At 62.1% G+C, this 57,390-nt stretch carries 50 protein-coding genes and 1 pseudogene (2 of these 51 cut by a window edge); 16 read left to right on the top strand and 35 right to left on the bottom strand.

All coding sequences use genetic code 11. The annotated features are described in order from the left end of the window. From DOCECA_RS06650 to DOCECA_RS06585, 14 genes and pseudogenes are all read right to left on the bottom strand, one after another. Window positions 1–1,539, bottom strand: partial view of an ATP-binding protein gene (locus tag DOCECA_RS06650; RefSeq protein ID WP_445571633.1) — the 5' portion only. It extends 573 nt beyond the left edge of the window; only the first 1,539 of its 2,112 coding nucleotides appear in the window; its start codon is at window positions 1,537–1,539; its stop codon lies beyond the left edge, outside the window. Window positions 1,540–1,703: 164 nt separating this feature from the next. Then, window positions 1,704–4,802, bottom strand: coding sequence for an error-prone DNA polymerase (locus DOCECA_RS06645; RefSeq protein WP_445571632.1), 3,099 nt, complete (start codon window positions 4,800–4,802; stop codon window positions 1,704–1,706). Continuing rightward, the gene (locus DOCECA_RS06640) at window positions 4,778–6,199 is read right to left on the bottom strand and encodes a Y-family DNA polymerase (RefSeq protein WP_420764509.1); all 1,422 of its coding nucleotides are present in this window, start codon (window positions 6,197–6,199) and stop codon (window positions 4,778–4,780) included. The genes DOCECA_RS06645 and DOCECA_RS06640 overlap by 25 nt, the downstream gene beginning before the upstream one ends. A 7-nt stretch (window positions 6,200–6,206) precedes the next feature. Beyond that, on the bottom strand, window positions 6,207–6,830 hold the full coding sequence (gene imuA, locus DOCECA_RS06635) for a translesion DNA synthesis-associated protein ImuA (protein ID WP_434650660.1): 624 nt from the start codon (window positions 6,828–6,830) through the stop codon (window positions 6,207–6,209). Beyond that, entirely contained in the window at window positions 6,830–7,447 is a 618-nt protein-coding gene (gene lexA / locus DOCECA_RS06630; RefSeq protein ID WP_420764511.1) for a transcriptional repressor LexA, read from the bottom strand. The genes imuA and lexA overlap by 1 nt, the downstream gene beginning before the upstream one ends. 275 nt (window positions 7,448–7,722) lie before the next feature. Next, entirely contained in the window at window positions 7,723–7,995 is a 273-nt protein-coding gene (locus DOCECA_RS06625) for a DUF971 domain-containing protein (RefSeq protein ID WP_420764512.1), read from the bottom strand. After that, window positions 7,992–8,955 (bottom strand): annotated as a pseudogene (locus DOCECA_RS06620) (HEAT repeat domain-containing protein). Before DOCECA_RS06620 ends, DOCECA_RS06625 begins: the two are co-directional and overlap by 4 nt. Beyond that, on the bottom strand, window positions 8,952–9,800 hold the full coding sequence (locus DOCECA_RS06615; RefSeq protein ID WP_420764514.1) for an ABC transporter ATP-binding protein: 849 nt from the start codon (window positions 9,798–9,800) through the stop codon (window positions 8,952–8,954). The pseudogene DOCECA_RS06620 and the gene DOCECA_RS06615 overlap by 4 nt, the downstream one beginning before the upstream one ends. Continuing rightward, window positions 9,800–10,582, bottom strand: a complete 783-nt coding sequence (locus tag DOCECA_RS06610; protein WP_445571631.1) for an ABC transporter permease — start codon at window positions 10,580–10,582, stop codon at window positions 9,800–9,802. The genes DOCECA_RS06615 and DOCECA_RS06610 overlap by 1 nt, the downstream gene beginning before the upstream one ends. A 129-nt stretch (window positions 10,583–10,711) precedes the next feature. After that, on the bottom strand, window positions 10,712–12,118 hold the full coding sequence (locus DOCECA_RS06605; RefSeq protein ID WP_445571630.1) for an ABC transporter substrate-binding protein: 1,407 nt from the start codon (window positions 12,116–12,118) through the stop codon (window positions 10,712–10,714). A 251-nt stretch (window positions 12,119–12,369) separates the two neighbouring features. Further along, window positions 12,370–12,615, bottom strand: coding sequence for a 4Fe-4S dicluster domain-containing protein (locus DOCECA_RS06600; RefSeq protein WP_003180418.1), 246 nt, complete (start codon window positions 12,613–12,615; stop codon window positions 12,370–12,372). A gap of 24 nt (window positions 12,616–12,639) precedes the next feature. Then, the gene (locus DOCECA_RS06595) at window positions 12,640–14,379 is read right to left on the bottom strand and encodes a fumarate reductase/succinate dehydrogenase flavoprotein subunit (protein ID WP_445571629.1); all 1,740 of its coding nucleotides are present in this window, start codon (window positions 14,377–14,379) and stop codon (window positions 12,640–12,642) included. Then, window positions 14,376–15,128, bottom strand: a complete 753-nt coding sequence (locus DOCECA_RS06590; protein ID WP_420764518.1) for a GntR family transcriptional regulator — start codon at window positions 15,126–15,128, stop codon at window positions 14,376–14,378. The genes DOCECA_RS06595 and DOCECA_RS06590 overlap by 4 nt, the downstream gene beginning before the upstream one ends. Before the next feature lie 95 nt (window positions 15,129–15,223). Next, window positions 15,224–16,108, bottom strand: coding sequence for a LysR family transcriptional regulator (locus tag DOCECA_RS06585; RefSeq protein ID WP_434563482.1), 885 nt, complete (start codon window positions 16,106–16,108; stop codon window positions 15,224–15,226). A 129-nt stretch (window positions 16,109–16,237) separates the two neighbouring features. Here DOCECA_RS06585 and DOCECA_RS06580 point away from each other — a divergent pair, with 129 nt between their 5' ends. Next, window positions 16,238–17,881 carry a GMC family oxidoreductase gene (locus DOCECA_RS06580; RefSeq protein WP_445571628.1) on the top strand — a complete coding sequence of 548 codons (1,644 nt, stop codon included), beginning with the start codon at window positions 16,238–16,240 and terminating at the stop codon, window positions 17,879–17,881. A 206-nt stretch (window positions 17,882–18,087) separates the two neighbouring features. After that, entirely contained in the window at window positions 18,088–19,710 is a 1,623-nt protein-coding gene (locus tag DOCECA_RS06575; RefSeq protein WP_434650651.1) for an MFS transporter, read from the top strand. A 62-nt stretch (window positions 19,711–19,772) separates the two neighbouring features. On the opposite strand, the gene DOCECA_RS06570 is transcribed toward DOCECA_RS06575, so the two are convergent. Next, window positions 19,773–20,180: a response regulator gene (locus DOCECA_RS06570; protein ID WP_420764522.1), complete on the bottom strand. Its 408-nt coding sequence runs from the start codon at window positions 20,178–20,180 to the stop codon at window positions 19,773–19,775. A 241-nt stretch (window positions 20,181–20,421) separates the two neighbouring features. Between DOCECA_RS06570 and DOCECA_RS06565 the strand changes: the two genes are divergently transcribed. Together DOCECA_RS06565 and DOCECA_RS06560 are read left to right on the top strand one after the other, a co-directional pair. Continuing rightward, window positions 20,422–22,365 carry a DNA topoisomerase III gene (locus DOCECA_RS06565; RefSeq protein ID WP_445571627.1) on the top strand — a complete coding sequence of 648 codons (1,944 nt, stop codon included), beginning with the start codon at window positions 20,422–20,424 and terminating at the stop codon, window positions 22,363–22,365. A gap of 543 nt (window positions 22,366–22,908) precedes the next feature. Continuing rightward, window positions 22,909–23,238: a hypothetical protein gene (locus DOCECA_RS06560; protein ID WP_434563474.1), complete on the top strand. Its 330-nt coding sequence runs from the start codon at window positions 22,909–22,911 to the stop codon at window positions 23,236–23,238. Between the two features lie 200 nt (window positions 23,239–23,438). Here DOCECA_RS06560 and glsB read toward each other — a convergent pair whose 3' ends face one another. Further along, window positions 23,439–24,347, bottom strand: coding sequence for a glutaminase B (glsB, locus tag DOCECA_RS06555; RefSeq protein WP_420764525.1), 909 nt, complete (start codon window positions 24,345–24,347; stop codon window positions 23,439–23,441). A gap of 321 nt (window positions 24,348–24,668) precedes the next feature. On the opposite strand from glsB, the gene DOCECA_RS06550 reads away from it, so the two are divergent. Beyond that, the gene (locus tag DOCECA_RS06550; RefSeq protein WP_420764526.1) at window positions 24,669–24,863 is read left to right on the top strand and encodes a hypothetical protein; all 195 of its coding nucleotides are present in this window, start codon (window positions 24,669–24,671) and stop codon (window positions 24,861–24,863) included. A 14-nt stretch (window positions 24,864–24,877) separates the two neighbouring features. Here DOCECA_RS06550 and DOCECA_RS06545 read toward each other — a convergent pair whose 3' ends face one another. The 11 genes from DOCECA_RS06545 to DOCECA_RS06495 all read right to left on the bottom strand — a co-directional run bounded on the left by DOCECA_RS06545 (window position 24,878) and on the right by DOCECA_RS06495 (window position 33,850). Further along, the gene (locus tag DOCECA_RS06545) at window positions 24,878–25,900 is read right to left on the bottom strand and encodes a hypothetical protein (protein WP_445571626.1); all 1,023 of its coding nucleotides are present in this window, start codon (window positions 25,898–25,900) and stop codon (window positions 24,878–24,880) included. An 84-nt stretch (window positions 25,901–25,984) separates the two neighbouring features. Next, the gene (locus DOCECA_RS06540; RefSeq protein WP_445571625.1) at window positions 25,985–27,391 is read right to left on the bottom strand and encodes a saccharopine dehydrogenase C-terminal domain-containing protein; all 1,407 of its coding nucleotides are present in this window, start codon (window positions 27,389–27,391) and stop codon (window positions 25,985–25,987) included. Window positions 27,392–27,506: 115 nt separating this feature from the next. Beyond that, window positions 27,507–28,316: a DUF3618 domain-containing protein gene (locus tag DOCECA_RS06535; protein ID WP_420764528.1), complete on the bottom strand. Its 810-nt coding sequence runs from the start codon at window positions 28,314–28,316 to the stop codon at window positions 27,507–27,509. After that, the gene (locus tag DOCECA_RS06530; RefSeq protein ID WP_420764529.1) at window positions 28,313–28,744 is read right to left on the bottom strand and encodes a phage holin family protein; all 432 of its coding nucleotides are present in this window, start codon (window positions 28,742–28,744) and stop codon (window positions 28,313–28,315) included. Before DOCECA_RS06530 ends, DOCECA_RS06535 begins: the two co-directional genes overlap by 4 nt. Then, window positions 28,744–29,397 (bottom strand): hypothetical protein, encoded by a 654-nt coding sequence (locus tag DOCECA_RS06525; RefSeq protein WP_445571624.1) that lies wholly within the window; start codon window positions 29,395–29,397, stop codon window positions 28,744–28,746. Before DOCECA_RS06525 ends, DOCECA_RS06530 begins: the two co-directional genes overlap by 1 nt. Before the next feature lie 247 nt (window positions 29,398–29,644). Then, entirely contained in the window at window positions 29,645–30,574 is a 930-nt protein-coding gene (locus DOCECA_RS06520) for a ZIP family metal transporter (RefSeq protein ID WP_420764531.1), read from the bottom strand. Between the two features lie 107 nt (window positions 30,575–30,681). Continuing rightward, the gene (locus DOCECA_RS06515; RefSeq protein ID WP_420764532.1) at window positions 30,682–31,563 is read right to left on the bottom strand and encodes a manganese catalase family protein; all 882 of its coding nucleotides are present in this window, start codon (window positions 31,561–31,563) and stop codon (window positions 30,682–30,684) included. A gap of 266 nt (window positions 31,564–31,829) precedes the next feature. Next, window positions 31,830–32,207: a general stress protein gene (locus DOCECA_RS06510; protein WP_445572150.1), complete on the bottom strand. Its 378-nt coding sequence runs from the start codon at window positions 32,205–32,207 to the stop codon at window positions 31,830–31,832. Between the two features lie 512 nt (window positions 32,208–32,719). Beyond that, the gene (locus DOCECA_RS06505) at window positions 32,720–32,968 is read right to left on the bottom strand and encodes a metallothionein (protein ID WP_420764533.1); all 249 of its coding nucleotides are present in this window, start codon (window positions 32,966–32,968) and stop codon (window positions 32,720–32,722) included. A gap of 24 nt (window positions 32,969–32,992) precedes the next feature. Further along, window positions 32,993–33,262, bottom strand: a complete 270-nt coding sequence (locus tag DOCECA_RS06500) for a hypothetical protein (protein WP_420764534.1) — start codon at window positions 33,260–33,262, stop codon at window positions 32,993–32,995. Between the two features lie 78 nt (window positions 33,263–33,340). Beyond that, entirely contained in the window at window positions 33,341–33,850 is a 510-nt protein-coding gene (locus DOCECA_RS06495; RefSeq protein WP_434563466.1) for a ferritin-like domain-containing protein, read from the bottom strand. A 178-nt stretch (window positions 33,851–34,028) separates the two neighbouring features. On the opposite strand from DOCECA_RS06495, the gene DOCECA_RS06490 reads away from it, so the two are divergent. Then, window positions 34,029–34,856, top strand: a complete 828-nt coding sequence (locus DOCECA_RS06490) for an NAD-dependent protein deacetylase (RefSeq protein WP_420764536.1) — start codon at window positions 34,029–34,031, stop codon at window positions 34,854–34,856. Here DOCECA_RS06490 and DOCECA_RS06485 read toward each other — a convergent pair. Then, a complete protein-coding gene (locus DOCECA_RS06485) occupies window positions 34,836–35,747 on the bottom strand; it encodes a LysR family transcriptional regulator (RefSeq protein ID WP_420764537.1) in 912 nt (303 codons plus the stop codon). The two genes, DOCECA_RS06490 and DOCECA_RS06485, sit on opposite strands and share 21 nt — an antisense overlap. Window positions 35,748–35,915: 168 nt before the next feature. On the opposite strand from DOCECA_RS06485, the gene DOCECA_RS06480 reads away from it, so the two are divergent. Genes DOCECA_RS06480 through DOCECA_RS06470 form a run of 3 tightly spaced genes read left to right on the top strand, consistent with a single transcriptional unit; the run spans window position 35,916 to window position 38,508 of the window. Then, window positions 35,916–36,614 (top strand): CoA transferase subunit A, encoded by a 699-nt coding sequence (locus DOCECA_RS06480; RefSeq protein ID WP_420764538.1) that lies wholly within the window; start codon window positions 35,916–35,918, stop codon window positions 36,612–36,614. Window positions 36,615–36,649: 35 nt separating this feature from the next. Beyond that, window positions 36,650–37,315 carry a CoA transferase subunit B gene (locus tag DOCECA_RS06475; protein ID WP_003180355.1) on the top strand — a complete coding sequence of 222 codons (666 nt, stop codon included), beginning with the start codon at window positions 36,650–36,652 and terminating at the stop codon, window positions 37,313–37,315. A gap of 11 nt (window positions 37,316–37,326) precedes the next feature. Continuing rightward, entirely contained in the window at window positions 37,327–38,508 is a 1,182-nt protein-coding gene (locus tag DOCECA_RS06470; protein WP_420764539.1) for an acetyl-CoA C-acetyltransferase, read from the top strand. Between the two features lie 248 nt (window positions 38,509–38,756). On the opposite strand, the gene DOCECA_RS06465 is transcribed toward DOCECA_RS06470, so the two are convergent. Then, the gene (locus DOCECA_RS06465; RefSeq protein ID WP_420764540.1) at window positions 38,757–39,470 is read right to left on the bottom strand and encodes a FadR/GntR family transcriptional regulator; all 714 of its coding nucleotides are present in this window, start codon (window positions 39,468–39,470) and stop codon (window positions 38,757–38,759) included. Window positions 39,471–39,808: 338 nt separating this feature from the next. Between DOCECA_RS06465 and DOCECA_RS06460 the strand changes: the two genes are divergently transcribed. Together DOCECA_RS06460 and gudD are read left to right on the top strand one after the other, a co-directional pair. Then, window positions 39,809–41,155: an MFS transporter gene (locus tag DOCECA_RS06460; protein ID WP_445571623.1), complete on the top strand. Its 1,347-nt coding sequence runs from the start codon at window positions 39,809–39,811 to the stop codon at window positions 41,153–41,155. A 30-nt stretch (window positions 41,156–41,185) separates the two neighbouring features. After that, the gene (gudD, locus tag DOCECA_RS06455) at window positions 41,186–42,529 is read left to right on the top strand and encodes a glucarate dehydratase (protein ID WP_420764542.1); all 1,344 of its coding nucleotides are present in this window, start codon (window positions 41,186–41,188) and stop codon (window positions 42,527–42,529) included. A gap of 77 nt (window positions 42,530–42,606) precedes the next feature. Here the strand turns inward: gudD and glgB are convergent, their stop codons facing one another. From glgB to DOCECA_RS06440, 3 genes are all read right to left on the bottom strand, one after another. Next, window positions 42,607–44,841, bottom strand: coding sequence for a 1,4-alpha-glucan branching protein GlgB (gene glgB / locus DOCECA_RS06450; RefSeq protein ID WP_445571622.1), 2,235 nt, complete (start codon window positions 44,839–44,841; stop codon window positions 42,607–42,609). An 11-nt stretch (window positions 44,842–44,852) separates the two neighbouring features. Beyond that, window positions 44,853–48,197 (bottom strand): maltose alpha-D-glucosyltransferase, encoded by a 3,345-nt coding sequence (gene treS, locus DOCECA_RS06445; protein WP_434650633.1) that lies wholly within the window; start codon window positions 48,195–48,197, stop codon window positions 44,853–44,855. A 173-nt stretch (window positions 48,198–48,370) separates the two neighbouring features. Then, on the bottom strand, window positions 48,371–50,368 hold the full coding sequence (locus tag DOCECA_RS06440) for an alpha-1,4-glucan--maltose-1-phosphate maltosyltransferase (RefSeq protein ID WP_445571621.1): 1,998 nt from the start codon (window positions 50,366–50,368) through the stop codon (window positions 48,371–48,373). Between the two features lie 207 nt (window positions 50,369–50,575). Between DOCECA_RS06440 and DOCECA_RS06435 the strand changes: the two genes are divergently transcribed. Then, a complete protein-coding gene (locus DOCECA_RS06435) occupies window positions 50,576–50,740 on the top strand; it encodes a hypothetical protein (RefSeq protein WP_434563450.1) in 165 nt (54 codons plus the stop codon). A gap of 137 nt (window positions 50,741–50,877) precedes the next feature. On the opposite strand, the gene DOCECA_RS06430 is transcribed toward DOCECA_RS06435, so the two are convergent. Beyond that, entirely contained in the window at window positions 50,878–51,378 is a 501-nt protein-coding gene (locus tag DOCECA_RS06430; protein WP_434650631.1) for an MgtC/SapB family protein, read from the bottom strand. Between the two features lie 131 nt (window positions 51,379–51,509). On the opposite strand from DOCECA_RS06430, the gene DOCECA_RS06425 reads away from it, so the two are divergent. From DOCECA_RS06425 to mapR, 3 genes are all read left to right on the top strand, one after another. Next, entirely contained in the window at window positions 51,510–51,746 is a 237-nt protein-coding gene (locus DOCECA_RS06425; protein WP_420764554.1) for a DUF3203 family protein, read from the top strand. Window positions 51,747–52,160: 414 nt separating this feature from the next. Then, complete coding sequence (gene ccoG / locus DOCECA_RS06420; protein ID WP_445571620.1) at window positions 52,161–53,573, top strand: cytochrome c oxidase accessory protein CcoG; 1,413 nt, start codon at window positions 52,161–52,163, stop codon at window positions 53,571–53,573. Window positions 53,574–53,611: 38 nt separating this feature from the next. After that, window positions 53,612–55,021, top strand: coding sequence for a GntR family transcriptional regulator MpaR (gene mapR / locus DOCECA_RS06415; protein ID WP_445571619.1), 1,410 nt, complete (start codon window positions 53,612–53,614; stop codon window positions 55,019–55,021). Between the two features lie 115 nt (window positions 55,022–55,136). Here mapR and DOCECA_RS06410 read toward each other — a convergent pair whose 3' ends face one another. Continuing rightward, window positions 55,137–55,883 carry an SDR family oxidoreductase gene (locus DOCECA_RS06410; protein WP_434610761.1) on the bottom strand — a complete coding sequence of 249 codons (747 nt, stop codon included), beginning with the start codon at window positions 55,881–55,883 and terminating at the stop codon, window positions 55,137–55,139. Between the two features lie 77 nt (window positions 55,884–55,960). Continuing rightward, window positions 55,961–56,860, bottom strand: coding sequence for a Dyp-type peroxidase (locus DOCECA_RS06405; RefSeq protein WP_445571618.1), 900 nt, complete (start codon window positions 56,858–56,860; stop codon window positions 55,961–55,963). Window positions 56,861–57,087: 227 nt separating this feature from the next. Between DOCECA_RS06405 and ampC the strand changes: the two genes are divergently transcribed. Further along, window positions 57,088–57,390, top strand: the 5' end (the start) of a protein-coding gene (ampC, locus tag DOCECA_RS06400) for a class C beta-lactamase (protein WP_434650627.1). The gene runs 843 nt beyond the window's last position; the window shows 303 of its 1,146 coding nt (coding positions 1–303); the start codon lies at window positions 57,088–57,090; its stop codon lies off the right edge, out of view.

Here is a 57,390-nt window from a genome sequence, read left to right as displayed (position 1 = left end):
GACCTGGTTCAGGACTTCGGGCGCCATGCCCGCGCCATGATCGATCACCGACAGTCGCACGTAATCCCCTGCCGCAACTCCTTTGCCGGCACAGGACGATTCGTCCAGGGCGATATTTTCCCCGAGCATTCTGATGACACCTTCGCCCCCCATGGCGTCGCGGGCATTGATCGCCAGGTTCAACAGGGCGTTTTCCAGCTGATTGCAATCGACGTGGATACACCAAGGCTCAGGAGGCAACGCCACCTCGATGCGGATGGTTTCGCCCAGGGCTCGCTGCAACAATTCACCCAGGCCCTCATAGATGCGCCGAGGGTTGTAGACCGCCGGTGACAACGGCTGGCGACGGGCGAAAGCCAGCAACTGCGACGACAGCTTGGCGCCCCGCTCCACGGCTTCGATGGATGCACCGACCCGCCGCTGGACGTTGGGATTGTCAGGCTCGTGGCGAGCCAGCAAGTGCAGGTTGCCGGCGATCACCTGGAGCAGGTTGTTGAAGTCATGGGCCACGCCTCCCGTGAGTCCGCCGATGGCCTCGAGTTTCTGCGATTGACGCAACTGCTCCTCGGCCGCCAACCGCGCCTGCACTTCACTGGCGACGCGTTGTTCCAGGTCGCGGGTGAACTTGAGCAGCGACGCTTCGGCGGTCTTGCGCTCGTTGATATCGATCAGTACGCCGGGAAACCGCAGGGGCTTGCCCAACGCATCGAACTCGCATCGCCCGCTGGCCAGCACCCAAAGGTAATCGCCCTCGCCACGGCGCAAGCGATATTCGGCGGTGTAGGGAGCGCCCGTGCGCACGGTCAGGTCGACCCGTTGTTCGACGTCGTCGATGTCGTCGGGATGGATGCGCTGGCGAGCGATCTGGATGGGCAGTGCATCCAGCGGGCACTCGGGCGGATAACCGAAAGTACGGGCGAAACGTTCATCGCCAGACAGCGTGTCGGTGGCGATATCCCAGACGAACGACCCCAGCAACGGCCCGGCCGAAAGCGCCAATTGGATACGCTCATTGACCGCACGGTAGCTGCGCTCGGCCTCTTGCCGGGCCCGCTCGCTCAGCACCAGCTCGGTGGTTTCCACGACAATCGCCAACACGCCGGCAGGCGAATGGTCATCGTCGGGGACCGGGCTGTAGTAGAGATCCAACCAGACGTCTTCGGGCTTGCCGTCGCGCAGCAGCACCAGCTCCTTGTTGCGGTAGGACAAGGTGCCGCCGCCCAGGCACACGTCCAATACGTGGCGGTTGAATTCGGCCACCTCCGGCCATCCCAGCTCCACCGCGCTCCCCAGCAGGTAGGGATGGCGGCCGCCGGCGAATTCGGCATAGGCGTCATTATAGATCATGTAGCCCTGGCGGCCCCACAGCATGACCATCGGCAATGGTGAAGCGAGCATCAGTTGGACCGCGCTGCGCAGGCTGGCGGACCAGTGCTCGATCGCACCCAGCTCCGTGCGACGCCAATCGTAGGCCCGGATGCGCCGGGCCATTTCTCCGTCCCAACCGGGACACCCGTTACTTTGGGATAAGAACTTCATGGAACGTCTCTCACCTCAAGCTACCAGCAGGGAAGCGGCATACCACAAGTCCCTTGTGCTAGTGCTTCGAGCGCGAGGTTGGCAATTGGTTTCATGCAGACTGACGACGCCAACCCTTTGTGGCGAGGGGATTTATCCCCTCGCCACAGATTTCAACCAAACATTCAGCGAAAATCCCGACTGCGCACATTGATGCCCGCCAGCAAGCCGCTCAAATCGCTCAGGCGCCCGGCAATCAGATGACGGACCTCGCCGACACTTTCCCAGCGCCCGTCCACCCTGAGCAATTGCGACCCTACCAGGACCTTGCGCTGGCGTTCGGCCAAGTCGCGCCAGACCACTACGTTGAGATTGCCGAACTCATCTTCCAGAGTGACAAAGGTCACCCCGCTGGCCGTGCCTGGACGTTGGCGACCAGTGACCAGCCCCGCGACGCTGACGTGGCGGCCATGCTCGACAGCCTGCAATTCCCGGGAGCTGCGGCAGCGTCGGGCGCGCAATTCGGAACGCAGCAAGGCCAGCGGATGAGGCCCCAGCGTCGTGCCCAGGGTGGCGTAGTCGGCGAACAGGTTTTCCCCCACCGTGGGTGTCGGCAAGGCCACGGTGGGCTCTTCCGGGCTGGGCAGGCCCGCGAACAAGCCCAGTTGTTTTTCCACTCCGGCAATTTCCCAACGGGCGCGATGGCGGTCGCCGGCCAGGCCGCGCAAAGCGTTGGCGTCCGCCAGTTGCTCCAGGGCCCGGGCGTCGAGTCGAGCCCGTTCGCCCAGGTCGGCCACATCGCTGAAAGCCAGCTGCCCGCGTGCCACCTCGATACGCCGGGCATCGTCCTCTCTAAACCCCTTGATCAGACGCAAGCCCATGCGAATCGCCGGCTGGCGGCCTTCCATCGGTTCCAGGCTGCATTCCCAGTCGCTGGCCCGCACGTCCACCGGACGGATCTGCAACTGATGCCGGCGAGCATCCTGGAGGATCTGGTCCGGGCTGTAGAAACCCATGGGCCAGCTGTTGATCAGGGCACAGGCGAACGCCGCCGGCTCGTGGCATTTGAGCCAACTGCTGGCGTAGGTCAGCAAGGCGAAACTGGCGGCATGGGATTCAGGAAAGCCGTAATTGCCGAAGCCCTTGATCTGTTCAAAGAGCTGCGCGGCGTATTCAGGTTTGTACCCTTTGGCCGCCATCCCGTCGGCCAATCTTTTCTTGTGGGGTTCGAGCCCGCCGTGGCGCTTCCAGGCGGCCATGGAACGACGTAACTGGTCCGCTTCGCCCGGGCTGTAGCCAGCGGCGACAATGGCGATCTGCATGACCTGTTCCTGGAACAGCGGAATGCCCAAGGTGCGGCCCAGCACTTCTTTCAATTCCGACGATGGATAAGTGATCTTCTCTTCTCCATTGCGCCGCCGCAGGTAGGGATGCACCATCCCGCCCTGGATGGGTCCCGGTCGCACGATCGCCACCTCGATCACCAGATCGTAGTATTCCTTGGGCTTGAGCCTGGGCAACATCGCCATCTGCGCCCGGGATTCGATCTGGAACACGCCGATGGTGTCGGCGCGGCTGATCATCTCGAACGTGGCCCGATCATCCTTGGGCAACGACGCCAGGGTATGACGCACGCCCCGGTAATGCGCGATCAAGTCGAAACAGCGACGAATCGCGCTGAGCATGCCCAGGGCCAGGATGTCCACCTTGAGCAGCCCGACCGCATCGAGGTCGTCTTTGTCCCACTGGATGATGGTGCGCTCGGCCATCGCGGCGTTCTCGACCGGCACCAGGGTGTCCAAGGGTTGCTGGGAAATCACGAAGCCGCCGGGGTGTTGGGACAGGTGCCGGGGGAAGCCGATCAGTTGCTGGGTCAGGCTCAACACCCGACGCAGCACCGGGCTCTCCGGGTCGAAACCACCCTCGCGCAAACGCTCCAGCGGCGGTGCCTCATCGCTCCAGCGCCCGCAGCAATCGGCCAGTGCATTGACCTGGTCCGGCGGCAGGCCCAGGGCCTTGGCCACGTCGCGTACCGCCCCGGCGGCGTGATAGCTGCTGACCACGGCTGTCAACGCCGCGCGATGCCGGCCGTAGCGCTGGAACACGTACTGCAGGACTTCCTCGCGACGTTCGTGTTCGAAATCGACGTCGATGTCCGGTGGCTCATTGCGCTCGCGGGACAGGAAGCGTTCGAACAACATGTCCGTCTGTGCCGGGTCGATTTCGGTGATGCCCAGGGCGTAGCACACCGCCGAGTTGGCCGCCGAGCCCCGGCCTTGGCAGAGAATGTGACGGCTACGGGCGAAACTGACGATGTCCTGCACGGTGAGGAAGTAGCTGTCGTAGCCCAGTTCGGCAATCAACTCCAATTCCTTGTCGATCTGCACGCGCACCTTTTCTGTGACGCCGTTCTTCCAGCGCTCGCGCATGCCGCGCGCGGTCAGTTCCCGCAGCCAGGACGCCGGATCATGGCCCTCGGGCACGAGCTCGCGGGGGTATTCATAGCGCAACTGACCGAGGTCGAACGTGCAGCGCCGGGCGATGTCCAGGGTTTCATCGAGCAAGGCGCGGGGGTAGAGATCGGCCAGGGCCTGGAGGCTGCGCAAGTGGCGTTCGCCGTTGGGGTGCAGACGCTGACCGGCCTCGGCAACGGTGACGTGGTGGCGAATGGCGGTCATGGTGTCTTGCAAGGCGCGGCGACCCCGCACATGCATATGCACGTCGCCCGTGGCGACGGCAGGAAGACCCAGGCGTTCGGCCAATGCGAGCAAGTCCGCGAGCCGTCGCTGGTCGTCTTGACCGCAATGCAACTGCACGGACAGCCAGAGTCTTTCGTTGAACACCTGTCGGAGCCAGCGCCCTTGCGCCTCGGGCGTCTTGCCATCGGGCACCCACAGGGCGAGCAGCCCTGGCAGCGGCTCGTCGAAGTCTTCTCGGACGATGCGATAACGGCCCTTTTCGCTGCGCCGCCGTGCGCGGGTGATCAGCCGGCACAAGGTTTGGTAGCCCTCGAGGTTTTCCACCAACAGCACCAGCTTCGGACCGTTCTCGACCTGGATTTCGCTGCCGACGATCAATTGCAAGTCCAGTTCCTTGGCTGCCTGCCAGGCCCGGACGATGCCGGCCAAGGTACATTCATCCGTCACCGCCAGGGCCCGATAGCCCTGCTGTTTGGCGCGACGGCACAATTCCAGGGCGCTGGAGGCGCCGCGCTGGAAGCTGAAGTTCGACAGGCAATGCAGCTCGGCATATTCGACGCTCATGCGAACCAACCTTGCAGCCACAACGGTCCGCCCTCGCCCACCGGTCGATAGGCCCAGCCGCGTTGGCCGGCGCGGGTTTCGATCAGGTAGTAATCACGGCGCACATCGGCGCCGTCCCACCAGCCGGACTCGATGCGCTCCGGGCCCATGAGGATTCGCGCCTGGCCTTCAGGCAAGACCTGGGGCTCGCCAAGCAGCCAGCCGGGACGCTGGACATCATCGCGCAGCGGACACATCTGTTGTTGCGGCTGGGGTTTCATCTGCCAGGCGCACTCGGGGCGGTGGTCATCGCCAAATCCCAACCCTTGCACGGCTTCGTCACCGAGGCGCGCCCGCAGCCGTTCGCGCAGTTGTTCCCACGGCAAGGACTGCTGGGGACGCTCGTCGAACAATTCCAGGCGCTGGGGCACGAAGCTCGGCAGGTCTTCGGCACACAAGCGAAAACCGCGCACGGGCGCCTCGACCTGCACCTGCTCGAGACGGCCACGGGCCAGCTCGAACAGCATCGAAGCATCCCGCTCGGCGCTGAGCAGGCCGACCTTGATCACCGTGTCCGGCAAACCGGCGTGTTCCAGGTGCAAATCAAAACGCTGCACGCCGCTGTCGCGGCCGCACAGGTAGGCCGACAGGTCACCGGTCAAACGTCGCAGAGGAAACAGCAATGCCTGGTGGGACTGCACGTCGTAGTTGAGTTCGATGCGCACATCGAAACGGTCCGGGGGCAGGTAGAACGACAGCGCCAGGGTGCGGCTGCCCACCAGCGCATCGAGGTGCTTGAGCATGTCGGCTTCGAAGCGCCGCGCCAGGGTGTGCCGGGGCAAGGCCTGGACTTGGCTGAGCCGGCGCAGGCCCATGCGCGACAAGGCCGTGGCAGCTTCGGGCGCCAGGCCGACTCGGTCCACTGGCATCTGTCCCAGGTACGCTTGCAAGGTCTCGTTATCGGGCACGACCAGGGCGTCGTAAGCATTGGCCAGCATCCGCGCCGCCACGGGATTGGGGGCGGCGACGATGCGATGACGAAAACCCAGCTCAGTCAATTCGGCCCGCAACCGCGCCTCGAACACCGGCCACGGCCCGAACAGCCCCAGGCTCGACTCGATCTCGAACAGCACCGTGCGTGGATAATGCACGCTCACCTGGGAGCTGAAACGATAGGCCCAGGCCGCCAGGAATCGTTGCCAGTTTTCGATCTGCGCCGCGTCGTACTCGGCGGTGGCGAACCCTTTGCTCAAGGCCTGGGCCGCGGTCATGGTCTGGCCGGGGCGCAGGCCCAGGGCGCGCGCCGGTTCATTGACCGCTTGCAGCACCCGGCGCTGGGCCGGGCCGGTCAGCAGCGCCAGGGGCTCGCTGGGGTCGGGGCGCTGGCGCAGCGCGGCATCCAGCGCCAATTGCGGGAAGAGAATACAGACCCAGCGCATCGCAACCTCAATGCCCTGTTTGTGGGGGGAACGCAATCGGCGCCGAACGCGCCAGCCCGCCCCGGGACTTGAGCACCCGCAATTGTGCGGGCCGGGCATCGATGGCGATGCGCAGGGCCGCCGGGGACGGGTTGATGGCTTCCTGGATCGAGCGCCAGGCGAACGCCAGCGTCTGGCCGGTTTCCGCCGCGACCTGCAAACGGCGCAAGGCCCGGTCATCCGCCTGGCGCGGCCAGCACAACACCGCGCCGCAACTGCCCGAGCGCAGACATTGTTCGGTGGCCCATAAGGCCTCCCGTGGATCGGCCTGGATGATCGACAACTGGCGCAAGTCCACCCCGGCGTTTCGCCAGGCCTGGGGATAGGGCACGAACGGCGGCGCCACCAACACGATCCGCTCCCCCGCCGCCGACAGCCGCGCCAGGGTCGGCCACACCAGTTGCAATTCGCCCACGCCCGGCGCGCCGATGAGAATTTCCGTCAACGCCGCTTCCGGCCAGCCACCACTGGGCAGTGCCGCATCCAGTACGGCGTGGCCGGTGGGCTGTGGACTGGCGGCCGGCGGCGCAGGCCGGCCCTTCCAGACCTGGCCGCCATTGAACAGCGTGTCCAGCGCAACGACGGCGCCCATCAGCCTTGTCTCACCAGGCCACAGAACACGCCTTCTATCGCCAGGTCCTGGTCGGCTTCGACGATGATCGGCTGATAGGCTGGGTTGCGTGGCAACAGGCGTACGCGCTCGCCGACTCGCTCAAAACGCTTGATGGTCACTTCACCGTCCAGGCGCGCCACGACAATCTGCCCGTTGGAAGCCTGGGGCGTGCGTTGCACACCCACCAGATCGCCGTCGAGGATACCGTCCTCGATCATCGAATCGCCCTGGACCCGCAGCAGGTAGTCCGGCGCTTTGGTGAAGATCGCCGGGTCCAGCAACAGACGGCTGTGGACCTCGGCATCGGCACCGATCGGCAGGCCGGCGGCCACCCGCCCCAACACCGGCACATCCAACAGTTCGGGACGCGGCGGCTGATTCAACAGCCGGATGCCCCGGGCCTGGTGCGGATTGACTTCGATGAAACCGGCTTCGGTGAGCGCCAACACATGCTTGCGCGCCACGCTGCGAGAGGCGAAACCAAACGCCTCGCTGATTTCAGCGAGGCTGGGAGGCTGGCCCTGTTCGGCGATGCGTTCGCGGATAAAGGTCAGGATGGCGGTACGGCGGGGAGTGAGAGTCGTCATGGAGTACATTTGTACTCCTGTCGGTTTTTTCTGACAAGCGCCGCCAGTCAGTTCACGGGTTGACTGCGCAAAATCAAATTGACCGTGTTGAATGATTTAGGGGCTGCCGACGCAGCCCAGTGGGAGCAAGCTCCCTCGCCACGGGTTCACCCTATTGCTCAAGTAACCAGCGTATCCCTGTGGGAGCGAGCTTGCTCGCGATGGCGGTGGGTCAGCTTGCAAACAGGTTGAATATACTGACGTCATCGCGAGCAAGCTCGCTCCCACAAGGGATAGGCAAAAAGCTACAGACCCGCCAGATAAGCCCAGGGAAAAATCCCCCGCTCGTGGCCATCGCTAAAGACCAACTGCACCCCATAACCCTGGCTATTGACCCCAACCACCCGGACCCGCGAATCAACCTGCACCGCCACGCCTTGCAGGCGAAACGCTCGACACCGCGAGCATGGGCATTGCCGGCGCAGCTCGGCATGGTCCAACTGTTGTTCGCGCCCATCAGGCCAACTCAGGCGCAACAGCCCCTTCTCCCGTGAATTGCCAATCGCCAGCGGGCTCATTGCAGTTGGCCCAAGGCAATGCGCACAGCCTTGCGTACCTCCGGATCGCCATCCTCCTGGGCGGCCTGCAACGCCGCAATGGCAGCAGGATCGTTCAACTCGCCCAAGGCCAGTGCTGCCTCCTTGCGCAGATTGCTGATGCGGTGGCCCAGGGTTTCGATCAATACCGCCAGGGCCGGGGCGTAGCGCAAACGACCCAGGCTGCGGGTCGCCCGCAAGCGCACTTGCCAGTAGTCGTCCGCCAGGGCATCGATCAGGGCCGGGCCGGCATCGGCGTGACCGACCTTGCCCAGCGTTGTAGCGGCTTCTTCGCGAACCGCCCACGCCGGGTCCCGCAAGGCCTGGCGCAGGGCTGGCAACACTTGCTCATCCGAAGCCAGGCCAAGGGCACCGGTGGCCGCGCGGCGTACTTCGCTGTCCGGGTCATCACTGGCGAGCCGGGCCAAGGCTGGCAAGGCGCCGAGGTGCTTGAGCCAGCCCAGCACGCCAACCGCTTCGCGGCGCACGCCAGCATCGTCATCGGCCAGGGCGGCGATGGATGCTGGCGCGGCATCGCCCAGGCGCAACTCGCGCAAGGCCCGGAAGGCCGCGACGCGGACACCGGCGTCGGCATGTGTCGTCCAAGGCAGGATCACTCTTCCTGCCGCCTCGCTCTTGAGCAGGCTCAAGCTTTTGGGCAGCAGCGGCCTGCACCGTCGGTGATCGATCGGTCAGGGCTTCGCACAAGCCTGCGACCACCGGCTCGTCCTCCCAGGCTTCGAGCAATCGCGCGGCTTCGGCGCGCACCTCGGCGCTGGGGTCACTGGCCAGGCGATCCACAAGCCACAACAGGCCTTCGGGCTCTTCAAGGTCGGCCAGTTCGATAAGGGCGATGCGGCGCACACCGGCGTCCTCGTCGGTAAGACGCGGTTGCAGGGCGAGAATGTCTTGGTTGTCGGTATTTTCAAATAGAGAGGTCATAGGGCAAATCGCGGCAAGGAGGTTTCAGGGGGCAACCCGAGGGGATTGAGGCGCGGCAATTGCTGGCCATCTTCATGACGCAGCAGCTCAAGGCAGTGGCGCTTCAATCGGGAGAATTCAGGGCTCGTCACCAGCTCAGTCGTGCGTGGCCGAGGAAAATCCAGGCGCAGATCCTCGATGATGCGACCCGGCCGTGGGCTCATCACCAGCAAGCGATCGGCCAGGAATAGCGCCTCGTCGATATCGTGGGTGACGAACACAACGGTGGTGCGGATGCGCGTCCAGATGTCCAGCAACAACTCCTGCATGTTCAAGCGCGTCAGTGCATCCAGCGCGCCGAAGGGTTCATCCATCAGCAACAAGCGCGGGCGGTTCACCAGCACCCGTGCGATCTCCACTCGCTGCTGCATGCCACCGGAGAGCTGGTCCGGCCAGTGCCCGGCAAAACCTTCCAGGCCCACCGAGGCGAGCATCTCATCGGCGGCTCGTTGTCGTTCGACTTTGCCCAGGCCACGCATCTTCAGGCCAAAGGCAACGTTGTCGCGCACGCTGCGCCATGGAAACAAAGTGTGCTGCTGGAACACCATGCCGCGCTGAGGCGAGGGACCGGCCACCGGCACCGCGTCGACGTTCAGCGTGCCGGTGCTCGGTTGCAGATGCCCGGCAAGGGCACCGAGCAAGGTCGATTTGCCGCAACCGGACGGCCCCAGGATGCAGACGAACTGGCCCGCCTCGATCTGGCAATCAAGCCCCTGCACCGCTTCGAAGGCCTGGGCACCCTGGCCCAGGACAATGGACAACTGGCGGATGTCGATCCGCCCTTCAGGCGTTTGCATCGCACTCATCAGGCTTTTCCTCGGGGCCGGTGCCAAGGCGTGAACAACCCGCCCAGGCGCTTGATCAACAAACTACTGCCCATCCCCAGCACGCCGATCAGCAACATGCCGACCACGATGTCGGGGTAGTTCTGCACGGTGTAGGACGCCCAGGTGTAGTAGCCGATGCCGTACTGGCCGGCGATCATTTCCGCCGTCACCAGGCAGAACCAGGACGTGCCCATGCCGATGGCGAGGCCAGTGATGATGCTCGGCGCGGCGCCCGGCAGAATCACTTCCAGCAGGATGGCCCGGCGTCCCGCCCCGAGGCTTTTCGCTGACGCGACCAGCCGCCGGTCCACCCCTTCGACGCCGTGCACGGTGTTGAGCAGGATCGGGAACAGCGCGCCGGTGAAGGTGATGAACATCATCGACAATTCCGACGACGGGAACATCAGAATCGCCAACGGAATCCAGGCCACCGCCGGGATCGGCCGCAGGACTTCCAGTGGCGGCAACAGCAAGTCTTCGGCCCATTTCGAACGACCGATGGCCACGCCCAGCGCCACGCCAATCAGCAGCGCCGCACCGTACCCGGCAAAGACCCGCCCCAGGCTGCTGCCCAGGTGCCGCGCAAGATTGCCCGATTCCCCCAGGCCAAGCGCGGCCTGGAGTACCGCCAATGGGGCCGGGACGTTGGCGAAGGTCACCAGGCCGAGGTCCCAATGACCGTCGGCGGCGAGCTGCCAGAACAGCAGGCAGAGCAGCAGTGAAGCGGCTCGCAGGAGCCAGCGTTTGGGTGATGGGTACACAAATCTTCCTCCGGAGTGGAATCCTTGTGGGAGCGAGCTTGCTCGCGATGGCGTCAGATCAGTTGAAATCGAATTGGCTGACACACCGCTATCGCGAGCAAGCTCGCTCCCACAGGGGACGGTGCCAGGTCAACGGGCGGCGACCGCCTGGGTCGTCGCCTCGGTGAAATCCAGGACCTTGCCACCCTGGGCCGTGGCAAACCGCTCGGCCTGCCCTTTCAACAGGAACGCGCTGAGCTGGCCCTTGGCATCGCTGGCGAACCACGCCTGCTCGGCCAGCAGCTTGATCCCGCTGTCGCTGGCCTGTGCGTAGACGGCTCGGATACCCTTGCCTTCCTGCTTGAGGCTCGCCAGCGCGGTGAAGGCTGACTGCGCGGAGGCGTAATGGCGCACTTTCGGCTCGCCGCGTACCCAGATTTCGGCCACGTGGCGGGCATCGGTGATGGCCTGGCCGGTCGCAGTATCGGCGCTGCCCAGCGGGGTCTGAGCGTAGTTGGCCAGTTGCGCGGTGTAATCCAGGTTCGAAGCCTTGAAGGCGGCGCGGATGTACTGGTCATCGATGAAGGTGTTGAGGTCCAGCCCGCGATCGGCTTTCTTCAGCAGCTTAAGGGTGTCGATGGCGGTGCCCACGGCCTGGCGGTATTCCGGTTTCCAGGTCAGGTCGCGGGTCTGCACGCCCAGCGGCCCGTGGAACAGATAATTGACCTCGGCATCCACGCCGGTGACCTTGGCGATCAGCTCGCTGTACTTCTCAGGCTCGGCGGCCAGCAACTGGTTGGCTTCGATGGATGCACGCAGGTAGGCGACGACGATTTCCGGGTACTTCCTGGCATAGGCCTGGTCCACCAGGGCGCCATGGAATGTTGGCGTCTTGGCCTGGGCGCCATCGTAGATCTTGCGGGCAAAACCACGGCTGGGGAACAGTTCGGCGAACGGCACGAAATCAGCGTGGGCGTCGATCTTGCCGGCCTCCAACGCCGAGCCGGCGACCTCCGGTGGCTGGGCGATGATGTTCACATCCTTGAGTGGATCCCAGCCTTGGGCCGCGACGGCGCGCAGTAGCATGCCGTGGGCGGTGGAGGCAAAGGGCACGGAAATGGTCTTGCCCTTGAGCTCGGCCAGGGACTGAACGCCCGAGGCGCTCGGCACGACGATGCCATTGCCGCTGCCCTGGGTGCTGCCCGACAACACGCTGATGAACAGGCTGTGCTTGCCGGCGGTTTCGAACGCCACGCCATTGAAGGCGCCGGGGAAATCGGCCATGGCGCCGAAATCGAGCTTGCCCGCCACCATCTCGTTGGTCAGTGGCGCGCCGCTGGTGAAGTTTTTCCACTGGATGTCGTATTGGGCATCCTTGTACGCGCCGTCGTGGGGCAGGTATTTGTCCAACAGGCCCAACTCCCGAATCAACAACCCACCGGCGGCGCAGTTGATGGTGGTGTCCTGGGTGCCGATGGCGATGCGGATGGTTTCTGCCTGGGCAGGCAGGGTCAATGAAGCCAGTACCAGACCGGCCAATGCTGCACGCAATAACATGGGTGTGTCCCCTCGAATCGTTTATGGGTATTTCGTCTCCGCCGCGATCAGGGCGCGGTGGGAAACGAGGGGTGTTGTGGGTTTAGCGTCCGGGGTGGCCGGATGGCGTTTTGTGGTGTCTGTGGTGGCCTCTTCGTCGGAACGCCGCCCGGAGCAGGCTCGCTCCCACAGGGTTTATCGGTGTACACAACTATCGCGAATGGCTTCAGTCCACTGTGGGAGCAAGCCTGCTCGCGATGGCGTCGTCGCAATCAGCGCAACAGATACGGAATCTCGACTTTCACCGCCCCCGTCGGGCAGTCTTTTTCACAGGGCATGCAATACCAGCACTCATCGAACGCCATGTAGGCCTTCTGCGTTGCCGGGTTGATCGCCAGCAAGTCCATGGGGCAGACATCGACGCAGACCGTGCAGCCTTTGTGGGCGATGCATTTGTCCTCGTCCACGGTGACGGGGGCGTTGGAGCGGAAGAAGATTTCCTGGGGTTGGTAGGCCATGGGCGTTCTCTTTGAGTGAAGGGTTCAAGCCGCGTCGGCACCGACCCGCAGCCGGTCATAGGCCTGCAGCTCGTCGGCATCGAGGGCGATGATGTAGGGCTCGACCGCTTTCTTGAAGGAAGTCATCTGGCCGTCCTCGCCTTTCTTCAGGTGGCAATGGCAGAACCAGTCGCTGTCGTTGCGCTGCGGGTGGTCGACCCGATAGTGGTACAGCCCCCAACGGCTTTCCGCGCGAAACAGCGATGCGCGGGCGGCCATTTCGGCGCAGTCGCGGATGACGCTGACCTCCATGGCACGCATCAGCTCATGGGCGTTGTGAGCCTTGATCTGATCCAGGTCGCGCTGGATATCGCTGAAGCGTTGCAAGCCGATCTGCATTTTTTTCGTGACCTTCGGCGGCTGCAGGTAATCGTTGACGAAACGTCGCAGCTTGTATTCCACCTGGGCCGGCGGCAGGCCGTGCTCGCGCTCCAGTGGCGCGTAAACGCGCGCCCTCTCCCGTTCGATCTGCCCAGCATCCAGCACCGAGAAATCCTTCCCCGCCACAAAATCCGCGGCGTTGTTGCCGGCAAACCAGCCGTAGGTGAACGCACCGAGCATGTAGTTGTGCGGCACCGCCGCCATGTCACCCGCCGAGTACAACCCCTTGACCGAGGTTTCCGCCCGCTCGTTGACCCACACGCCCGAGGCCGAGTGACCGCTGCAAAAGCCGATTTCGGAAATGTGCATCTCTACCATCTGCGTGCGGTAGTCGGTGCCACGGTTGGCGTGGAACTGGCCGCGACTGGGGCGTTCGTTGCTGTGCAGGATCTCTTCGATGTTCTGGATGGTCTCCTCGGCCAAGTGATCGAGCTTGAGGAACACCGGGCCATTGCCGCCTTCGAGTTCCTGGTGGAACTCCCACATCATCTGCCCGCTCCAGTAGTCGCATTCGATAAAGCGCTCGCCCTTGTTGTTGGCGGTGTAGCCGCCCAGGGGACCGGTGACGTAGGCGCACGCCGGGCCGTTGTAATCCTTGATCAACGGGTTGATCTGGAAGCATTCCAGGTTCGCCAGCTCGGCACCGGCGTGATAGGCCATGGCGTAGCCGTCGCCGGCATTGGTCGGGTTTTCATAGGTGCCCATCAGGTAGCCCGAGGCCGGCAACCCCAGGCGTCCCGCGGCGCCGCAGCAGAGGATGACCGCTTTGGCCTTGATCACATGGAAGTCGGCGGTGCGGCAATCGAAGCCCATCACACCGTTGACCGCCCCCGCTTGGTCAGTCAGCAAGCGCGTGCAGACCAGACGATTGGTGATGCTCACCCGCGCCCGCTTCAACTGCCGGTACAGGACTTTCTTGATGTCGTGCCCTTCCGGCATCGGCAGCACATAGGCGCCCATGTGGTGGACTTTTTTCACCGCGTAGTCGCCGGTTTCGTCCTTCTCGAACCTCACGCCCCATCGATCCAGTTGCTCGATCGTTTCGAAACTGTGCGTCGCGTAGGCGTACACCGCCGCCTGGTTGACGATGCCGTCGTTGGCGATGGTGATTTCCTTGGTGTACTGCTCAGGCGTCGAATGGCCCGGGATAATTGCGTTGTTCAAGCCGTCCATGCCCATGCTGATGGCGCCGCTGCGCTTGACGTTGGCCTTGTCCACCAGCAGGACGCGCAGGTCCCGGTTGCGTTCCTTGGCCTTGATCGCCGCCATGGGGCCGGCGGTACCACCACCGATGACGACGATGTCGTATTCCTGTTCGAGGGTATTCGTTGAGCGTTGGGTCATGCCTGCGTCCCTTTTTGCCGGTCGATCCGCAAGCGATACTGGAAAGCATCGCCGCGGTAGTAGAGGTATTCGAAATCCAGCGGTCGCCCATCGGCGCCATGGGTCAGGCGTTCGATGCGCATCACGGGCGACCCTGGCTCGACCTCCAGGGCTTGGCACAGCTCGCTGTCGGCCAGCACCGCATCGATGGCAAGGTCCGCGTGGCCGAGGGCCAGGCCGCAATCGTTTTCCAGAATCAGGAAAATGTCCCGTGTAACCAGATCGGCTTTTTCCAGGCGCTCGCCGAGGTCCTTGGGCAGGTAGGTAATCTCCAACGACACCGGTTCGCGGTTGATCAGCCGCACCCGTTTGATCTGCGCCACCACATCCCCCTCCGCAACCTTCAACCGCTCGGCCACCGGCTTGTCGGCGGGAATGAATTTGAAACTGCGAAGACGATTGATCACCTCGAAGCCGCGGCCGGTCATGGACTCGGCCAAGCCCTGGAGGGTGCTGACGTTCTGGAAGGTCTTGGGTTTTGCGACAAAAGTGCCTTTGCCATGGATCTTGAAAATCAGACCTTCCTTTTGCAGGTCCCCCAAGGCCTGGCGCACGGTGATTCGGCTGACGCGAAACAACGCACCCAGCTCGCTTTCCGAAGGCATCTGGCTGCCTTGGGGGTATTCACCGTCGAGAATGCGCGTGCGCAACAGGTCGCGCAGTTGCAGGTGCAGCGGCACGCTGCTGAGGGAAAGAACGTTGTCAGGCATGGCTTCAGTCACTTGTCATAACGAGTTATGACGTGATCTTAAGGAAACCTCCCGAGTCTTGAGAAATACCGTTTGGACATATCCTTAGAGTCGGCTCAGGGCAACAGCAGCCCCTGCTCCCGCTCGCACAGCTGCACCACGTAATCCCACAGCACCCGCAGCCGCACGGATTTATGCAGTTCGCGGCGGGTGCTGATCCAGTAGCTGCGGCAGAGGGTTTCGTCCGGGAGCAAGGGCACCAGCGTCGGGTCGCTGCCGGCCATGTAACACGGCAACACGGCGATGCCCAGGCCCGATCGCGCGGCTTGCTGCTGGGCGATGACGCTGGTGCTGTGGAACACCACCCGGGGCTTGCGGCAAAAACTGTTGAGGAACATGAGCTCCTGGCTGAACAACAGATCGTCGACGTAGCCGATCCAGGCGTGACGGCCTAGATCTTCGCGGCTGCGCAAGGGCGGCGAGCGATCCAGGTAGGCCTGGCTCGCATACAGCGCCAGGCTGTAGTCGGTGAGCTTGCGTGTCACCAGCAGGTCGGCCGCCGGTCGTTCGAGGTGGATACTGATTTCCGCCTCGCGGTTGAGAATGCTGACGAAGCGCGGCACCGCCACCAGTTCCACCTCAAGTCCCGGATAGCGCTGGAACAACCCCTCCATGCGACTGGCCAGGAACATGATGCCCAGCCCTTCCGTCACGCCCAACCGGATCTTGCCCAAGGGTGCGCTGGATTGGGTGATGTCCTCTTGGGCCAGCAACGCAACGTTTTCCATGGCCTCGGCATGCTTGAGCAGCGCCTCGCCCGCCGGGGTCAGTTCATAACCCTGGGCGTGCTGGACAAACAAAGCCGTGCCCAGGCTTTTTTCGATGGCCTCGATGTGCCGGGCCACGGTGGCATGGGTGGTGTTGAGCCGTCGCGCGGCCGTCAGCAAGCGGCCGCTGCGTTGCAGTTCCAGGAAGTAGCGCAAGTCATTCCAGTCGAACATGAGCCATCCTTGAAAACGCCTGAACCCGGGATTGTTTATAAACGCTCAGCAGGTGCGCAAAAACTAACATTCTTTTGACGAAAACTAACAACTACGATGAGCCAACAAGAACAATAAATGAGGTCGCGAATGCAACCTGTCGTCGATGAATACGATTACGTGATCGTGGGCGCCGGCCCTGCCGGGTGCTTGCTGGCCAATCGGCTGTCGGCCAACCCGCAACACCGGGTGCTGCTGCTCGAAGCCGGCGGGCGCGACAACTATCCGTGGATTCACATCCCGGTCGGCTACCTGTTCTGCATCGGTAATCCGCGCACCGACTGGTGCTTCAAGACCGAAGCGCAACCGGGCCTGCAAGGCCGCGCCCTGAGCTATCCGCGCGGCAAGGTGTTGGGCGGCTGCTCGTCCATCAACGGCATGATCTACATGCGTGGCCAGGCCGCGGACTACGATGGCTGGGCCGCCGAAGGCAACACTGGCTGGTCCTGGAAAGACGTCCTGCCGTTGTTCAGGCAAAGCGAAAACCACTTCGCCGGAGACTCCGAACTTCACGGCGCGGCCGGCGAATGGCGCGTCGAGCGCCAGCGCCTGTCATGGCCGATCCTCGACGCCTTTCGCACCGCCGCCGAGCAGAGCGGCATCCCCAACGTCGAGGATTTCAATGGCGGCGACAACGAAGGCTGTGGCTATTTCCAGGTCAACCAGAAAGCCGGGATACGCTGGAACGCGGCCAAGGCTTTCCTCAAGCCGATACGCACTCGCCCCAACCTGACGGTCTTGACCGAAGTCGAAGTCGACCGCGTTTTATTGCGCGATGACCGCGCCCACGCTGTCAGCGCTCGCTGGCAAGGCAAGGCCATGAGCTTCAAGGCTCGCAAGGAAATCGTCCTGTGCGCCGGGGCCGTCGGTTCGCCGGGCATCCTGCAGCGCTCCGGGATCGGCCCGCGCAGCTTGCTGCAACGCTTGGGCATTGGCGTGGCGCACGAGTTGCCGGGCGTGGGCGGCAACTTGCAGGACCATCTGCAACTGCGGCTGATCTATCAACTGGAAAACGCCCGCACCCTGAACCAGATCGCCGGTACGTTGTGGGGCAAGATGGGCATGGGCCTGCGCTACCTGTATGACCGCAGCGGCCCGCTGTCCATGGCGCCCAGCCAACTCGGCGCCTTCGCCCGCTCGGGGCCGGAACAGACTTCGGCCAACCTCGAATACCATGTGCAGCCATTGTCTCTGGAACGCTTCGGCGAACCCTTGCACAGCTTCCCGGCATTCACCGCATCGGTATGTGACTTGCGCCCGATGAGCCGCGGCCGCGTGGACATCCGCTCAGCCGATCCAAGTGAAGCGCCGTTGATCCAACCCAACTACCTGAGCCACCCCGAAGACCTGCGGGTCGCGGCCGACGCGATCCGCCTGACCCGAAGAATCGTCGCCTCCCCGGCCCTCGGCGCCTTCAAACCAGTGGAATACCTGCCGGGACCCAGCCTGCAGACCGAAGAGGAACTGCATCAGGCCGCCGCCCGCATCGGCACGACGATCTTCCACCCGGTGGGCACCTGTCGCATGGGCCAGGACGGCGACGCCGTGGTGGATGCGCAACTGCGCGTGCACGGCATCAAGGGCCTGCGCATCGCCGACGCCTCGATCATGCCGCGCATCATTTCGGGAAACACCTGCTCGCCGACGTTGATGATCGCCGAGAAGGCAGCGCGGATGATCCTCGAACCCATCACCGTCAGCATCACAAGCCAAAAGGAGTCGGCCACAGTCTGAAAGACACTGGAGATCCCTGTGGGAGCGAGCCTGCTCGCGATGACGGTGTGTCAGCTAACGTTCATGTCGACCACCACACCGCTATCGCGAGCAGGCTCGCTCCCACAAGGAAAACATTTGGATCAAGAAAGTGTGTCACATCAGGAGACGCCCCCACCCGGCGTCGCAGTGGAACAACAATAACAATCACTGTGAGGGATACCGCTATGTCTGAACATGTTCAGCCCCTGGAAGCCACGCGCAGCGCCGGCACCAGCCAGGAAACCCAGAAAGTCATCTTTGCCTCGTCCCTCGGGACGGTGTTCGAGTGGTACGACTTTTTCCTCTACGGCGCCCTTGCGGCGGTCATCAGCAAACAGTTCTTCGCCGGAGTGAATGACACCACGGCGTTCATTTTCGCGCTGATGGCCTTCGCCGCCGGCTTCATCGTGCGGCCGTTCGGTGCGCTGGTGTTCGGGCGGCTGGGGGACATGATCGGGCGCAAATACACCTTCCTCGCGACCATCGTCCTCATGGGCCTGGCCACGTTCTGCGTCGGCCTGCTCCCCAACTACGCCAGCATCGGCATCGCCGCGCCGGTCATCCTGGTGGTGCTGCGCATGCTCCAGGGCCTGGCCCTGGGTGGTGAATACGGCGGCGCGGCGACCTATGTCGCCGAGCATGCGCCGATGGGCAAGCGTGGGTTCCACACCAGCTGGATTCAGTCCACCGCAACATTGGGGCTGTTGCTGTCGCTGCTGGTGGTACTGGGTTGCCGCTACTTCACCGGCGATCAGTTCGAAGTCTGGGGCTGGCGCATTCCGTTCCTGCTGTCGATCCTACTGCTGGGCATTTCCACCTGGATCCGCCTGAGCCTGCACGAGTCGCCGGCCTTCCTGAAAATGAAAGAAGAAGGCAAGTGCTGCAAGGCGCCGATTCGCGAATCGTTCGGCAAATGGGAAAACCTGAAAGTGGTGCTGATCGCGCTGTTCAGTATCAACGCCGGGCAAGCGGTCACCTTCTATGCAGCGCAATTCTACGTGCTGTTTTTCCTTACCCAGTTCCTCAAGATGGACCCGGCCCTCGCCAACAGCCTGCTGATCGTCAGCGTGGTGATCGGCGCGCCGTTCTTCATCTTCTTTGGCTGGCTGTCGGACAAGGTCGGGCGCAAACCGGTGCTGATGATCGGCCTGCTGTTGGCGACGGCGCTGTACTTCCCGATCTTCAAGACGCTCGCCCATTACGCCAACCCCGCCATCGACCTGGCGAGCCGTCAGGCGCCGATCACGGTAGTCGCCGACCCGGCCACTTGTACCTTCCAGTTCGACCCGGTGGGCAAGGCCCGTTTCGACAGCCCTTGCGACAAGGTCAAGACCTTCCTGGTCAAGCAAGGCCTGCCCTACAGCAGCGTCGCGGCACCGGCCGGCAGCACCGTGCAGGTCAGCGTCGGAGACGTGAAGCTCGAAGGTTACGACGAAGCCGCCCTGCGTGGCGCGGTGACCCTGGCCGGTTACCCGCAACAAGCCGACGCCCAGCAGATCAATCGGCCGATGATCGTGGCCCTGATCGTCGCGCTGATCATCATTTCGGCGATGTGCTACGGCCCGTTGGCGGCCCTGATGGTCGAACTGTTCCCAACCCGGATCCGCTATACGTCCATGTCCTTGCCCTACCACATCGGCAATGGCTGGTTCGGCGGTTTCCTGCCCACGGTGTCGTTCGCCCTGGTGGTCTATACCGGGGACATTTTCTACGGGCTGTGGTACCCGGTCGTGATTACGGGGGTGAGCCTGGTGGTGGGGATGATCTGCCTGCGGGAAACGCGCAACGTGGACCTGGACACCAACTGAGCACTCATTGGACCCTTTGTGCCGAGGGGTTCCATCCCCTCGCCACGGGTGCTGTCGTCAGCTCAGTGTACCGAGTGGCTCTTGACCGTGCTCTCCACCAGATCCAGCATCTGCCCCAGCGCCCATGGCTTGGCGATGAACGAGGCCTGGTGCTTGATCCCGGCGCTTTCCGGGGTTTCGAAGCCCGACATGATCAGCAGCGGTATCTGCGGCCAACGATCCCCGGTCAGGTTGGCCAGGTCGGCCCCGTCCATTTCGCCGGGCATGGTGATGTCGGTGAGTAACAGGTCCACGTAATCGGCGCTTTCCTCCAGAAATGTCAGCGCCGAATCGGCGCTTTCCCTGGGCTCGACGACAAATCCTTCGTCCTCCAGGATCTCGCAGAGGAATTCCAGGATGGTCGGATCATCCTCGACGACGAGAATCAAACGTGTGCTCGCCTGTCCGTTGCCCTTCGGCATCGAATTCATGAAGTGACTCTCCTTGATTCCATTAACATGCTTTGCGGTTTGAGCCGCTCTGAAAGTTATGAGCGATGCCCTTGCGATAAATTCATTCTGCTTGCCCATCCAGTCGCCGGGCTGTCTTGCCAAGGGGGTCGTTGCAACGCAGCGCAATGGTTTATCTGTATATCCATACAGATAAAGCTTGCCCCGTCGCCAATCCCTGACCATGCTAGCGCCCCATGAAACCTGCTTAGGAAGAGGCGCGATGCGGCTGTACCTGTGTGAAAAACCGTCCCAGGCCAAGGACATCGCCGCGGTGCTGGGCGCCACCCGGCGCGGCGATGGCTGCTGGCTGGGCGCGAACGTCACGGTGACCTGGTGCATCGGCCATCTATTGGAGACCGCGCCGCCCGACGCCTACGATGCCCGCTACAAGCGCTGGGTGCTGGCCGACCTGCCCATCGTGCCGGCGCAATGGAAGATGACCGTCAAGCCGAAAACCGCCAGCCAGTACAAAGCGGTCAAGCGCCTGTTGGGTGAAGCAAAGGAACTGGTCATCGCCACCGATGCCGACCGCGAGGGCGAAATGATCGCTCGGGAGCTGGTGGAGCATTGCCGCTATCGCGGACCTATCCAGCGCCTCTGGCTATCGGCCCTGGACGAAGCCTCGATCTGCAAGGCCCTCGCCGCCCTCAGGCCGGGAGCGGAAACCTTCAACCTGTATCACTCGGCACTGGGTCGCTCCCGGGCCGACTGGCTGATCGGCATGAACATGAGCCGCCTGTTCACGCTGCTGGGGCGCCAGTCCGGTTATCAAGGCGTCCTGCCGGTGGGCCGCGTGCAGACACCGACCCTGCGACTGGTGGTAGATCGCGGCCGCAGCATCGCCAACTTCGTACCGGTCGCCTACTGGGCCATCGACGTGCAACTGAGCCATGCCGGTACGGCGTTTGCCGCCCAGTGGCGCGCCGACCCGGATGCCTGCGACGATCAGGAGCGCTGCCTGAACCAGGCCCTGGCGCGAAATGCTGCCCAGGCCATGGGCAACGCTGCGACCGCGCGGGTGACCAAGGTTCGCACCGAACGCCTGCGCGAGGCCCCGCCGCTGCCGTTCGACCTCGGCACCTTGCAGGAAGTCTGCTCGAAGAAACTTGGACTCGGCGCCCAGGAAACCCTGGACATCGCCCAATCGCTCTACGAGACCTACAAGCTCATCACCTATCCCCGCAGCGATTGCGGTTTCCTGCCCTTGAGCCAGCACAGCGAAGCACCCGCGATCCTGGCCGCCCTCGCCCAGGCCGACCCGGCCCTTGCCCCGCTGCACGATCACCTGCAGCCGCAGCGCAAGTCCCGGGCCTGGAACGACGCCAAGGTCAGCGCACACCATGGAATCATTCCCACGGCGGCGGCGAAGAACCTCGACAAGCTCGCCGCAAAGCAACGGGCCGTCTATACGCTCATTCGCGCACGTTACCTGGCGCAATTCCTGCCCAATCATGAATACGACCGGACCCAGGCCGACTTCGATTGCGCTGGGCAAGACCTGCGCGCGGTGGGCAAGCAGATCGTCGAACTCGGCTGGAAACGCGCCCTGCCCGAAGCATTGGCGCCCGCACGAGGTCGCGAAGCCCCCACGCCGCAAACCTTGCCGCCACTGGCCGAGGGCCGCGATTGCAACGTCGACGCGGTGACACCAAAGGATTTGTGGACCCAACCGCCCAAGCCCTTCACCGAAGGCGACCTGATCAAGGCGATGAAAAACGTCGCCAAGCTGGTGGAGGATCCGCTGCTCAAACAGAAGCTCAAGGACACCACCGGCATCGGCACCGAGGCGACCCGTGCATCGATCATCCAGGGCCTGCTCGACCGTGGTTACCTGGTGAAAAACGGCAAGGCCCTGTCGGCTACCCCAGCCGCCTTCAGCCTAATCGACGCCGTGCCTCGGGCGATCGCCGACCCCGGCACCACCGCCATCTGGGAACAGGCGCTGGACATGGTGCAAAGCGGCGAGATGAGCCTAGAGGAATTCGTCACCCGGCAGGCCGCCTGGATGAGCAAGCACGTCGCCCGCTGCCAGGGGATGAGCTTGAGCATCAGCGGCCCGGCCAGCCCCGCCGGGCGAGGCGCCACGCCGTGGAAGAACAAGCGCAAGCCGGCCAAGCGCAAGGCTGGGGGCGCTCCGCGCAAAACCAAGGCCAAGGCCACCTGACTGTCAGATGAGATCCCTTGCCACAGGTGATGACTCGCGGCCTCTTTTCATACCCAAACCATTTTGTCCGACAATATGTAGTGACCAAAAATAATCACTACAAAACCGTTGACGCCTCCGATTTGCCCTTGCATGATGCAGACGTCTCCCCGATCGGGAGTACAGGCAAATGTTTGAGCAAGCTCGTCTGACCGCCGAGCTGTTTTTTTGGATAAGGGACTGCCCACAAGGCAGATTGAAGGTGCTGACCTGGCATGACCGTCCGGTGACAAGGACGAGAAACGCCGGCGAATCAATCCTCATGACGCATGGGCTCGACCCTCGAAAGTCGACACTGGCCTGAAGATTCTTCGCTGTTTCTCTTCGTTGTAGCGCATTTGCGTAGCAGCCCTTCGATTAACACTACACAACCGATGCACGACCCCGCAGAAGTCCGGCGGACGAATGCTGACGGCCTGATTTCGGTATCAGGCAGGCACTTACCGAACAGCGAAGTTTTGCGAACCACCAGACAGATCAACCAAATGGTCAAGGGGCTTACACATGAATCTGAATAATCAACCATCTATTGATGAACTGGCTCGCATGTTCGCAGCACACAAGGACAGCCTGGACAGCCATATCCTGTGGATCAGCAAGACCGGCCAGGTCCATATGGACTGCCTCTCGCCTTTCACCCAGGAAGACGAATTCGAGAAGAGCCAGGCAGACTTGTGCGCGCGGCTGAAGATGTACCGCCGTGGCCAAGGCTACGTGGGCAAGAAGGCCGCAGCCGACAAGGACTTCATGGGCCGCGTGCTGCAAACGCTGACCCAAACCTGGCAATCGGTGCAGGACACTGCCGAGGTCCGGGTCGTCGACCGCCTCTGCTGATATCACACATAAAAAAGGGCCCGCTCCTGACTCAGGAGCGGGCCCTTTTTTTGGCCCCGAGGGTCTGTATGAAATGTGTTCGCGCGAAGGCCAGACAAGGCGAAACGGGGCGAGGAAGCGCAGTGTACTGGAGTACATGAGCATTCCGAGCCCCGTTTCAACGCAGTATGGGTGAGTGCGGATACATTTCGTACAGAGCCTTAGAACACCGACCAACCAATCCTTTGGCTGAGCAATTCCAGCGCCGCCATGCCGGCCAGCGAGTTGCCAGCCGCGTTGAGCTCCGGCGACCAGACGCACACGGTGAACTGCCCTGGCACCACCGCGACGATCCCGCCGCCGACGCCGCTCTTGCCCGGCAGGCCGACACGGTAGGCGAAATTGCCCGCCTCGTCGTACAGGCCGCTGGTGGCCATGATGGAATTGACTTGCTGGGTCTGGCGAGCGCTGAGAATCTGCTCGCCGCTGTGCTTGCAGAAACCGTCGTTGGCCAGGAAGCAGAACGCCCGGGCCAGGTCGATGCAGTTCATTCGCAGCGCGCAGTGGCTGAAATAACTGCGCAGCACCGCTTCCACGTCGTTATGGAAGTTGCCGAACGATTGCATCAGGTAGGCCATCGCCGCGTTGCGGGCACGGTGCTGGTACTCCGACTCGGCGACCTTGCCGTCGACCAATATCTGGGGGTTACCCGACAGCCGCCGTACAAAATCACGCATCGACAGCGCCGGAGCGGCGAAGCGTGACTGGTTGATGTCACAGATTACCAACGCGCCGGCGTTGATGAACGGGTTGCGCGGACGGCCGCGTTCGAACTCCAGCTGCACCAAGGAGTTGAAGGGCTGGCCGGAGGGCTCATGGCCCAAGCGTTCCCAGATGGCCTCCCCGGAATGCTCGATGGCCTGAACCAGGCTGAATACCTTGGAGATACTCTGCACCGAGAACGCTGTCTCGGCGTCGCCCGCGCAATATATCTCGCCATCATTGCTGTACACGGCAATGCCCAACTGGTTGGCCGCCACGGTGCCGAGGGCGGGGATGTAGTCGGCCACCTTGCCCTGGCCGATCAGGGGACGAACCGTATCGAGGATCTCGTTCAACAGTGCTTGCATGTGCGCAGGGGTCCAATCATTCCCCATTCGAGTGCGGGGATACAGACGCTAGACGCCGACGGGGAGGTTCAGAGCACACTGGCTCGGTCCAAAAAACGTGGCGAGGGAGCTTACTCCCGCTGGTCTGTGCTACAGCCCCATTGCTGGTCGCCGCAACCGGACAGACCGAGTGATGGAATGAGGGGCCGCTGCGCGGCCCAGCGGGGGCAAGCTTCCTCGCCACAAAAACAGCGTCCAGCCATGACTTTCTAAAAGTTGCGGGGGCGCTAGTCGCAAGATCCAACGGTCTATAGTCAAGGATCAACCGGCAGGAGGTAAACGATGCGCCAGATCATGCAAAAAGAACCCTGGTGGGCCGCGCCGCCCCAGCCTGGGCAGGATGAAAACGAACTGGAATGGGGCTGGCTGGTGATCTACAGCGAAGGCGAGCCGCGCTTCGAATTTATCAAGGAGCGTCCCACGGACGAACAGATCCGCCATCGCAAGGGCTGTCGCGTCACGCTGGGGTCTGACTAGGGAACAGACACCGGTCATGGAGCAATGGCGCGCAGTTCCACCGGCCGATCGGCAAGGTCCGCTTCCACCAGGTTGCCATCGATTTCCCCGGCCAGGTAATACACCGCAGCCATCACCCCGCTGAGGGGATGCTTGAGAGATTTGAACCAGGCTTCGTCGAACGCGGCGCTCAGACTCTTGCGGATTTGCCCTTCCATTTCTTCCCGTTCGCCCTCGTGGATCATCGCTCGGATGCCCGCCACGCCCACTGAAATCAGCGCCCCGGCCGCCTTTCCGGCCACGGCCGCCGCCGCACCGGCCGCCCCTCGGGTGGCGAATTGGGCCTCGATCTTTTCGCTGGTGCGTTGCGCCACCGTGGCGATCACCGCGTCCGACGGACCTGAACCGGTGTCTGCCGCCTTGTCGACATGATCGATCAACGCCGCGTAGGCCGGCAGTGTATTGAGCGGTTCGGTGTGGACCATTTCGTACAACGACGCATTGCGTGCCGCTGGCGGGCCCAGGTTGATGGCCATGATGCTGTGCAGACGCCGGTTCATCACTTCGGGTGGGATGCGATGTCGCTGGGCGATCACCTGGATCTGCTGATTGAGCAGGCGCAAGTAATAACCCGTCGCGTTGGCCCTGATTGCCTCGGGATCGATTTCCACCGCCACGGGTTCCAACACCTGCTCGCGATATTGTTCCTGCAAGTACACCGACAGCCGCTTGGCCGCCGAATCCGCCTCGCCATCGGCGCTGGCCGAATACCAGCTGACTTTCAGGGCCAGCCATTCCTGGGTCCAGTAACTGCTGAACCAGGGGATGAACTCGGCCTCCGTGCGCTCGTAGACCAGCACCCGCCAATGCTCCATTGAGCCACGCGCATACAGCTGAGCCTGTTCAAGGGCGCTTTTCGACGCGACGATGATTTGTCGGTCAACCTGTCGCCACGTGTCCTGGGCAATCGCGACCGTGGCCACCGGCTGGCCGCGCTGAGACGTGGCGCACCCCGCCAGAACGAGCATCACGACCAGCATCAGCGAACGCAGCACCATTGCGCCACCCGGGCACCAAGGGTTCCAGGGATTTGAGTATAGGCGTTGGAATCGGGTCGGTTTCTGTGGAGAGGGTCGCAGCAGTTAGAACCGAGTGAAATGCGCGAACTGCCAGTCCTGCGCTGGGTCGTCCGTTGATGGATTGGGGCTGGCGCCACTCGGTGTCCAGTCAGTGCGCTGCCCGGCCAGTGTGCCTAGGTAAGGCCTGGCGATTTCCAGCACGCGCTCGTGATCCATCTGTTCGGGCTCGACGATGCCTCGGTCCGGATGCTCGACCGCCCAGACAACCCCCGACAGCACACCCGCCGCTACTTGCAGGCTGGTGGCGTTGTTGAACGGCACCAGCGCGCGGGCTTCGTCGATACTCAACAGCGAGCCGAACCAGTAGGCGTTAAGCTCATGTCCCATGAACAAAACGCCCAAGGCGTCTATGCCGCCGCTGTCGATTTCACCGTTGAGGATGCGCTGCCGGGTTTGTGCCTCCCAGCCTCGGCCGATCAGTTCGTGGACCGACAGCAAGGCATCGTTGCAAGGATGGTAGGCGTAATGAAGGGTGGGTCGATAAAGCAACTTGCGCTGATCCTTCAAGGTCAGCAGGTCGGCTGTCGAAGCGGTCTCATGGTGGGTGATCAGCATCCCCAGGCATGGGCCGCCCAGGGGCGTCCAGGTCTTTACCAGCACGCTGGCGCTCGGTCGCTCCAGATAGATCGCGTTCCGACTACCGAAACGGTGCCGCCGCGCGGATGGCGGCCAGACACGCTCATGGCTGCCCCAACCCAGCTCCGCTGGCTGGGTGCCCTCACTGATAAAGCCGTGGACCGACCAGGTGTTGACGAACTCATCGTCTTCCTTGAGACGCTGGGACCGTTGCGTATCGCGTTCGGCGAAATGAATGACCTTGATGCCCGTTTCCATGCATAACCGGGCCCAATCGACGCCCTGGCGATCCTCGGGCAGCGGATGGTTCAGCTGCATGGCCAATTCCACCAGGCCGGCCTTGAGCAGGTGGGTAATCAAGCCTGGGTTGGCCCCGTGGGCAATGATCGCCGTCGGGCCCCTGCCCAGTTTTTTGCGCAAGTTCAGGGCTTGATAGCGCAACGCGTAATTGGTGCGCAACGCGTGGTCCAACTGCGGATCGGTGTAGCCCCCCGCCCATGGCTCGACGCAGGTGTCCAGGTAAAAAGCGCCTTTGTCGAAGGCATACGCAATGACTGCCAGGGAGCTGACTTCCACTGACAGGTTGACGATGAAGTCACCCGGCTCGACGAAGCGATCCAGGATTTGCGCGAAATCCGGCTCGGTCAATGCTTCGCGGACGAAATGGATGCCCCGCTCCTTGAACCAGATGTTCTGCTCGATGACCGGTGCGATAACAGTGATCTGCCGGACCTCGATGTGCTCCTGCCCCAGCAGCAAGGGCAAGGTGGCCCGGGCGATGGAGCCGAAGCCGATGAAGACCAGATGGCCGGTGAACGGGACCTGATGTTTCATGTGCTGCTTCCTTGAAGACGGTGTATTTCCCATGAAATAACCGAACGACGACCGAAGCTACTGTCAATGTTGACAGGTGCGGCGCGGCTCGACCCGCGCCGCGCCCTGTGTTCGCCTATGAAGTCCCCAGTCCACCGGACAGGTCCGCGCCTGAATGCACACGTCCGTTGGCCGGCTCGACGCCGGGTTCATCACGATGCTCGGTGGTCTTGCTTACCGTGTCACGCACCGTTTCATACCCCTCGCGCGCCTTTTGCTTGGCTTTGTCGGCCAGGTCGGCACTGGTCTTGCCCATCACTCGCTGTTCGGTGGTGGTACTGGGCAAGGCCGCTCCCAACATCGCGCCCAAGGCTATACCCGCCGCCGCCATCATCAACGGCTGCTCCTTGAGCAAGCGGCTGAACTGATCGCCCAGGTCGTGGGAGCCCTGGGTCATGCGCTCACCCGTTTCATGGGCGCTGCGCCGGGCTTGACGGGCACCGGAGCCCAAACCTTCGGCCAGATGCGAGGCCTTGTCCTTGAGATGGTGGAAACCCTCACGCAAGGAGTCGGTGGTGTCGTGCAGATGGTTCCGGGCACTGCCCACGCCACTGGCGAGCCCCTCGGTCCAGCCGCCGGTGTCCTGGTCGGGTCCGACGCGATAGCCAACCCGAGGCGGGTGGTTCTGGCCGAGCATCAGCCAGCACAATCCGACCGTGGTCAGTACCGTCGGCACGGGGTTGTTGCGTACTGTGGTGCCCAGGTTGCCGAAGAACTCCGCGCCGTTGCCCTTCACCAGGCCCAAGGCTTGGTCGAGCATCTGGCCCGGGGTGAATTTGCTGCCCAGGGCATCGACGATATGGCTGATATGGGCACGCTGCTCGTCGATCTCGCGCTCGATGGCCTCCGGGCTCTTTTCCGATTCTGTTTTGAATTCATCCTTCATGAGGCTTTCCTCCGCAGGGCTTCCTGGTCTTTGTTCAAGGCGTCGAGCGTTCGGTCAGGCTTGAAATGGGACGGTTCGAATTGCTTCTTGCCGGACTGCACCATGACGAAACCGATGATCATCACCACGACGCCAACAATCAGCGCGGCCAACCAGGGCGCCATCATCGTGCTCAGGCCATACACCACGGCCATCAGCAAGATGATGAAGCCGGCCATCAGCACCATTGCGCCGCCCGCCACACCGGCGATACCGGCTTTCAAGGTGTTGAGGCTGGCCTGGAATTCCGCCTTGGCCAGGGCCAGTTCCTTGGTGAACAGTGAGGGCACCTCGTGGGTCAACTGCCGGAGCAGGCCCATGACCGAGGCATCGCTTTCGGGCGCCGGGGCCCCTGCGGGACGCTGGATATCCGGGTCTGGTCGATTCATCACAATTCTCCTCTGGTAGTGGCCGAGCCCGGCAGCGAGCCGGTGGCTGAATCACTGGGATGGTCCTGCACGCTGGGTGAAGTCGGGGTAACGCCGGTGGCAAGGCCGCTGCTGCTTGTCGCGGCACCCGGACCGATAGGATCAGGTATCGGGTCGAAAGGCTGAGTGCCGGACCCTCCGGTCGGTGGCTCCGCCTGTTCGGCGGCAGGGTTGTCGACTTCGGTGGCGACCGGCGAGGTGCCGGCCTTGAGGAACCGCGACAGTCCGAAACCCACGGCAATACTGCCAGCGAGGAACAGGCCGGGGTTCTCTCGCGCCAGCCGCGAGCCATCGTGCAGCAGCTGCTCGGCGCTCTTGTTGCGCAGTTTGCTGGCCAGGCCGCTCATGTTATCGGCCATGTCCGCCAGGTAATGCGACAAGCCCAGCGTGTCGTTGGCTTCGAGTTCCGACATGGCCGACTTGGCGCTACGCGCCAATGCATCGATCTGGTCCGCCGCGGTATCGCGGTACTGGCCAAAATGCGCATCGGCCTGCTCTCGGGCGCTGCCGATGGCTTCGTTCACGTCATCCTTGATGTGGTTCAGGGACTCTTCAGCTCGCCCCTGGCTTGCGGTGCCGCTTTGTCGCTCGGGGTTGTTGTCCGGGATAGTCATGTCTGTCCATCGCCTCCGTGATGAAAAACTCAACATCAGGCACTGCCTAGGCAGATGCCTGGATCAGTGCCTCTCAGAACAAGTGACGGGACGCATGGGAGCCGAGTTCCAACGAGTTTGAGGGTTGCACGCCGTGTGGTCGCCGACGCCGTTGGGTTGGGTTTCGTTAAAAAAAAGGGCATTGGTGCGTACACCAATGCCCGATCCAACCCTGGTCCAACAGACCAACCGACGCTCCTATCCAGCCTCAACCCAGCGCGGTATCCAGAAACATCATGACCGCGAACCCCATCATCAGCCCGAGGGTCGCTGGCGTTTCGTGGCCGTTGCGGTGGGTTTCGGGAATCACTTCATGGGACACCACAAAGATCATCGCACCCGCCGCCAGCCCCAGGCTTATGGGGTACGCCACGGCCACGCCAGAAGACATGCCCAGGCCGATCACCGCGCCCAGCGGCTCCATCAACCCTGAGCCGACCGCAATCAGTGCGGCGCGCAACGTGCTGATCCCGGTCACCCGCAGCGCCATGGCGATGGCGAGGCCTTCGGGAATGTCCTGGATCGCAATGGCGGTGGTCAAGGGCAAGCCGACCTTGAGGTCGCCGTTGGCGAAGCTCACGCCTATGGCCATGCCCTCAGGCAAGTTGTGCAAGGTGATCGCCAGGACAAACAACCAGACCCGGTTGATGCGCTTGGCCTCGGGACCACGCCGGCCACTCAGCTCATGCTCATGGGGGACGAAACGGTCAAGGCCGACCATCAGCAAAACCCCCAGCCCAAGGCCGATCACGACCACAAGGGCGGCAAGCAATTGGTTGCCACATATGATTTGCGCCGCTTCAATGCCGGGCAGGATCAACGAAAAGGAGCTCGCCGCGAGCATCATGCCGGCCGCGAAACCCAACATGATGTCCTGGGTGCGCGATGAAATATCGCGCAGCACCACCGCCATCAGCGCCCCCAGGGCGGTGGCGGCGAAGCCGGAGGTTCCGCCCAGCGCCGCATAGCCCAGGTTCTGGCGGTCGGCCCCCACCAGCGCGTTATAGCCGCTATACAGCAACAGCACCGCGACCAGCGCCAATCCAAGCCAGAAGGTCACCCCCAGCAGCAGATTGTTTTGCACAGGATCAAGCCAGGTACGCCAGGGCGATCGAATCCGGGAGGTGGGCTGGTCCATCTAATGTCCTTGTCGATTAGCCGCGCGAAGCCCGCCCGTCCCCCATGATGGCGGGACGGGCGGGCGATATGTTCAGGCGAGAGGGCCCAAGCCCCCTCGCCGGTTTATTACAGTTTGTCACCTTGCATCCCCGAACCCAAGTCGGCGCCTGTCGTAGGATCGCTTTCAGGGTTGGACATCGTCCGCGCCTTCATGTCCATCAGCAGAGCTTCGTCTTTCTCACTCAACTGCACAGTGGCCATGCCATCTCCGCCATCGACCGCTGGCGTTGGGTTCTCGACGAATTCCCAATCGTCGCCCTGATTCCAAGGACCGCGCACCGAGGGTTCGCCCTGGGACATATTGAAGTACACATTGGTGAACTCCGGCATGCCAGGCAATTTCCCTTGTGGGAAGTTGGGCTGGATGGAATGGAGGGCTTTTTCGAAGGACAGCTGGTGGGCGATTTCACGGGTCATCAGGAAGCCCAGGGCTTCTTTTACACCCGGGTCATCAGTGACATTCATCAGCCGCTCGTAAACGATTTTCGCCCGGGCTTCGGCGGCGATGTTCGAACGCATGTCCGCCGTGGGCTCACCGATGGTGTCGATGTAGGCCGCGGTCCAAGGCACACCGGCCGAGTTGGTCAGCGGCGAGCCTGCGCCATACAGCACGCTGGTGATGTGGGAATCGTTGCCGGCGCCGTTGATCTCGCGATACAGCTGGCCCTCTTGTTCGACACCTTCGGCCATCTTGCCCTTGGCGCCCTTGTTCAACATCACGATGATCGAGCCGATCACCTCCAGGTGGCTGAGCTCCTCGGTGGCGATGTCCATCAGCAGGTCCTTGCGGCCTGGATCATCTTCGGACAGGGCCTGGGTGAAATAACGGGACGCTGCGGCCAGTTCGCCTTGGGCGCCACCAAACTGTTCGAGCAACAGGTTAGCGAGTCCTGGATTGGGCTCGGCGACGCGCACGGTATATTGCAATCGTTTGTTATGAATGAACATGATTGAACTCCTCGGTCAGGACACAGTTCATGGGAAACCCTGCCGACGACAGGCCCATGAAAGTCAGAAGAAGTTAAAGAGATAAAATTTATTTTTTATTCACGACATAAGACGAACGGTCACTGTGGTTAAACAAAAACCAACCCGCCTTGAATAATGAACAATTAAGCGAAGCCGGGCATGACATGCCCGACTGTAAACACACTTTAATAAGCGGCTGGTACAGGCCTCATGCCAGCGACATGAGGCCCGTAGACCACGGGGCATTACGATTTACGACCGCCACCGTGGCTGTTTTCACCGCCTTTCTTGCCAGCTTCGGAGGCTTTTTCCCGATCATTTGCAAAGTTGCCACCAGACGCCTGGCCACCTTTCTTGCCGGCTTCCGATGCCCGATCAGGGTCATTGGCAAAATTGCCACCCGAGGCTTGTCCACCTTTGCGGCCCGCCTCTGCGGCACGTTCCGGATCGTTGGCAAAATTGCCACCCGACATGTGGCCACCCTTACGACCGGCCTCGGCTGCGCGTTCCGGATCGTTGGCGAAGTTGCCACCCGATGCTTGGCCGCCTTTCTTGCCGGCTTCCGATGCCTTTTCACGATCGTTAGCGAAATTGCCAGGGTTGTTATTACCTGTATTTGCCATTTCATTCACCTCGTTAGTTGCTATTTGCGAACCCCGTTGGCTCGTACTTATTCGGAAAACATGCCGCATCCAAGGTTTGAAGAAAGTGCTTCAAACGGCGACGAACGGTCAATGCTTTATTTATATACCGCTGCGCTTGGAATGAATTGAAATTCGCTATCACCCAAGCGGCGACCAATTAACGCCATCAAGATGCTCAACTTTATGGGAGCCACCCTGCTCGCAGATGCAATGTCTCAGTCGATATGAATATCGAACTTTGAACTGCTTCGCGAACAGGTTCGCTCTCACAATGGCTTTACGCTGAACATCTAAATACAGTGCGTGTCTTTCCACGCTGTCCGCCAAGGGCCGAGTGGCGCCGGCACCCCATTGCACCGGTCTCGTCACCCTGGCCTCGCGCCGTTCCAGGAAGCCAAAACTCGCGGGCTGCCGGTGTTGTCTTGCACCACCGCACTGACCGGCTTGCGGTGTCCGGGTACCCTGTCGCCGATACCCGGATAAAGCGTTATTCAGGGCGAGATCGGGTCGCTGGCCGGGAACGTCTCTTCCAGCGCTTCATCCAGTTGATCGTTGGTAATGTCCCGTTCGCCAACTTTGCCACTGCGTTCGCAATGGCAATCCTGCGCCGGGCACGGCTCGCCGTTGGGGTGTTGTTCCGCGCAGGCCTGGCTGCAATAAGCCTCGCCGTCGTGATTGAACACCCGCTCGGGATCGACGTCGCAGTGACAGCCGGGGCAGCCACATTTCAATTCACTCATGCTCCTCCTCCTGCATTCGCGCTATCAGGATCCCACCAGCAACTGCACCTCAAGGTTCGCTGCCGCAACGCCATGCTTGGCGACATACACTTCATCAACCCAACCTTTGGTCAGGTTGCGATAAGTCTGGGTGCCCACGGCCGTGCCGCTGTCCCATTCAATGATGTCGCCGATGTCAACGTCGTTGGCGGGGCCCAGTTCGAGCACCGTGTGGCCATCCTCTTGCGCCACGTAGACGCCGACCCTGGCGCTTTGTCGATTGATGGCTCTTACCTCTCCGGTGGTCTGCTTCATACCTGTCCTCTATCGTTTTGACGGCAGGTTGGGACGTGGCCGGAGCAACCGGCCGCGCCTTTCATGCAAGCTCCAACCTCAGCGCTTGGCTTCGGTATGCGGGTTGGCCGAACGCTCCAGGAATGCCTGGGTGATTTCCGGCAAATGGTCGCGCAGCCAATCGGCCATCGCGATTTCCTGGGGCAGGATCTGCTCGCAAGCCCTTTGGGTTTCCACGTCGCCGGCCACTTTCGCCGCTTCGATCAGCACCGTGTAGGAAGCAATCTCGAGGTTTTCGAAAACGTAGCCACTCATGGCACCCTTGACCACTTCGTCACTCATCGCCATGCCGCCCATGGCCTGACCGAACGCCATCAGCTTGCCGGCCATGTCCTTGAGCATCGAGGGGCTGCCGCCCAGGCGTTGGATGCACCCTTCGACCAACTTCTGCTGCCCGAGCGTCTCTTCGATGTGCTGTTCGATTCGGGCCTTGAGCACCGGATAATGTTCCAGGCGCTCGGCCTGGGCCTTGAGCATTTTCTCCGCTTGCTGTTCCATGGCGTGAGCATCGTTGAGCCAATCCAGCAGGTTCTCTTTAGGGGTTGCCATTGCGTTCTCCTTATTGAGTGTCATTGGCGCACTGCAGTGCGAAAGCTCTGAAATACCGCACATAGGGTGGATGTCCGCCGCGCCGGGAAAGTTTGAAGAAACAGCATCGGAGGGCGACGAAAGGCGTACCGCGGACCCGATGCTAACCTCTACGATTCAAGGCCAGCGGAGCACAGCAATGCCCGACGATCTTCACCGTGAACCCATCGAACAACTACAGGAATACCTGTCCGGGCGCCGTTTCCTGGTGCTGACGGGCGCGGGAATCAGCACCCCTTCCGGCATCCCCGACTACCGTGACAGCGACGGCGTTCGTCGGGGCCGGCAACCGATGATGTACCAGGAGTTTCTCGCCAAACCCGAGGCGCGAAGACGCTACTGGGCGCGGGCCATGCTGGGCTGGCCACGCCTGCGCCAAGCGCGCCCGAACCTGGCCCACGAGGCCCTTGCAGCGTTGCAGGCGGCGGAGCGCATCAGCGCGCTGATCACACAGAATGTCGACGCCCTGCACGACCGGGCCGGAAGCCGCCAGGTCATCGAGCTGCACGGCAGCTTGCATCGAGTGCTGTGCCTCGATTGCGGCCAGCGCAGCGAGCGGCAGCACATCCAGGCCTTGATGGAAACCGAGAATCCCTACCTGACCGGTGTCGACGCAGTGCAGGCGCCCGATGGCGACACGCTGCTGGACCCGGCGTTCGAGGCACGCTTCCAGGTTCCGCGTTGCCCCCATTGCGCGGGTGAACGCCTGAAACCGGATGTGGTTTTTTTCGGTGAAAACGTCGCCGCGCCCACCGCCGCTCGCGCCATGGAAGCCGTTGAACAAGCGGATGGATTGTTGGTGGTGGGGTCGTCATTGATGGCCTATTCGGCGTTTCGCCTGTGCCGGGCAATCAAGGACCAGGGCAAGCCGCTGCTGGCGATCAACCGGGGCAAGACCCGGGCCGATGAGTTGCTGGATTTGAAGGTTGAAATGCCGTGTGAGCAGCTATTGCCGCTGCTGACCTGAAGCTCGCTCCCACAGGTCCTGATCCTTGAACGTATCGAACAATGCCTGGGCCGCCGCCGACAGCTCGTAGCCCGGCTTGGTCAGGACGCCGATTGCTCGTTCTATGACCGGCTCGCCAAGGGTGATGCAGCGGGCGCCCAGCTCGTGCATCTGGCCGACGCACAGGGCCGGCACGGCGCTCACGCCCAGGCCGCTGGCAACCATCCGCCCGACCGTCGCCAGTTGGTGGCTCTCGAATTCCACGGGCAGTTTCATGCCTCGGGATTGCAGATGCTCCTCCAGCATCACCCGCACGGTAGAGGGCCGTTGCAAGGTGATGAACGGCTGTTCCAGTAGAGTCTCCCACTGGAGTTCGTCGCGCTGGGCCAATGGCGAATCCAGCGGCACCACCGCGACGAAACGGTCCAGGTACAACGGCGTGAACACCAGCGACGAACCCTGCATCGGCTCGAACGCCACCCCCAGCTCCACGTGGCGATCGCGGACCATTTCCAGCACCTGTTCATTGATCACGTCGTTGACCGTGACATTGACATTTGGGAACCGCGCGCGGAAGGTCTTGAGGATCGGCGGCAGCAGGTTGCCGGCGAAGGATGGCATCGCGGCCAAGGTCACACGGCCACGCTGCAAGGTGAAACGCTGGCGCATTTCGTCTTCGGCGTTATCCCAATCGGCCACCAGCCGGCGGGCCAGTGGCAGCAGTGATTCGCCTTCGGGGGTCAACGCGACGTTACGCGTATTGCGACTGAACAGACGGCCACCGAGGCCCTCTTCCAGCGCCTTGATCGTCAGGCTCAGGGCCGATTGAGAGAGGTGCAACCGCTCGCAAGCCACGGCGAAGCTCAGGCTTTGGGCGACGGCAAGGAAAGCGCGGATTTGCTTGAGGGTCATAGTCGCTAACGCTCCCAGCGGCGAGTGGTCAGTTTCGAGCTGCAAGCTTATGCCAGCTATTATTGAGTTTTATCAATCAATGCAACGTAAAAATCAACTTAACAAATATATGACTTGGCGCAACACTGCATTCCATTGCGACCCCATTCAAGAATAAAAGAGGTGTCTATGGCAGGTTTCGACAAACGCGTGAGCTCTTACGAAGAGGCGCTGGACGGCTTGAAGGACGGCATGACCGTCATCGCCGGCGGCTTCGGTCTATGCGGCATTCCAGAGAACCTGATCGCCGAGATCAAGCGCAAGGGCACCCGCGACCTTACCGTGGTTTCCAACAACTGCGGCGTTGACGGTTTCGGCCTCGGCGTCCTGCTGGTGGACCGGCAGATTCGCAAGGTGGTGGCTTCCTACGTGGGCGAAAACGCCCTGTTCGAACAGCAATTGCTGAGCGGCGAAATCGAAGTCGTGCTCACCCCCCAAGGCACCCTCGCCGAAAAAATGCGTGCGGGCGGCGCAGGCATCCCGGCGTTCTTCACCGCCACCGGCGTCGGCACCCCCGTGGCCGAAGGTAAGGAAGTACGCGAGTTCCACGGTCGCCAGTACCTGATGGAAGAATCCATCACTGGCGACTTCGCCATCGTCAAAGGTTGGAAAGCCGACCATTTCGGCAATGTGATCTATCGCCACACCGCTCAGAACTTCAATCCCCTGGCCGCCACGGCGGGCAAGATCACCGTGGTGGAAGTCGAAGAAATCGTCGAGCCCGGCGAGCTGGACCCGGCACAGATCCATACCCCCGGCATCTACGTCGACCGGGTCATCTGCGGCACGTTTGAAAAGCGCATCGAACAGCGCACCGTGCGTAAGTGATCCCCTGCCCCCGGCCCGAATGAAGGAATGACACCATGGCACTTTCCCGCGAACAAATGGCTCAGCGCGTCGCCCGCGAAATGCAAGACGGCTATTACGTAAACCTCGGTATCGGCATCCCGACCCTGGTCGCCAACTACATCCCCGAAGGCATGGAAGTCATGTTGCAATCGGAGAATGGCCTGCTCGGCATGGGCGCGTTTCCCACCGAAGCAGAAGTCGACGCTGACATGATCAACGCCGGAAAACAAACCGTCACCGCGCGCATCGGCGCGTCGATCTTTTCGTCCGCCGAATCGTTCGCGATGATTCGCGGCGGCCACATCGACCTGACCGTGCTCGGCGCGTTCGAGGTGGACGTCGAAGGCAATATCGCCTCATGGATGATCCCCGGCAAGCTGGTCAAGGGCATGGGCGGCGCAATGGACCTGGTGGCCGGTGCCGAGAACATCATCGTCACCATGACCCACGCGTCCAAGGACGGTGAGTCGAAATTGCTGCCTCGCTGCAGCCTGCCGCTGACCGGCGCCGGTTGCATCAAGCGCGTGCTCACCGACCTGGCCTACCTGGAAATCCAGGACGGCGCCTTTATTCTCAAGGAACGCGCCCCGGGCGTCAGCGTCGAGGAAATCGTCGCCAAGACCGCCGGCAAACTGATCGTGCCGGACCACGTCCCTGAAATGCAGTTCGCTGCCCAGTGAGGAGAGATTCGATGCAAGAAGTCGTGATTGTCGCCGCTACCCGTACCGCCATCGGTAGTTTCCAGGGTTCGCTCGCTTCCATTCCCGCGCCGGAACTCGGTGCCGCAGTGATTCGTCGGCTGCTGGAACAGACCGGTCTGGCTGGCGAACAGGTCGATGAAGTGATCCTCGGCCAAGTGCTGACCGCAGGCTCCGGGCAGAACCCGGCGCGCCAGGCGTCGATCCTCGCCGGCCTGCCCCACGCCGTGCCGGCGCTGACCTTGAACAAGGTTTGCGGCTCAGGCCTCAAAGCGCTGCACCTGGGCGCCCAGGCGATTCGCTGTGGCGATGCAGACGTGATCATCGCTGGCGGCATGGAAAACATGAGCCTGGCCCCCTATGTGTTACCAGCCGCCCGCACCGGCTTGCGCATGGGCCACGCGAAAATGATCGACAGCATGATCACCGACGGTTTGTGGGACGCGTTCAACGATTACCACATGGGCATCACCGCCGAGAACCTGGTGGACAAGTACAGCATCAGCCGCGAGGCGCAAGATGCCTTCGCCGCCGCGTCCCAGCAGAAAGCCGTCGCCGCCATCGAAGGCGGCCGCTTCGCCGATGAGATCACGCCGATTCTGATTCCCCAGCGCAAGGGCGATCCGGTGGCCTTTGCCGTCGACGAACAACCGCGCGCCGGCACCACCGCCGAATCCCTGGGCAAGCTCAAGCCGGCGTTCAAGAAAGACGGCAGCGTCACGGCGGGCAATGCGTCCTCGCTGAACGATGGCGCCGCCGCCGTGATCCTGATGAGCGCAGAAAAAGCCAAGGCGCTGGGTTTGCCGGTGCTGGCAAAGATCAGTGCCTACGCCAACGCCGGCGTCGACCCGGCGATCATGGGCATTGGCCCGGTCTCGGCCACTCGCCGTTGCCTGGACAAGGCCGGTTGGTCGCTTGACCAACTGGACCTGATCGAGGCCAACGAAGCCTTCGCCGCCCAGTCCTTGGCCGTCGCAAAGGAGCTGGAATGGGACATGGACAAGGTCAACGTCAACGGCGGCGCCATCGCATTGGGCCATCCAATCGGGGCTTCGGGCTGCCGAGTGCTGGTGACGCTGCTGCATGAAATGATCAAGCGCGACGCCAAGAAAGGCCTCGCGACACTCTGCATCGGCGGCGGCCAAGGCGTTGCCCTCGCGCTGGAACGGGCGTAACCGACAACAGGCACAACGGTGGCCGCGCGGACCCACGACATTCGCGCAGTCACCGGCACCACCGCCGGCGCGACCTTGGTTGCGCCGGTTTTTTTATGCCTTGAGTTTGGGTTGTCCAATCTGGCCCCATCGCGAGCAAGCTCGTTCCCACAAGGGTGCTTTGGTATCCGCAGACGCACTGTTCACCCCAAATCCCCTGTGGGAGCGAGCTTGCTCGCGATGGCGGTGGGTCACGTGACGATGATCCGTCAGCCCCCCGCACCCAACCGGTCACGACTGTTGGTCAGGTGCAGCCACATGGCCGCGCGGGCGGCGTCGGGGTCCTGGCGCTTGATGGCGTTGTAAATCGCTTCGTGCTCCAGGTTGGCAAATTGCGCAAGCCTGCCCAGGTCCGCCTGACCACGTTCGGCCATGTTCACCCGCGTACGGGGAATCATCGCACTGCCCAAGTGCTGCATGATTTCGACAAAACAGGTGTTGTCCGTGGCTTCGGCGATCAACAGGTGGAAACGCCGGTCAGCCTCGACGCAGCTGTCATTGCTGCTGAGCAATCGCTGATAGTCATCCAAGGCCTCGCGCATCTGCTGCAATTGCCGTTCGCTGCGACGCTGGGCAGCCAAAGCCGCGGCCTGGGTCTCAAGCCCCAAGCGCAATTCCAGGATTCCCCGAACGCCCGCCGCGGTATCGACGTTGAGCCTCAGCCCTTGCTCCCCCGTTTGTTCCAGCACGAAAGTGCCTATGCCGTGGCGTGTCTCCACCAGCCCCGAGGCCTGCAACTTGGAAATCGCCTCGCGCACCACCGTGCGGCTGACGCCATGCTCTTGCACGATGGCGCCCTCGGACGGCAACTTCTGCCCCGGCTTCAACTGCCCAAGCAAAATGCTCTGGCTCAACTTCGCCACCAAGTCATGGGCCAGGTTGTGGGCGCGCTTGCGCAGGGGCGCTTCAATGTCTTGCTGCATGTGCCAGGGTTCCTTGAAGACAGGCGTGTCGATCCTATCACTGGCAGGGGTGGATTTGTGCATCGGCGAGGCTTTTACTTGTATGACAACAGGCAGGATAGCCCTTTAAAACCGCATAAAGGGGGATGTATTCGACACCCGTTTCAAAACTGTTCAGATAGGGTAGAAGCGCCTTTAGTGGCTTACAAACCCACAAATACGGCATAAAAACCCTTCCCACCCAATCCAATCGTGCTCAAAAACTGCTTGTCAGACAAAAAAACCCACTTGTATGATGTCTATCAACATCGGCACCCGCACGATGCCCCGCATAAAAATAAAGAGTGGGAGAAAAATCAGTGAATACCTCCAGCCTCAGGGCGAATGCCGGCGCGGATCCGGCGCTGCAATCGGCTATATCCAAGGTCAAGCGCCACATCTTGCCGCTGTTCGTCATCATGTTCATCGTCAACTACATCGACCGGGTGAATATCGGCTTCGTCCGCTCTCATATGGAGCACGACCTGGGCATCGGTGCAGCCGCCTACGGTTTTGGCGCCGGCCTGTTTTTCATCGGCTACGCGCTGTTCGAAGTCCCTTCCAACATCTTGTTGCAACGCATCGGCGCCCGGATCTGGCTGACGCGCATCATGCTTACCTGGGGCCTGGTGGCGGCAGGCATGGCCTTCATTCAGAACGAAACCCACTTCTACATCCTTCGTTTCCTGCTGGGCGTGGCCGAGGCTGGCTTCTTCCCTGGCGTGATTTATTACTTCACCCGTTGGTTGCCCGGGGTCGAACGCGGCAAAGCCATCGCGATCTTCCTCAGCGGCTCGGCGATCGCTTCGCTGATTTCCGGCCCATTGTCAGGATTGCTCCTGCAGATCAACGGCCTGGGCATGCACGGTTGGCAGTGGATGTATTTTATCGAAGGGATGTTTTCCGTCGGCCTGTGCTTCTTCGTCTGGTTCTGGCTCGACTCCAAGCCCCACGACGCCAAGTGGCTGGACCGTGCTGAACAGGACGCGCTGGTCAAGGCCATCGATGATGAACAGGCAGCCCGTGAAGCCGCGACGCCGATCAAGCTGTCCATCGGGCAACTGCTCAAGGATCGCCAGATCATTCTGTTCTGCGTGATTTATTTCTTCATTCAATTGACGATCTATGCCGCCACCTTCTGGCTGCCGAGCATCATCAAGAAGATGGGCGAGCTCAGCGACGTTCAGGTCGGGCTGTTCAATTCGATTCCCTGGTTGCTGTCGATTGTCGGCATGTACGCCTTCGCCTCGCTGTCGGCCAAATGGAAGTTCCAACAGGCCTGGGTCGCTGCGGCCCTGCTGATCGCCGCGGCGGGGATGTTCATGTCCACCACCGGCGGGCCCATCTTCGCCTTCGTCGCGATCTGCTTCGCGGCCCTGGGTTTCAAATCGGCGTCTTCGCTGTTCTGGCCGATTCCCCAGGCCTACCTGGACGCACGCATTGCCGCCGGCGTGATCGCGTTGATCAATTCGGTGGGCAACCTCGGCGGCTTCGTCGCGCCGACCACCTTCGGCCTGCTGGAACAGCACACCGGCTCGATCCAGGGCGGTCTGTATGGCCTCGCCGCCACGTCGATCATTGCCGCGATCATCGTATTCGCCGCACGCAACACACCCAAGCAGAAATCCGCCACGACCTCTACCGACCCGGTTACCAGCCACGCCTGACCACAACAATAATTCAAGGATACGTACACGATGACTACGCCAGACACCAGCAAAGCCCCGATCATCACCAGCATGCAGGTCGTGCCCGTGGCCGGCCACGACGGCATGCTACTGAACCTCAGCGGCGCCCATGGCCCGTTCTTCACCCGCAACATCGTCATCCTCAAGGACAATGCCGGGCACACCGGCGTGGGCGAGGTGCCCGGTGGCGAACGCATTCGCCAGACGTTGGAAGATGCGCGCTCGCTGGTAGTCGGCAGCCCCATCGGCACCTACCAGAAAATCCTCAACAGCGTGCGCCAGGCCTTTGCCGACCGCGACGCCGGTGGCCGTGGCCTGCAAACGTTCGACTTGCGCATCACCATCCACGCCGTCACTGGCCTGGAAGCCGCATTGCTGGATCTGCTCGGCCAGCATCTGGATGTCCCGGTCGCGGCCCTCCTCGGCGAAGGCCAGCAGCGCGACGAAGTGAAGATGCTTGGCTATCTGTTCTATGTCGGTGATCGGCAACAGACCGACCTGCCCTACCGCAGCGAACCAGACGCCGATAACGACTGGTTCCGCGTGCGTCACGAGAAAGCCCTCGATGCCGAAGCGGTGGTGCGCCTGGCCGAAGCGGCCCATGCGCACTATGGTTTCCAGGACTTCAAACTCAAGGGCGGCGTGCTCAAGGGCGACGAGGAAATCGAAGCTGTGACCGCATTGGCCGAGCGTTTTCCCCAGGCGCGCATCACCTTGGACCCGAACGGCGCCTGGTCACTCAAGGAAGCGATCCGCTTGTGCCGTGATCAGCACAAGGTGCTGGCGTACGCCGAGGACCCTTGCGGAGCGGAGAATGGCTATTCGGGCCGCGAGGTGATGGCCGAGTTCCGTCGGGCCACCGGTCTCAAGACCGCCACCAACATGATTGCCACCGACTGGCGCGAGATGGGCCACGCCATTACCTTGCAATCGGTGGACATCCCCCTCGCCGACCCGCACTTCTGGACCATGCAGGGTTCCGTACGGGTCGCGCAGATGTGCAATGAGTGGGGCCTGACCTGGGGCTCCCATTCCAATAACCACTTCGATATTTCCCTGGCGATGTTCACCCACGTAGCAGCCGCCGCACCGGGCGACATCACTGCCATCGACACCCACTGGATCTGGCAGGACGGCCAACGCCTGACCAAGGCGCCTTTGCAGATCAAGGGGGGTTGCGTGCAGGTGCCGAAAAAACCTGGGCTGGGGATCGAACTGGACATGGACCAGCTGGCCAAGGCTCACGAGCTGTACAAAGGCATGGGGCTTGGGGCGCGGGACGATTCGGTGGCGATGCAGTACCTGATCCCGGGCTGGACGTTCAACAACAAGCAGCCGTGCCTGGTTCGCTGAGACGCTAAGAACTTTTAGCTCGGCACCGCAATGTGGGAGCGAGCTTGCTCGCTCCCACATTGGATCTGAATCCGGGGCTAACCCTCCGGCCGCAGGATCAGCACCGCCAGCGGCGGCAGGTTAAGTTCCAGCGAAAGCGCCTGGCCATGGCTGGGGATTGCCTCGGTCGAGGCACCGCCGCCGTTGCCATAGTTGGAACCGGCGTAGGTGTCGGCATCGCTATTGAGCAACTCCACCCAACGACCACCAAACGGCACGCCCACCCGATACGCCTCGCGCGGCACCGGTGTGAAGTTGGCGACCACCAGCACTGGCCGACCGTCCTTGCTCCAGCGCAACCAAGCATAGACGCTGTTGAGCGCATCGTCGCCGATCAGCCACTGGAAGCCCTGGGGTGCGTCGTCCTGATCGTGCAGCGCCGGCTCTTCGCGATAGAGTCGATTCAGATCGCTGACCAGCCTTTGCACGCCGCGGTGCTCCGGGTACTGCAACAGGTACCAATCCAGTTGCTGGTCATGATTCCATTCGCGCCATTGGCCGAACTCGCAACCCATGAACAGCAGCTTCTTGCCGGGATGGCCCCACATGAAACTGAGATAAGCCCGCAGGTTGGCGAATTTCTGCCAGCGGTCACCGGGCATCTTGTCGATCAGCGAACGCTTGCCATGGACCACTTCGTCGTGGGAAATCGGCAGAACGAAACGCTCGGACCAGGCGTACACCAGGCCAAAACTCAACTCGTTGTGATGATGGGCGCGGTACACCGGATCCTGCTGGATGTAATGCAGCGAATCGTGCATCCAACCCATGTTCCACTTGTAGGCGAAACCCAAACCGCCCTGCTGCGTGCTCTGGCTGACGCCAGGCCAGGCGGTGGACTCTTCGGCGATGACCAGCGCACCAGGCGTTTCCAGGGCGATCACGTCGTTGAGATGCCGCAGGAAATCGATGGCTTCCAGGTTCTCCCGTCCGCCATGGCGGTTAGGCACCCATTCGCCGGCCTTGCGCGAATAGTCGCGATACAACATCGAGGCCACGGCGTCCACCCGCAGGCCGTCGACGTGGAAATGCTTGAGCCAATGCAACGCCGACGCCAGCATGAAGCCGTGGACTTCGGTGCGGCCCAGGTTGTAGATGAGCGTGTCCCAATCCTGATGGAAGCCTTCCAGCGGGTTGCCGTACTCGTACAGCGCCGTGCCGTCGAACTGGGCCAGGCCATGGGTATCGGTGGGAAAGTGCGCCGGGACCCAGTCCAGGATTACGCCAATGTCAGCCTTGTGGCAGGCGTTGACGAACGCGGCGAAATCATCGGGCGAACCAAAACGCGCCGTGGGGGCAAACTGCGAAAGGGGTTGATAGCCCCACGAACCACCGAACGGGTGCTCCATGATGGGCATCAGCTCGATATGGGTGAAGCCCAGGTCCTTGACGTAAGGGATCAACCGCTCAGCCAGCTCATGCCAGTTGTACTGCCGGGACACCTCCCCCGCCTCGTCGATCTCGCACTGCCAGGAACCGGCGTGCAACTCATAGATCGAAAGCGGCGCGCCCGGTAGTTGGCGTTCACGACGGCTCTGCATCCACTCGTCGTCGTGCCATTCGATCTTCAGGGGCGGGGCGACCTTGGACGCCGTATCAGGCGGCATCTGCGTGGCCAGGGCCACCGGGTCGGCCTTGAGCGGCAGGATGCCGTGGGCACCGAGGATTTCATATTTGTAGCCTTCGCCGGGACCCAGCCTCGGGATGAAGATTTCCCACACGCCAGACGGGTAACGAATGCGCATCGGGTGCCGGCGCCCGTCCCAGACGTTGAAATCCCCCACCACCGAGACCCGGCGCGCATTCGGCGCCCAGACGGCGAAGCGCACGCCATCGACGCCATCCACCGTTTTCAGTTGAGCACCGAGGCAGGCACTGAGGTCGCGGTGATTGCCCTCGGCAAACAGGTAGAGATCCATTTCCCCCAGCAGCGGTCCGAAGCTGTACGGGTCCTCGGCAACCTGCTCTCCACCGGCCCAACGGGTGCGCAGCAGGTACGGTTGGGCGCGGTCGAAATGGCCGACGAACAGGCCCGGGGTTTCGGTGATCTGCAACTCGCCCAGCTCTTCGCCGCCGTCACGGGCGAGCACATGCACACTCAACGCGCCGGGCAGATAGGCCCGGATGAATTGCCCTCCGGCGCCATCGCCATGAGGGCCCAGGATCGAAAACGGGTCGTGGTGTTCGGCGCGCACCAGCGCGTCGATGTCGTTGGGGGCCGGCAGCAAAGACTCTTTGGCCTGCCCCTGTGATTCCTTGTTCGAGACGCTCATGATTCTCTCCACTAAATCGGTCCGGCTAAATCGGAAAAGGGTTCAAGCCCACTCAATAACCCGTACAGGCCGTGCAGCGGCACGGGCAGCCAGGCAGGGCGATTCTCGGCTTCATAAGCCACTTCATAGGCCGCCTTCTCCAGGCCGAACAACGCCAATGCGGCGTCCTCGCCTTCAGCATCCTTCCACTCATGGGCAAGACTAGCTGCCGCCAGCCGATATGCCTGGACAAATGCCTGGCGAGCCTCGGTCAGATAACGGTCGGCGACTCGCTTGCGCGCCGCATCGGCATCGGCCGTGCTGTCGACGGTGTGCAACTGGACCGCCATCGCCGCCGCGTAATCGAACGAGCGCAACACACCGCTGACGTCCTTGTACGGGCTGTGCTTGCCACGTCGTTCATGCAACGGCCGCGCCGGCTCCCCTTCGAAGTCGATCAGGTAGGCATCGCCCTTGATCACCAGCACCTGCCCCAAGTGCAGGTCGCCATGCACGCGGATGCGCAAGCCGCCAGCGGCCTTGCCGGCCAGCTCCTGGACGTGGGCCAGCACGGTTTTGCTGTGTTCCAGCAAGCGTGCGACCATCGCCTGGTCCGCTGGGTTCAATTGGTCCTGGTTCTGTTTGAGCAGACGCAAGGCATTTTCCACCTGAGCGGCCACGTCCTTGCCGATGGCCTGGGCCTCCTTGGCGCTGGTAGGCTGGGGCGCGAAGTCCGGATTGTCGGTGGGCTGGGCGAGCACCTGGTGCATCTCCCCGAGGCGCTGGCCGAGCATGCCGGCGAAATCCTTCAGTTCGCCCAAGGCGTTGTAATGCTGTTCCTGCTCCGACACGGCGTCGGCCAATTCGTCGCGCAACGCGCGTTCGAGATTGTTCTGGGTCCATTCCCATGCATCGCCCTGGTTGCTCAGGTAACCCTGGGCGATCATCAGCAAGGCATCTTCACCCTGGGCATCGCGGCGAATCACCGAACCCAGCAGCGGCGAAATATTGCTGAAGCCTGCCGCGGTCAGGTAAGCGCTCATCTCCAGTTCCGGGTGAACGCCGGACGCGACCTTGCGAATCAATTTGAGCACCAGGCTGCCACCCACCACCACCGAACTGTTGGACTGCTCGGCGGACAGGTAGCGCACCTCCGGCTCGGCGCCCAGGTTCAGCGCCGCCAGACCTTCGGTGGGTTCGAAGCGCAATTCACCGTCAGCGCACGGCAGCACCGAACCGGCCTGAATGCCCTGGAGCACCGCGCGAATGAAGTTTTCCAGGGTGAACGCATCGGTGATCAAGCCGACCTGGCGACCCCGACGAACCCGCGACAAGGCCAGTTGCTGGGGCAGCGCCGGGCCGACGTGCTCTTCGGCGAGGAGGCCAAATGGAAGTTGATAACGCAAGGTCTGGCCGGCGCTGGTGACGTCGATTTCGCTCAACAGCACAGGGTGTTGCGGATCGCCGAAGCGCACGCCATAAACGATGTCGACGTTTTCGATGGCGCTGTCCTTGCCGGCGAACCAGCGGCGCTTTTGCAGCCAGCTTGGCAGGATGCTCTGCTCCAACGTGGCGCGCGATGGCGCCTCGAGCAATTCTTCCAGGCGTTTTTTCAGCACCAGCGTGGTGAAATCCGGCAGGCTCTGGACCGGCTCCACATGCCAGCTCGGCATCTGGTTTTCCGCCGCCAGGGCGAACCAATAGAAACCGTACGGCGCCAGGGTCAGCAGGAAATTCAACTGGCCAATTGGCGGGAATGCGTTGCCACCAAGCATTTCCACCGGGACCATGCCCGCATAGGCCGACAGATCCAGCTCGGCAGCCTGGGCACTGCGCGATACGTTGGCCACGCAAAGGATGATTTCGTGCTTGCCGTCCGGGCCGGTGTACTCACGGGTATACGCCAGGATCCGCCGGTTGCTCGGCGACAGCATTTTCAACGTGCCCCGGCCAAAGGCCTTGGATTGCTTGCGCACTGCGAGCATGCGACGGGTCCAGTTGAGCAGCGAATGAGGGTCGCCGGACTGGGTCTCGACGTTCACCGACAGATAGCCGTATTGCGGGTCCATGATCGGCGGCAACACCAGGCTCGCCGGGTCGGCGCGGGAGAAGCCGCCATTGCGGTCGATGGACCACTGCATCGGCGTGCGCACGCCATCGCGGTCGCCCAGGTAGATGTTGTCGCCCATGCCGATCTCATCGCCGTAATACAAGGTCGGCGTGCCAGGCATCGACAGCAACAGGCTGTTGAGCAACTCCACGCGGCGGCGGTCGCGCTCCATCAGGGGAGCCAGACGTCGACGAATGCCGAGGTTGATCCGCGCGCGACGGTCGGCGGCGTAGTAGTTCCATAGGTAGTCGCGCTCCTTGTCGGTGACCATCTCCAGGGTCAGCTCATCATGGTTGCGCAGGAAAATCGCCCACTGGCAGTTGGCCGGAATCTCCGGCGTCTGGCGCAGGATGTCGGTGATCGGAAAGCGATCTTCCTGGGCCAACGCCATGTACATGCGCGGCATCAAAGGGAAGTGGAACGCCATGTGGCACTCGTCGCCATTGAGGCCTTGGGCATCGACGTCGCCAAAATAGAGCTGGGTGTCTTCCGGCCATTGGTTGGCCTCGGCGAGCAACATGCGGTCGGGGTAATTGGCGTCGATCTCGGCACGAATCAGCTTGAGGACGTCGTGGGTCTCGGGCAGGTTCTCGTTGTTGGTGCCGTCGCGCTCGATCAGGTAGGGGATCGCGTCCAGACGCAGGCCATCGATGCCCATGTCGAGCCAGTAGCGCATCACCGAGAGCACGGCCTTGATGACTTGCGGGTTGTCGAAGTTGAGGTCCGGCTGGTGCGAGTAGAAACGGTGCCAGAAGTACTGGCCGGCGACCGGGTCCCAGGTCCAGTTGGACTTCTCGGTGTCGAGAAAGATGATCCGCGTGCCGTCATATTTGTGATCGTCATCGGACCAGACGTAGAAATCCCGCGCCTTGGAGCCTTTCTTGGCCTTGCGTGCGCGCTGGAACCAGGGGTGCTGATCGGAGGTGTGGTTGATGACCAGCTCGGTGATCACCCGCAAGTTGCGCTTGTGGGCTTCGGCAATGAAGCGCCGCGCGTCGGCCATGGTGCCATAGTCGGGGCTGACCCCCCGGTACTCGGCGATGTCGTAGCCGTCGTCACGCCGGGGCGAAGGATAGAACGGCAGCAGCCAGATGGTGTTGACGCCCAGGTCGGCGATGTAATCGAGCTTCTCGATCAGACCGGGAAAATCACCGATTCCGTCATTGTTGGAGTCGAAATAGGATTTGACGTGAACCTGATAAATGACCGCGTCCTTGTACCAGAGCGGGTCGTTGATGAAGGTGGCAGACCGGGGTTTCTTGGCCATTTGCAACTCCTGAGGATTCTATAAAGCCGTTGAGCTGGCTGGCGAGACGTACGTGGCGAGGGAGCTTGCTCCCGCTTGAGTGCGAAGCGCTCATCGCTTTTAGAGGGCCGCTGCGCGACCCAGCGGGAGCAAGCTCCCTCGCCACAAAAGCACTTCATCCGCTCACTTTTGTTTTATGCCACGCTGATCCGCCAGATCCCGAACGGCTGGTAAGCCGGGTCGATGCGCATGAACTGGTACTTGCCATACCAAGTCCAGCGGTGGCCGTTCATCAAGTCCTCGCCCTGGGTCTGGGCGTCGTCCGGCAGGCCCATCTCCCACAACGGCAATTCGAAATTCGCTTCCTGGACGTTATGCGGATCGAGGCTCACCGCCACCAGGATGAAATTGCTGCCGTCCGGTGTGCGCTTGCCGAAGTACAGGATGTTGTCATTCCAGGCGTTGTAGATTTTCAGGCCAAGGTGCGTGTGCAACGCCGGGTTCTGGCGACGGATACGGTTGAGCTGGGCGATTTCGGCGATGATGTTGCCCGGCGCGGTGAAATCCCTCGGGCGGATTTCGTATTTCTCCGAATCGAGGTACTCCTCCTTGCCTGGCACCGGCGCCGATTCGCACAGTTCAAAGCCCGAATACATGCCCCACAGGCCCGACCCCATGGTCGCCAGCGCCGCACGAATCAGGAAACCCGCGCGTCCCGAGTGATGGAGGAACGCTGGGTTGATGTCCGGTGTGTTGACGAAGAAATTCGGCCGGTAGCATTCGCGCCAAGGCGACTCATTGAGCTCGGTGAAATACGCCGCCAGCTCGGCCTTGGTGTTACGCCAGGTGAAGTAGGTGTAGCTCTGGGAATAACCGACCTTGCCCAGTCGCGCCATCATCGCTGGGGTGGTGAACGCTTCCGCGAGGAAAATCACCTCTGGGTGCTGCGCACGAACGTCGGCGATCAGCCATTGCCAGAACGGCAATGGCTTGGTGTGAGGATTGTCGACACGGAATATCTTCACGCCTTCGTTGACCCAGCCGACGACGATATCCCGCAGTTCCAGCCACAGGCTGGGGATTGCATCGGCGGCGTAGAAATCGACGTTGACGATGTCCTGGTATTTCTTCGGCGGGTTCTCCGCGTATTTGATCGTGCCGTCCGGCCGCCAGCTGAACCAGCCCGGATGCTGCTGCAGCCAGGGGTGGTCCTGGGAACACTGGATGGCGAAATCGAGGGCGATCTCCAGGCCATGGTCGGCGGCCGCGGCCACCAGGCGCCGGAAATCTTCACGGGTGCCCAGCTGAGGATGGATCGCCTCATGGCCGCCCTCCTCGCTGCCGATGGCATATGGGCTGCCTGGATCGTCCGGACCGGCGGTCAGGGAATTGTTCGGCCCTTTGCGGAAACTGCGGCCGATCGGATGGATCGGCGGAAAGTACAGCACGTCGAAGCCCATGTCCTGGATCACCGCCAGGCGCGAATGCACATCGTTGAACGTGCCGTGACGCTTGGGATCATCGGTGATCGAACGGGGGAAGAGTTCGTACCAACTGGCGAATTCGGCCAGTTGGCGCTCCACGTCCAGTGGATATTCGGGACTGATGCTCAGGTAAGGCCGGTGATCGGCCAGGGACATCAAGTCGGCACTGCGTGGCGCGAGAAACAACGCCACTTGCTCTTCAGGCAGCAGGCCCGAAAGCTCGTGGTGCAACGCGGCCAGCTGTTCGCTCAATTCGCCGTCGCTACGCTCGGCGGCTTGTTGCACGTGGTTGCGCCCCTCTTGCAGCTCAAGGCTGATGGGCACACCGGCAGCGTATTTTTTTTCCAATTCATAGCGGAAGCTGGCGAACTGGTCGAACCAGGCTTCGATACAGAACACGTAGCGTCCGACGGCCGGTACCGTGAACTGGCCGCGCCAGCCATTATTACCCAGCTCGGCCATGACCTCGCTGTTCCAGATGTCATCTTCCAAGGCACGCCAACGGATTCGCACGGCCAATTTATCGTGGCCATCGGCGAACACCTTGCTGGTCACCGTCACGTCCTGTCCGGCGAGGGCCTTGGCGGCAAATTGCCCGCCGTCGATCACTGGCATGGTGTCTTCAATCGCAATACGCGGCAACAACAAGGCCTGGGACAACGGCAGATGCGGGTTGTATTCCAGGTCGGTCGGCTGTTCGGCAGTCATCGAGCATCGCTCCTTTTACGCCCCATGGACGCGTTTGTGGCGGTAAAGGCCCAACGGGTCCTGATTAACTCACTTAAGCTCCGAACCGGACCGGCAGCCAAAAGTTCAGCGGGATTTGCTGGCCGGCAGCGGGGAATCAAACCCGTCGAACGGTGGTCAACCAGACAAGCACGACTCAAGCCACTTGCGTCCTGGAGGCACCACCCGATGACCATTCCCATCCCGGCCGAAACACCCGATCCGAACATCGACGACCCCAACCTGCCGCCACCGGGTCCCGATCCCGAGCCGATTCCGGAAAAAGACCCGCCGCTGGACCCGCAGCCGCCCCAGGGCGATCCGCCAAGCGAGGCGCCGCCGGAGCGGGTTTGAAAGCCTAGCCGCAGTGAACCTGCGGGAGCGAGCTTGCTCGCGATAGCGTCAGGTCAGCGAAGCCAGAGGTGACTGACACATCGCTAAGGCGAGCTAGCTCTCCCACAAGGACCTTGCGCACAGCCCCGGCGAATGCCTTACAGCTTCTCATCCCTCTCCAGTGCCCGAACAATCACTGGCATCACACTGAAGATTGCCAGCGCCAGAACGGTGCTGAGCACCGCCGTCGCTTCCCGGCCGAGCCCGGCGGCGACGCCGATGGCGGCGGTCATCCACAGGCCCGCCGCGGTGGTCAGGCCTTTGACGTGGCTTTCATCTGCATCCGCGTTTTTCAAGATGGTACCGGCGCCGAGGAAACCGATCCCGGCGACAACGCCCTGTATCACCCGGCTCATCGCATCGGCCTCTGACCCCGACATTTGCGGCACCAGCACGAACAGCGCGGCGCCCAGCGCCACCAGCATGTGGGTGCGCACCCCGGCGGCCTTGCCCTTGTGCTCACGCTCGAACCCCAAAATGCCTCCCAACAGTGCAGCCATTACCAGGCGCACCGTCACCCGAGTCATTTGCTGGGCATCGGCGATGTCGGCGAACTCCGCTTGCAGGGTCATCCAGACTTCATCCCACCACGAATCCATGAACGTTCCTCTCTTCACTCGATAAACGATTGACCGCAAGCGATGCGAGACGTGCGACCGCTGATCAGCCACGAAGAACCCTGCCGATCGGGAGGCGCCTAACGTTCAGGCATACAGGAAGGAGCAGTACCATGACTGTACGTATCGATGACCACCAGACCTGCCATTTCGACACCGCCAACGGGCCGGAACTTCGCCCGGCCAGCGAGCTGACCATCATCACCGACCCGGACAAGGCCATGTCGGCGGTGGAGCTCAATGGCGGGCGGGTCTACCTGACCGAAGCGCAGGTCGATGCCCTGATCGTGGCTGGGGCGGCTGACGGGCGGCAGAATCTGAAGGCAACGGACGGGGATTCGGTCATCTGACGGCTCGTTTGGCTCTTATTTCTGATCTTGCGTTGCTTTTGATTTTGCTTTGCTTTGATCTTGCGTTGCTCTTGATCTCGCTTCGGCTTTTGATCTTGAACGCCCCGTTAACCACGCTGGCCGAACGCAGGTATTGCGTAGTGGGGCGAAGCCTTTTTTGCTTACTTTTTTTGGCGTCTGAAAAAAAGTAAGCCGCCGTAAGGGGCGGAACCGTCAGTAGCAAATTACCGCAGCAACGGATATAAACACCATCCCAAGAACGAAGCCCACAATCCGTGAGGTGCATCAAACTGGCGCAGCGCAAGGCTCTTCACCCCATCTGATCCGGTTTTTATCAACCCACCTGAGCCTGTTATGCAAACAGTTCAATGGTCATAGTGCCCCAGCCAGATAGCGGCTGATGAGCGACCGACCATGAGCGAAAGAATCCCCGCCCAACTGATACAGACCTTCGACCCCACGCCCACAAAAACAAAGTCCGGAACCACCGACAACCTGATCCACACCCGCAGCTTTACCGGCTTGTTCCGCACCTTGCGCATCAGCGGTGCCGGCATTCTGTTCCTGTTGTTCTTCGGCACGGTATGGCTGAACTGGGGCGGTCGCCAAGCGGTGCTCTGGGACCTTTCCGAGAGCAAGTTCCACATCTTCGGCGCGACCTTCTGGCCCCAGGATTTCATCCTGCTGTCCGCCCTGCTGATCATCGCCGCGTTCGGCCTGTTCGCCATCACCGTGTTCGCAGGGCGCGTGTGGTGTGGCTACACCTGCCCCCAAAGCTCATGGACCTGGATCTTCATGTGGGTCGAGAAAATCACCGAAGGTGAACGCAACCAGCGCATCAAACTCCAAGCCGCGCCGTGGGACTTGAACAAACTCCTGCGGCGCTCGGCCAAGCACACTTTGTGGCTCGTCATCAGCCTGCTCACCGGCCTGACATTCGTCGGTTATTTCACCCCGATCCGCCCCCTGGCCGAGGAACTGCTGACCTTGCAGATCGGCGGCGTCAGCCTGTTCTGGGTGCTGTTTTTCACCGCGGCCACTTACCTCAACGCCGGCTGGCTGCGCGAAGCGGTGTGCATGCACATGTGCCCTTACGCACGGTTCCAGAGCGTGATGTTCGACAAGGACACCTTGACCATTTCCTATGACGTGGCCCGTGGTGACATTCGCGGGCCACGCAAACGCGAGGTCGATCCCGCCGATGTCGGACTGGGTGACTGCATCGATTGCCAGATGTGCGTGCAGGTCTGCCCCACCGGCATCGATATCCGCGATGGCTTGCAAATGGAATGCATTGGTTGCGCGGCGTGCATCGACGCCTGCGACTCGATCATGGACAAGATGGGCTACGCCCGTGGCCTCATCAAGTACACCTCCGAGCATCAACTGCAAGGAGGCAAGACGCATCTGCTGCGGCCACGGCTGGTGGGCTACACGGCGGTGCTGCTGGTCATGATCGGTGCTCTGGCGGTGGCGCTGGCGGAGCGCCCCATGGTGTCGCTGGATGTCAGCAAGGACCGTGGGCTGTTCCGTGAAAACAGCCAGGGCCAGATCGAAAACATCTATAGCCTGAAGATCATCAACAAGACCCAGCAACACCAGGCGTATGAATTGTCCCTGGTGGACGGCGACGGCTTTGTCCTGCAAGGCAAGACACGCCTGAGCCTGGCGCCGGGGGAAATCGTCGACGTGCCAGTCTCGGTGGCGATGCTCAGCGAACGGCCACGCAGCGGTTCCCAGGAAATGACCTTCAAGGTTGCCGACAGTGACGAGCAGCAAGTCTACAGCGTGGCCAAGAGCCGTTTTGTCGCGCCGATGAATCGGTGAACCTTTAAGATGCAATGTCCCTTATGACCGGGCCCGCCATGAAACGCTACGAAAAATTGGCCGATGACATCGCTGAACTGATCCGCTCCGGCATGCTGGGGCCCGGCCAGCGCGTGCCGTCGGTGCGCTACGCCAGCCAAACGTACGGCGTCAGCCCGTCCACTGTTTTCCAGGCCTATTACCTGCTGGAGCGACGCGGCCTGATCCGGGCCCGGCCGCGTTCCGGTTATTTCGTCAATAATCTTGCACCGCGCCCGTTCTGCGAGCCGGTCATCAGCAGCCAGGTGCAAGAGTCCACTGAAGTCGATGTCAGCGAACTGGTGTTTTCGGTGCTCGACTCGATCAAGGATCCCGCCACCGTACCGTTCGGCTCTGCATTCCCCAGCCCCATGCTGTTTCCGTTGCAGCGGCTGTCCCGCTCGTTGTCCAGCGCGACCCGGGACATGGACCCACGCGTGGTGGTGACCGACATGTCACCGGGCAATCCTCAACTGCGCCGCCAGATCGCCTTGCGCTATATGGTCGGTGGGCTGATGTTGCCCATGGAGCAATTGCTGGTCACCAACGGCGCCCTGGAAGCCTTGAACCTATGCCTGCAAGCGGTGACCGAGCCCGGCGACCTCGTGGCGATCGAAGCCCCTGCGTTCTATGCCAGCCTGCAAGTGCTGGAAAGGCTGAAGCTCAAGGCCGTGGAAATCCCCGTGCATCCGCGTGACGGGATCGACCTGGACGTGCTGGAACAGACGCTGGCGCGCCATCCGATCAAGGCGTGCTGGTGCATGACCAGCTTCCAGAACCCCATGGGCGCCACCATGCCCGAGGCGCGCAAGCAAGCGTTGGTGGAGCTGTTGCGCCAACACCAGGTGCCGTTGATCGAGGACGACGTCTATGCCGAACTCTATTACGGCCAGCAGGCTCCCAAACCAGCCAAGGCGTTCGACACCGAAGGGTTGGTGATGCATTGCGGTTCGTTCGCCAAGAGCCTGGCCCCGGGTTATCGCGTCGGCTGGGTCGCCGCCGGGCGCTATGCGCAGAAGATCGAACGGCTCAAGCTCATGACATCCCTGTGCGCCTCGATGCCGGCCCAGGCCGCGATCGCCGACTACCTGCAACACGGCGGCTACGACCGGCACCTGCGCAAGCTACGCTACGCCCTGGAAGAACAGCAAAGCGCCATGCTCGCCGCCATCGGCCGCTATTTCCCGCCCCAGACCCGCGTCAGCCAGCCGGCGGGCGGCTATTTCCTCTGGCTGGAACTGCCGGAGCAGATCGACTCGCTGAAGCTGTTCCAGATGGCATTGGCGCAAGGCATCAGCATCGCCCCCGGGCCGATCTTTTCACCGACCCAACGTTTCAGGAATTGCATCCGGCTGAACTATGGCGGGCCTTGGACTGAGGCGTCGGAAAAGGCGATGGAGACATTGGGGCGGATTATCCGGTCGTTCTAATATTTGGTTTGCCAGCACTACCGCCATCGCGAGCAAGCTCGCTCCCACATTTGGAACGCAATCCCCTGTGGGAGCGAGCTTGCTCGCGATGAGGCCAGGGCAGACCGCCCAGTTCTCAGCGCCCACCACCAAGGTCAACAAACGTCCCCGTCGCATACGAAGCCTTGTCCGACAGCAACCAGATAATCGCCTCCGCCACCTCATCCGGACGCCCGCCTCGCGCCATGGGAATCGCCGATTCCAGCTTGCTGACCCGCTCAGGATCACCACTGAGGGCGTGGAAATCGGTGTAGATATAGCCCGGGCGAACGGCGTTGACGCGAATGCCTTCGCCGGCCACTTCCTTGGAAAGGCCCACGGTGAAGGTATCCAGTGCGCCCTTGGAGGCCGCGTAGTCGACGTATTCCCCCGGCGCGCCCAAACGGGCGGCAACCGACGAGACGTTGACGATGCTGCCGCCCTGCCCGCCATGGCGGGGCGACATGCGCAGCACCGCATGCTTGGCGCACAGGATCGGCCCCAGCACATTGGTCTTCAGGATTTTGAGAATGCGGAACTCGGACATTTCATCGAGCCGGGATTTGTGGGCGACCGTACCGGCGTTGTTCACCAGGGCGGTGACACGGCCCAATTCGGCGTCGACGCGGTTGAACAGGCCGACCACCTCGTCTTCGATGCTCACGTCGGCCCGCACCGCAATGGCCTGCGCACCCTTGGCCCGGACCTGTTCGAGGATGTCCTGAGCGGCGTTTTCATCGGACTGGTAGTTGATGCAGATGTGATAGCCCTGATCCGCCGCCAGCAGCGCCGTGGCCGCTCCGATCCCGCGCCCGCCACCAGTGATGACGATGACTTTATCCACGCTTGCTCTCCCGTTCCACGCAAACACGTCGGGCCCAAGAATAGCGTTGACCCGACGATTTGCACAACGCGGCCGGTTTACCGGGGCGATGACAACGGCTGGCGAGCCAGTGCGCGCAGGTCCAGGCGCCCGTCCAGCAGCGGCGGGCACCAGTAATACCCGCCAGTGATCGGCCGGCTCATGCGGTACAAGCCATCGGTAATGCCGTCTTCGAGGCCGCTCATGCGGCGCAGTTGCGCTTCGAAGGCATCCAGGGAGAAACCGAACGCCAGGAACATCAGCCCAGCGCGATCGCCTTCGATCCACGGCATGGAACGGCGCACGACGAAAGCCTCCGGTGCAAAGCTTTCCTGGGCCGTGCGCTTGACGTGGGCCGACTCCGGCGCCTCTTCGATTTCCTCGTTGTCGCTCAGGCGACGGCCCATGATGTTGTCGCGTTCGTGGGGCTGCATCGCCGCGAACCCGTCCAGATCGTGCTGCCACTGCTGGATCGCGGCGAAGCTGCCACCGCGCAGTCCGTCGGCGCCCTGGGCCAGGGCGGCGGCGACGGCCGCGTCGTCGTGGGGGTTCTCGGTGCCGTCTTCGTAGCCGGTCAGGTCGTGGCCGGTCATATGGCGGAAGGTTTCGTTCATTTGCACCAGGCGCAGGGCCGGCGCCAGGGCTGCTTCGATGGCGCGGCTGCGGTGCAGCAGCTCGCCGCGATCCTCGCCATGCAACCAGCACCACAGCGCGTGCTGGGTCGAGGGATTATCGACGCCGACACCGGCCAGGGCAGGAAATGCCCGCAGCCCCTTGACCTCGGCGCCCAACGCTTGCACCAACGACTCGCCAAACCCGACGACCGCGCGGCCATCCAATTGCAGCAACAATTTATCGATCGCAGCCGGCAGTGCCTCGACCGATTCCAGGGCAAAAAACAGATGACGGGCCTGAGGCGGAACAGGGGTGGCGAGAATGCCGGGCTGGTAGTAACTCATGGGAACTCCTTCGGAAAGAGTCGCGAGTTTACCCGGCGGCCGCCGCTTTGTGTCGTTTCGCTTGAGGACAGGACCCTTCGGCCGACGGGACCGTTTTGTGGGAACGCTCCCACGTCCCTGTCAGACAGCTCGGAACCCAGCCTGCATCCGTTGCTACGGATTGCCGGGCAGCAAAAAACGCCCTAGATTGACCGTCCCTCAAGGAAGGCCAACGAGAGCGGTCCATCATGCACATTGCCAAATCGATACTCGCCGGGAGCTTTTTCCTGATCCTTTCTTTTACCGGCGTCGCCCAGGAACGCCTTGAAGAAACTGTCGATGCCGTTATCCAGCCCCTGATGAAACAGCAGGACATCGCGGGGATGGCGGTGGCGATCACCCACAACGGCCAGCGCCAGTTCTTCAATTATGGCGTTGCCTCCAAGGACACGAGAAAGCCCGTCACCGACCAGACCCTGTTCGAAGTCGGCTCGATCAGCAAGACCTTCACCGCCACGCTCGGCGCCTATGCCCAGGCCCAAGGCAAGTTG

It is taken from the genome of Pseudomonas sp. E102 (assembly GCF_052660185.1).
This window is presented reverse-complemented; position numbering and strand designations above follow the sequence as displayed.

Bases quoted from the DNA above. Each gene is read 5' to 3' on its own strand.
- DOCECA_RS06505 (WP_420764533.1), bottom strand. From the start codon at position 32,968: ATGAGTGAATTGAAATGTGGCTGCCCCGGCTGTCACTGCGACGTCGAT.
- DOCECA_RS06585 (WP_434563482.1), bottom strand. From the start codon at position 16,108: ATGTTCGACTGGAATGACTTGCGCTACTTCCTGGAACTGCAACGCAGC.
- DOCECA_RS06590 (WP_420764518.1), bottom strand. From the start codon at position 15,128: ATGCCTGACAACGTTCTTTCCCTCAGCAGCGTGCCGCTGCACCTGCAA.
- DOCECA_RS06480 (WP_420764538.1), top strand. From the start codon at position 35,916: ATGGCAGGTTTCGACAAACGCGTGAGCTCTTACGAAGAGGCGCTGGAC.
- DOCECA_RS06435 (WP_434563450.1), top strand. From the start codon at position 50,576: ATGACCATTCCCATCCCGGCCGAAACACCCGATCCGAACATCGACGAC.
- DOCECA_RS06425 (WP_420764554.1), top strand. From the start codon at position 51,510: ATGACTGTACGTATCGATGACCACCAGACCTGCCATTTCGACACCGCC.
- DOCECA_RS06495 (WP_434563466.1), bottom strand. From the start codon at position 33,850: ATGGCAACCCCTAAAGAGAACCTGCTGGATTGGCTCAACGATGCTCAC.
- treS (WP_434650633.1), bottom strand. From the start codon at position 48,197: ATGGCCAAGAAACCCCGGTCTGCCACCTTCATCAACGACCCGCTCTGG.
- DOCECA_RS06565 (WP_445571627.1), top strand. From the start codon at position 20,422: ATGCGGCTGTACCTGTGTGAAAAACCGTCCCAGGCCAAGGACATCGCC.
- DOCECA_RS06525 (WP_445571624.1), bottom strand. From the start codon at position 29,397: ATGACTATCCCGGACAACAACCCCGAGCGACAAAGCGGCACCGCAAGC.
- DOCECA_RS06545 (WP_445571626.1), bottom strand. From the start codon at position 25,900: ATGGTGCTGCGTTCGCTGATGCTGGTCGTGATGCTCGTTCTGGCGGGG.
- DOCECA_RS06485 (WP_420764537.1), bottom strand. From the start codon at position 35,747: ATGACCCTCAAGCAAATCCGCGCTTTCCTTGCCGTCGCCCAAAGCCTG.
- DOCECA_RS06440 (WP_445571621.1), bottom strand. From the start codon at position 50,368: ATGACTGCCGAACAGCCGACCGACCTGGAATACAACCCGCATCTGCCG.
- DOCECA_RS06470 (WP_420764539.1), top strand. From the start codon at position 37,327: ATGCAAGAAGTCGTGATTGTCGCCGCTACCCGTACCGCCATCGGTAGT.
- DOCECA_RS06490 (WP_420764536.1), top strand. From the start codon at position 34,029: ATGCCCGACGATCTTCACCGTGAACCCATCGAACAACTACAGGAATAC.
- DOCECA_RS06535 (WP_420764528.1), bottom strand. From the start codon at position 28,316: ATGAAGGATGAATTCAAAACAGAATCGGAAAAGAGCCCGGAGGCCATC.
- DOCECA_RS06625 (WP_420764512.1), bottom strand. From the start codon at position 7,995: ATGAGCCCGCTGGCGATTGGCAATTCACGGGAGAAGGGGCTGTTGCGC.
- DOCECA_RS06580 (WP_445571628.1), top strand. From the start codon at position 16,238: ATGCAACCTGTCGTCGATGAATACGATTACGTGATCGTGGGCGCCGGC.
- mapR (WP_445571619.1), top strand. From the start codon at position 53,612: ATGAAACGCTACGAAAAATTGGCCGATGACATCGCTGAACTGATCCGC.
- DOCECA_RS06510 (WP_445572150.1), bottom strand. From the start codon at position 32,207: ATGGCAAATACAGGTAATAACAACCCTGGCAATTTCGCTAACGATCGT.
- imuA (WP_434650660.1), bottom strand. From the start codon at position 6,830: ATGGGCGCCGTCGTTGCGCTGGACACGCTGTTCAATGGCGGCCAGGTC.
- lexA (WP_420764511.1), bottom strand. From the start codon at position 7,447: ATGTACTCCATGACGACTCTCACTCCCCGCCGTACCGCCATCCTGACC.
- DOCECA_RS06500 (WP_420764534.1), bottom strand. From the start codon at position 33,262: ATGAAGCAGACCACCGGAGAGGTAAGAGCCATCAATCGACAAAGCGCC.
- DOCECA_RS06430 (WP_434650631.1), bottom strand. From the start codon at position 51,378: ATGGATTCGTGGTGGGATGAAGTCTGGATGACCCTGCAAGCGGAGTTC.
- DOCECA_RS06560 (WP_434563474.1), top strand. From the start codon at position 22,909: ATGAATCTGAATAATCAACCATCTATTGATGAACTGGCTCGCATGTTC.
- DOCECA_RS06600 (WP_003180418.1), bottom strand. From the start codon at position 12,615: ATGGCCTACCAACCCCAGGAAATCTTCTTCCGCTCCAACGCCCCCGTC.
- DOCECA_RS06550 (WP_420764526.1), top strand. From the start codon at position 24,669: ATGCGCCAGATCATGCAAAAAGAACCCTGGTGGGCCGCGCCGCCCCAG.
- DOCECA_RS06405 (WP_445571618.1), bottom strand. From the start codon at position 56,860: ATGAGTTACTACCAGCCCGGCATTCTCGCCACCCCTGTTCCGCCTCAG.
- glgB (WP_445571622.1), bottom strand. From the start codon at position 44,841: ATGAGCGTCTCGAACAAGGAATCACAGGGGCAGGCCAAAGAGTCTTTG.
- DOCECA_RS06605 (WP_445571630.1), bottom strand. From the start codon at position 12,118: ATGTTATTGCGTGCAGCATTGGCCGGTCTGGTACTGGCTTCATTGACC.
- DOCECA_RS06465 (WP_420764540.1), bottom strand. From the start codon at position 39,470: ATGCAGCAAGACATTGAAGCGCCCCTGCGCAAGCGCGCCCACAACCTG.
- ccoG (WP_445571620.1), top strand. From the start codon at position 52,161: ATGAGCGAAAGAATCCCCGCCCAACTGATACAGACCTTCGACCCCACG.
- DOCECA_RS06475 (WP_003180355.1), top strand. From the start codon at position 36,650: ATGGCACTTTCCCGCGAACAAATGGCTCAGCGCGTCGCCCGCGAAATG.
- DOCECA_RS06520 (WP_420764531.1), bottom strand. From the start codon at position 30,574: ATGGACCAGCCCACCTCCCGGATTCGATCGCCCTGGCGTACCTGGCTT.
- DOCECA_RS06540 (WP_445571625.1), bottom strand. From the start codon at position 27,391: ATGAAACATCAGGTCCCGTTCACCGGCCATCTGGTCTTCATCGGCTTC.
- DOCECA_RS06575 (WP_434650651.1), top strand. From the start codon at position 18,088: ATGTCTGAACATGTTCAGCCCCTGGAAGCCACGCGCAGCGCCGGCACC.
- DOCECA_RS06530 (WP_420764529.1), bottom strand. From the start codon at position 28,744: ATGAATCGACCAGACCCGGATATCCAGCGTCCCGCAGGGGCCCCGGCG.
- gudD (WP_420764542.1), top strand. From the start codon at position 41,186: ATGACTACGCCAGACACCAGCAAAGCCCCGATCATCACCAGCATGCAG.
- DOCECA_RS06570 (WP_420764522.1), bottom strand. From the start codon at position 20,180: ATGAATTCGATGCCGAAGGGCAACGGACAGGCGAGCACACGTTTGATT.
- DOCECA_RS06640 (WP_420764509.1), bottom strand. From the start codon at position 6,199: ATGCGCTGGGTCTGTATTCTCTTCCCGCAATTGGCGCTGGATGCCGCG.
- DOCECA_RS06515 (WP_420764532.1), bottom strand. From the start codon at position 31,563: ATGTTCATTCATAACAAACGATTGCAATATACCGTGCGCGTCGCCGAG.
- DOCECA_RS06595 (WP_445571629.1), bottom strand. From the start codon at position 14,379: ATGACCCAACGCTCAACGAATACCCTCGAACAGGAATACGACATCGTC.
- glsB (WP_420764525.1), bottom strand. From the start codon at position 24,347: ATGCAAGCACTGTTGAACGAGATCCTCGATACGGTTCGTCCCCTGATC.
- DOCECA_RS06615 (WP_420764514.1), bottom strand. From the start codon at position 9,800: ATGAGTGCGATGCAAACGCCTGAAGGGCGGATCGACATCCGCCAGTTG.